Origin of the sequence: Bartonella sp. OC16QHHD (assembly GCF_042194035.1) — a bacterium.
Lineage (GTDB): Bacteria > Pseudomonadota > Alphaproteobacteria > Rhizobiales > Rhizobiaceae > Bartonella.
In genome coordinates this window covers 1-57,671 of the sequence record NZ_JBHIMJ010000001.1, presented here as the reverse complement: position 1 = coordinate 57,671, position 57,671 = coordinate 1, and the positions used below count along the sequence as shown (strand labels likewise).

Sequence of the window (57,671 nt, the reverse complement as noted above, 5' to 3'; positions counted from 1 at the left end):
TTCCGTCCTACTAAAAAAGTTTTAAATGGCAAAAAAACGCTTCAAAGCGTTTTTTATTTGCTCATATTTTAAAATCTTGAAGAAAAGGATTATTTTGTCGCTCATAGCCTATGCTACTTTTGGGACCATGCCCACAGATAAAACAAACATCATCGCCTAAAGGTAAAACTTTTTCTCGAAGGGATTGCATCAATTTTTCATGGGAACAGAAGGGGAAGTCCGTACGTCCAATAGAACCACGAAAGAGAACATCACCCAAGAGGGCTAAGCGCTCTTTTTCATTGAAATAAATAACATGACCAGGGGAATGTCCTGGGGTGTGAAAAACCTTAAACACATGTCCAGCAAAATGAACGCACTCACCATCTTCTAACCATTGGTCAGGAATACAGATGCAAGCATCAGTGATACCATAATTTTTTGCGCTTTCGCTCACGGCATCCATCACAGGCTTATCATCGCGATGTGAACCAATAATTTTTACATTAAGCGCTTCTTTCACTTGCATTGCTGCTCCTACATGATCAAAATGACCATGTGTTATCCAAATAGCCTCAACGATAACACCATTCTTTTCGATTACGTCTTGAATCCGCGGCCAATCACCACCAGGATCAACGAGAACCCCCGTTTTACATTCACTATCAAAAAGCAAAGTACAATTTTGTTGGAATGTTGTAACTGGAATAATATGTATATTAAGACTACCCATAATATCCTTTTCAAAAATAACTTTTTTAAATTTATAAATAAAACTTTCTCTCTTTTAAGGTAAAGGTGCTGCTCGACAGCTTTATACAACTTATGTAAACTTGCATTTTGTGTAAACTAAATTTTTATCAAGGTTTTTTTTAAGAATGAGCAATCACGTTCAAGTTTTGTGTGACGATGCCCCTCACCTTCTTGTGATTGATGACGATACACGTATTCGCAATCTTTTATTTCAGTTTCTCATTAAAAATGGATTTCGTGTTTCAGTTTCAGCCAATGCGAATGAAGCAAGACGACTGTTGGCAAGTTTAGATTTTGATCTTCTTATTGTTGATGTCATGATGCCTGGCGAAAACGGTATTGATCTCACTCATTCACTCCGCCAAACAAAAGATGTCCCTATCTTCATGTTAACAGCTTTATCAGAAATAGACAATCGTATCCGTGGATTAGAAGCAGGGGCAGATGATTATCTGGCTAAGCCGTTTGACCCTCGTGAACTTCTCCTTCGCATCAACGCCATTTTACGACGTGCTTTTCCCCCTCACCAACCCAAAATTGAGCAAATAGTTTTTGGTCCTTATATATTTTCAATTTCACGACGCGAACTCAAAAAAGGAGGAGAAATTATTAAATTAACAGATAAAGAACAAGAAATGATGGTCATGTTTGCCGAAAATGCAGGCGATACAATTCCGCGCCATAAATTCGCGACCGATGACAGCAATATAAGTGAACGTGCCATTGATGTGCAGATCAACCGCCTTCGTCGTAAAATCGAAAAAAACCCAGCACTGCCTATATGGCTCCAAACCGTGCGAGGAATAGGGTATAAACTCTCTATTGAATAGGCACAAGAATGATCAAACCTTTAAGATTTTTTCTTCGATGGTTAACGAAAAAAATGCCTAAACGGCTTTATGCTCGCTCTTTGATCATTATCATCGCTCCCATGGTGCTTCTGCAAACGGTCATTGCTTATGTCTTTATGGAACGCCATTGGCAAATGGTAACCGAGCGTCTTTCAACGGCTGTCGTGCATGATATTTCAGCCATTATTGATATTCTTGAAACATATCCCCAACAAGATAACTATGAAGATATCAAGCGTATTGCACAACAACGTATGGGATTAAATATTTCTATTCTATCTCCTACCTCCTTACCCCCTCCAGGACCTAAGCCATTTTTTGCAATTCTTGACTATTTTTTAAGTGAAGAAATCACCCGCCAAATTAACCGTCCCTTCTGGATTGATACCGTAGGAGATTCTGATCTTGTTGAAATCCGTATCCACCTTGGTCACAACATCTTACGCGTCTTTGCTCCACGCAGCCAAGCCTATGCTTCCAATACTGCTATTTTTTTAAGCTGGATGGTAGGAACAGCTCTTGTTTTATTGCTGATAGCAATTTACTTTTTACGCAATCAAATCAAACCGATTCAACAATTGGCTGAAGCAGCAGAAAGCTTTGGACGCGGTCGTCCTTTACCAAAAGGATTTCAACCACAAGGAGCTGATGAAGTCCGTCGTGCAGGCATCGCTTTTTTACGTATGCGAGAACGTATTGAACGCCAAATCGAACAACGCACCATGATGCTCTCAGGAGTAAGTCATGATTTAAGAACCATTCTTACACGTTTTAAACTTCAGCTAGCATTAGCAAATACTGGCTTTGATATTAAACCGCTTGAGCAAGATGTAAGTGACATGCAAAATATGTTAGAAGATTATCTTGCTTTTGCTCGTGGTGAAGGAAGTGAAAGTGTCAAGACTTTTGATTTAAATGCTCTTATGAAAAAATTCTCCGCCGATGCTCATCTTCACAAACGTCAATTTTCTTACACTATTGAAGGTCCTACAGAAATACAAGTACGTCCCCGTGCTTTTACACGCTTGGTCAGCAATCTTGTATCAAATGCATTTTGTTACGGCACGACCGTTAAACTAACCGCTAACTCTCAACAAGAATCTTTTATATTGATAATCGATGATAATGGACCTGGAATTCATAAAAATATGCGCACAGAAGTTTTTAAGCCATTCTTTCGACTTGATAAAGCGCGAAATCAAGATGCAAGTGGAACAGGGCTTGGTCTTTCTATTGCTCAAGACATAGCACGCAGCCATGGTGGCAATATACAATTAGATGAGAGCCCATTCGGGGGATTGCGCGCTATTCTTGATATCCCCCTATGAGCAATATTTCAGCAAACCGTCTGTAAAAATAACAAACTGTATATTTTAGGCATTCCCTACAGTTTCAAACAAAGTGTACTGCAGTGCCTTGTAAGCACTTTCTCCCGACAAAGCAACCATCTGAAATGCAACATAATGGCTTTCACAGGCTTTAAGTGCATGTATCAATAATGTTTCAACCTGTATATGAGATGGATGCATCCCACCAGCCAAAAGAAGACCTTGTCGATAAATAACTGAATTATTCCTTTGCCAGTAATCAAAATGTCCCAACAACAACTTTTCATTAATTGCTAGCAATAAGCGCTGTATTTCAGCTGTTCGAGCATTTTTAATAGAAAGATCAAACGAACAAGCTAAATGAAGTGCTTCATGCTCTTCCATCCATGAAAAAGCAAGACGATAGTTTGCGCGTTTTCCTTCCACACAAACGCTAATTTCATCTTCTGCATCCCGCTCAAACGACCAATCATATTCACAGGCAATCTGTTCGATAAAGTCAACAGGGTGCTCTTTTCTTTCTGTGGCGCAAAATGCAAGCCTCATCACAATCCTCAATCATCTTAAAACATTGTCAACAGAATATAAACCGTCTAAACTGTAACAATATTTTGCTACAATCAGAACCTTTACACCAAACAAATACACATAAAAACATCGACAGTACACAAACACCCAGAACACAATCGCGCTGTTTAGGGCAACCTGATAGTCATAAAACGAATCATCAAGTCTTTTCAGTGTATTGATACAATTTCATAGCGCCAGCCCCCCTGATTCAAAAAAATGTATTTTACCCCCAAAAAAATTAAAAATAAACAAATGCTCCGCTCTAACAGACTCAAGATTAAGCATTTTTTAGTTTCACGCATCATATTGAAAAATTGGGGATATTTTTTTGAAGATTCTTTTTTTTAAACTATTTTACTTTTTTGTGTCTGCGTTTTTTTAATCATCTTTTTTTAAATCATCAAGGCGTCTTTTCAAATCAGCGTTATCAGCATGGATTTTCAGCACCATCTCCTTAAAAGTCTCAAACTCTTCGCGAGAAACAAGATCAAGTTTGTTTGCTATCTTTTCAGCCTGCACACGAAAAGCTGTTCCAGCTTCACGTCGTATGCCTTGCGCAACGTCAGCAGCATCCGTTGCTAATTTTGCTAATTCATCAAGAATACGATTTGATCCATTACGCATAACCTTTTTCCTTAAATTTTAATTATTGACGCGCACATTATAGCGTATTCTCATAACATTTAGATACTGTAATTTGTTCCTTTTACTCTATATTTTACATACTGTGCAGATTTTTCATAATGATTTTGTTTAAGATTTTTTAATATTCCTTTTATCACCATATTTTTTACCGCGATAAATCAGTGGAAATCTACCCCCCTTTCTGACTAGCCTCCCTACTGACTTGACCATTGTGTATTCATCTGTCATTTCTGACTATCAGAGTCACTTCATATTCATCTCGTATAATGTAAGATGCTTAACTCATGAACAATTTGTCTTGCCCAGCCATTGCTTTTCCGTCTTTTCTTGATCCTGTTATTATCCAGCTAGGTCCCATAACACTTCATTGGTATGGACTTGGTTACGTTCTGGGTATTCTTTTTGCTTGGTGGTATGCGCAAAAATTATTAAAAGAAACATCTCTATGGTATAGAAACTATCCTCCTATGGATAAAGAAAAGATCGGAGATTTTGTTGTCTGGTCTGCCATAAGTGTTGTTGTCGGAGGGCGTTTAGGACAAGTTCTGGTATGGGATCCCATTTACTATTTTAATCATCCAAGTGCTATTATTGCCGTATGGGATGGGGGAATGTCCTTTCATGGCGGACTTATTGGTATTATCATTGCTATGATCTGGTTTGCCCGTAAAAATCATATTAACATACGAGCCATGTTTGATATCATTGCTGCAGGTGCTCCTATTGGTATCGGCATTGTACGAATCTGCAACTTCATTAACCAAGAATTATGGGGTAATATTACTACACGTCCTTGGGCTGTTTGTTTTCCTCTCGATCCTTACTATTTACCGCGCCATCCAAGCCAGCTTTACGAAGCATTTATGGAAGGATTTCTTCTCTTCATCATCCTGTGTCTTCTTATTTTTGGGTTCAAAGCATTAAAACGTCCCGGTACTGTATCAGGAACATTTATTATAGGCTACGCAGTAACACGCAGTATTTCTGAAATTTACCGTGCGCCTCAAGAAGATCCAGAATGGTTTTCGACTCTTTTCCATTCTACTGGTTTTACCTATGGCATGGCTTTATCTCTTCCCATGCTTCTTGTAGGGTTTTATCTTCTTCTCCACGCCTTTAAATATAAACCGACAGAAAATGGCCAATCTCAAAGAAAAAATTAAAGAAATTATTGTCCTTAATGGACCAATCACTGTTAGCCAATATATGACGTTGGCACTTACAGATCCTCAATTTGGTTATTATCAAACACAAACACCTTTCGGACGTGCTGGTGATTTCATTACAGCACCTGAAATAAGCCAATTATTTGGAGAAATGATTGGCATTTGGACTCTTGCAAGCTGGAAAGCTCAAGGTTATCCTCATCCTTTTATCCTCGCTGAGATAGGTCCAGGACGTGGAACTTTGATGGATGACATTTTGCGAACTATCCAAAAGCTTTCTACAAGAGCATTTAATGCTGCTGAAATTTTTCTGATCGAAATAAGCAAAAAACTTGCAAAAGAACAAAAAAAGCGCCTTTGCTCTTATCAAAAACAAATCCATAGCATTGAAAATTTTAATCAAATTCCTTCAAAACCTCTCTTCCTCATTGCTAATGAATTTCTCGATACACTCCCTATCAACCAATATATTAAAATCAATGGAGAATGGAAAGAGCGCCGCATTACAGTCAATCAAAATGGAGATTTCATCTTTATTGCTGCCCCGCATAAACTTCCCTCTTCTTGTCTACAAACCTATTGTTCTAAAGTGCCTGACGGAACAATTTTTGAACATGCCCCCTTACGGCATCAATTCATGCAACAAATCAGCCACCATTTAGTGCAAGTGACGGGTTCTGCTTTACTTATCGACTATGGTGCTTGTGAGCTTGCCTTTGGCGATACCTTGCAAGCACTCTCAAAACATAGATTTCGTGATGTTTTTGATGCCCCTGGTGAACATGATTTAACATCCCATGTTGATTTTTCTTTTTTAAAAAACATAGCTCTTGAACAGGGCTGTTTTGCTGAAATCTTAGAGCAAGGAGAATTTCTTTTTAAAATGGGGCTACTGGAGCGCGCAAACCAGCTTGGAGTTGGCAAAAGTGCTCCTTTGCAAGACAAAATCCGCCAAGACATCGAACGGCTCGCTGGTCCAGATCAGATGGGAAAATTATTTAAAGTTTTACATTTCAGTGATAAAAATATCTCCATACCTCCCCAATTTTAGTGATCGGCGCTTTTGTCAATAAACACATCATTATCTGAAATATTCATTGACAAATATGAACATCTCCATCCTCACTTTAAATAATCTCCATAAGGAACTTTTATGAAATCTATCCCTCATCCCATTCTTGCAAAAAATCTTTCTACTTTACACACCCATGGAATAAAACATGGATTTTTTACACGTCAAGGTGGTGTTTCAAAAAATCTTTATCATAGTCTTAATGTTGGGAAAGGTTCAAATGATCAACTTGAATATATTGTACAGAATCGTCTTTTGATTGCCAATTATTTTTCTATTGAAGCGCAAAATTTAGTCACAGTTAATCAAATACATTCCTGTAACGTTGTCGTAGCTCATCAAGCAACTATCGGTGCACCTCCTCAAGCTGATGCTCTGGTTACAACCACCCCAGAACTCGTTATTGGGGTTCTTACAGCAGATTGCGGACCCATTCTGTTTGCTGATCCACAAGCTAGAGTCATCGCTGCAACTCATGCTGGCTGGCGTGGAAGCTTAAATGGAATTATCGAGAAAACAATTGCTGTTATGGAAAAACAAGGAGCCAAAAGACAATCAATAACAGCAGTCCTGGGACCTTGTATTGGCCCTTATCACTATGAAGTAACAAATGAATTTTACGACCAATTTATTGATTACCACAGCAAATACCAAAAATATTTTTTAAAAACAGACAAAATAAATCGCTTTTATTTTAATCTATGGGCATTTATTATAAATCAACTCAAAGAAGCAGGTGTTAATGCTTCTTGTGTAGAGCTTTGTACCTATCAAGATGAACAGCGTTTTTTCTCCTATCGCCGTGCAATACACCGCAACGAACCCGATTACGGACGGCAAATTTCTGCTATTATGCTGAAAAACAAAAGATGAGCCCCTTTTATGCTTGAGAACAATACCAAAACTGCAAAACTAAACTTTTTACCCAAATGAAAAAATAAATCCCATTGTACTTTGCTTTTTTCACGAAATTATCTACCAGCCCATAAAATATGATAGCCTTCGCTATGATCATTTTCAATGCTTGGTTATAATGATTGAAGGCAAGATGATACTTCTTTTTATTACTCCCCTTCATTCATCTTAAATATGAAACATTCCCCATATTGAAAGTATTTTTATAAAGTAATAACTAAAAAGCTTAATCAATATGTATTTCTTTGCCGCATGGAGAAAAAACTTTGCTCTAAAAGTAACAAACTTTTGGAAAAAGAGAAAACATACTGCATAGCTCTTTAATAATAATCAATAAAATTGTAAGGCTTTTGTAATTGTTCTCTTGCAATTTAATAAAAAGAAATTAAAAACCGTGTCGCATTCCCACCATGATGATTCAGAGGTTCTACTATGAAACTTTTCTGCGGAAATTCTAATCCACGCCTAGCTGAAGATGTTGCAAATTATTTGAACATCCCCTTAGGCAAAGCAACTGTAAAGCGCTTTGCTGATCAAGAAATTTTCGTAGAACTGCATGAAAATGTACGTGGACAAGATGTTTTTGTTTTGCAATCTACATCCTATCCCGCAAATGATCATTTGATGGAATTACTCATCATGATTGATGCCCTTCGTCGTTCTTCTGCGCGTCGTATTACAGCTGTTATCCCCTATTTTGGCTATGCCCGCCAAGATAGAAAACCAGGACCACGGACTCCTATTTCTGCAAAACTTGTTGCCAACCTAATTACGGAAGCAGGGGCCCATCGTGTTTTAACATTGGACCTTCATGCAGGACAAATTCAAGGTTTTTTTGATATCCCTACGGATAATCTCTATGCTGTTCCTGTCATTTCTCGCGATGTCAAAGTGCATTATTCTCTTGAAAATGTTATCGTTGTTTCACCTGATGTGGGTGGTGTGGTGCGTGCGCGCGCACTCGCCAAGCGCTTGAACAGTTTGCTCGCTATTGTGGATAAACGTCGCGAAAGCCCCGGTGAATCAGAAGTTATGAATATCATTGGAGATGTATCGGGAAAAGATTGCCTTTTGCTTGATGATATTGTTGATTCAGGTGGAACTTTATGCAATGCAGCAAGTGCTCTGCTTAAACATGGTGCCAATAGTGTCACGGCTTATATCACGCACGGTGTTCTTTCTGGTAATGCAATCGAGCGAATTGCCAATTCAGAGATGAAAGAATTGGTTATTACAGATTCAATTATGCCAACACAAGCTATTGAGAAAACCCATAATATTCGTGTTTTGCCCATTGCCGACCTTATGGGAGAAGCAATAGCAAGGACAGCAGCAGAACAATCGGTTTCCAGCTTATTTGGTTAAAGTGGTTCCTTGGGGTCTCCTGGTGCTGTTTCAACACCAAGATCAGGAAATGCAACAATACGTCGACCACTAAAATGCGTGTGAATAACAATAAGTCCACGCTCTTCAAAGTAGGTTAAAAGTCGGCGTACACGGCTTAAAGAATGAGTCCCATAAAGACGTGCTAAAAATGCATCAGATGGACATGATTTCCCCCCTAATGCGGCCTGTGCCACGTTCAAGAAGACTCCTTGAACATCTTCTTCCAAACTTTCTGATATCTGCAAAATATGTTTCCAATGTTCACTGACAGCCGTTTGTTCATCAACAAAAGCCTGAGCAATAGCCAATTTACGCCGAAATTGTGAAAGATTAAAAGGAACCTTTGACATCCCATGGATACGGCAACGAACTGAAAAATCTTGATAAAGCACCGCTGTTGAACGATAAAAAGCCTCAGAATCCTCAAGAATCTCCCGAATAATATGTTCTGCTTGGCCGTCACGCTCAACATCAGAAAGTTCAGGAAATAAACTCGGGTTTTCTTCCAACAACTCTTGTTTTTTATGCACTACCTCCTCTAACATCTCGTGCATTGACTTTTCCCTCATCGGCTCTCGTGTTTGTTTAAATGGCGTTAAAATTTCCTCTGGTGAAGCAGTAAAAACGAGCTCTTGTACATCATCCCGCTCTGTTGGAAGTGGCATTAATTTAGGACTAGAAGAGCGTGCCAAAGTTTCAACAGAACCGATAATGATTGGTAAGGGACGTCGTGATAAAGCAGGGCCTAAAGCTATAAAATTTCCCCGTTCAAGATCTCTAAACATTTCCGCTTGGCGACGCTCCATTCCCAAGAGATCAGCAGCGCGCACCATATCAATATCTAAAAAAGTCCGCCCTATTAAAAAGTTTGAAGCTTCCGCAGCAACATTTTTGGCAAGCTTAGCCAAACGTTGTGTCGCAATAACACCAGCAAGACCACGTTTACGTCCTCGACACATAAGATTGGTCATAGCGCTCAAAGAAATTTTACGCGCTTCATCAGAAACTTCTCCTGCTGCAGTTGGAGCAAACAATTGTGCTTCATCGACAACGACAAGCATAGGATACCAATAATCACGTTCCACATCAAACAGTGCCCCAAGGAAAGCCCCTACAGCACGCATCTGTTGTTCAGTATCCAAGCCTTCAAGATTAAATACCACTGAAACTCGATGTTGTCGAATGCGATGGGCAATACGAGTCAACTCTAATTCACTACGTTGAGCCTCTACAATAACATGACCAAATTTATCTGCCAAAGTTACAAAATCGCCTTCTGGATCAATTACACAATGCTGCACCCACTTAGCACTTTGCTCCAAAAGACGGCGTAAAAGATGTGATTTTCCTGAACCGGAATTACCTTGTACAAGAAGACGTGTCGCCAATAATTCTTCCAAGTCAAGAAGTGCTGGCATCGATTTATGCAAAGCACGACTCTCTGACATCTCACCCAAGGCAATCTCAACCTTCATAACATCTCCAGTGTTTGATTTTGAACATATCAGCGCCAGCACATATTGGTTGATTCTCCATCCACACCGTAATTTGTAACATTTCCTCCTTTTTAACGGTAGAAATCATCGATTTTTCCCACAACTCTTGCATCTATGAATAGTTTGAACTATAGAACAAACTTCTGCGTAGACACCCTTGGAGGCAACGCAGAATGGAGTGATCGCTGTTGGTTAGCGCATATCTTCATATCCATGCAAAAACTATTACTGTTTTTGAAGGATCTCCAATCATGTAAAAAGGACTTAAATTATGAGCAAAAGCTACACTCTTAAGGCCGAAAAACGCGAGCGGGTTGGTAAGGGGTCCTCCCGTGAACTTCGCCGCAACGGTCTTATTCCTGCTGTCATTTATGGTGAAAAACAACCACCCTTGGCAATAACAGTTCCCTATAAAGAAATTTTCTACAAAATTCATGGCGGTGGCTTTCGTACCACCATTGCAACGATTATTCTTGACAAGCAAAAAATTATGGTTTTGCCAAAAGATTATCAATTAGATCCCGTGCGTGACTTTCCCCTCCATGTAGACTTTTTGCGCATCTCAGCAAAATCCGTTGTAGAAGTGAATATTCCTGTCCACTTCCTCAATGAAGATACGGCACCTGGACTTAAAAAGGGTGGTGTCCTCAATATTGTTCGGCACGAAATTGAATGTACAGCTCCAGCAAGTGCTATTCCTGAAGCTATTGAAATTGATCTCTCCAGCTACTCTATTGGTGATTCTATTCACATTTCAGCAGTGCAACTGCCAAAAGATGTGACTCCCATCATCCAAGATCGAGACTTTACCATTGCAACCATTGCAGCTCCTGCTGGCATGGATGTCAGCGATGAAACTTCTGAACAAAAAAATGATGAAGAAGACACGGAAACTTTATAAAACTCAAAAGGCGGGAATTTTTTCCGCCTTAATTTATGAGACATTACCCTTACTCATACTTTGACTGAAGATACACATGTGGCTTATTGCTGGTCTTGGCAATCCTGGTTTACAATATCAAAATAACCGCCATAATATCGGTTTTATGGCTGTTGATGCCATTTATCAGTCCTTCTCTTTTTCTCCATGGTCAAAGAAGTTTCAAGCAGAAATCTCCAATGGTTTCATAAATAATGAGAAAATTTTTCTTATAAAACCACAAACTTTCATGAATCTTTCTGGTCAAGCTATCGGTGAAGCTTTGCGATTTTATAAATTAGATTTAAAGAATTTGATCATCATTTATGATGAGCTAGACCTGTCACCGGGGAAAGTTCGTATAAAAATTGGTGGAGGAAATAATGGGCATAATGGCATTAAGTCTATTGATGCCCATTGTGGTACTGACTATTGTCGTATACGCATAGGAATTGGTCATCCTGGAAGCAAAGAACTTGTTCATCAGCATGTCCTGGGAAATTTTACCAAATCTGATCAAGAATGGTTATCCCCTCTCTTAGAGACAATCGCAAAAAATATCGCTCTCCTTATAAAAGATGATAAATCCCTCTTTATGAATGAAGTTTCACAAACGATAAAAAACAATCAGAACCATTGGCTTGCGTGTCCCAGTCGCGTGAAGAATATGAATAAGAACTCTTAAAAAAATCCTCTTATAAACTTAAGGCAAAATCTGTTGGCAACGTGAGAAGCTAGAAAATAGAACAGAATACAAGCTTGTATACACCTTTGAAAAAGAAAGGCTTATATTCTCTTTTATTCTCTTTTGAGAGAAAGAGAAGATTGAACAGCAAACCAAAATACTCAAACGGCTCTCTCCAATCTTCTCCCCTAAATTAAAAAAAATCATTTGGCTGAATGGTCGACTGTAGCGGATCGTAACCATTTGATTGTTGATTATAAACTGTAGGAATACTCCTATTGTTTTGCAATACCACAACACGCGAACCAACGGGAACACGATCATAAAGATCGATAATATCTTGATTAAGCAAACGGATACACCCACTTGAAATAGCACGCCCAATTGACCACGATTCGTGTGAGCCATGAATACGGAAAAGTGTATCTTTCCCATTTTTGAACAAATAAAGTGCCCGCGCACCTAATGGATTATCGGGCCCTGGTGGCATTCCTTTCCCAAGATGACCATAACGTTCTGGTTCTCGAGCCATCATAGCTGCAGTAGGAGCCCAATTTGGCCACCGACGCTTGCGCTGTATAACCCCCTCACCTTCAAATGCTAGGCCTTCTTTACCGACACCAATCCCATAACGCAAAGCTTTTCCATTTTCACCAATAAGGTAAAGAAAACACTCTTGCGTATCGATAACCAATGTTCCAGGCGCATAAGATGTATAATAAATCACCTCTTGTCGCCAATATTTTGGATCAATTGTCGCAAGATCAACAGCAGGTAACGAATAGGTCTCATTCGTTACAGGACCATACAAAGCCTGTATTTCTGGTGGAATGTATCGAACTTGTTGAAAAGGTACCGATGACATATCTGACTGACGTGTAGCACATCCAGCCAAAGCCAAAAGTGCTGCAATTAAAAAGGCACAACGAGATAACACTCTTCTATTTTCTCCGATTAATTATTTATGCAGATTTGCATACCATGAAAAACTTAGCACAATATTAACATTAATTCGAAGTTTTCTTATCCTTGTAACTAAGGAGAACAATAAGGTAAGAAGAACTAAGGTAAAAAAGTAGATACCTACTACTTTAGACTTTTTTCTCACTTATCGCAAGACAAGGACTATAACTCTTCTGAAAATATGCTATAAAAAGGAAGCTTTATCTTGACCATAAAATCAATAGAAAAGAAAGACTCTCATGGGCTTTAAATGCGGTATTGTCGGATTACCTAATGTCGGGAAATCAACTCTTTTTAATGCATTAACAAAAACAGCCACTGCACAGGCTGCCAATTATCCTTTTTGTACCATTGAACCCAATACCGGTGAAGTTGCTGTTCCAGATTTACGAATGGAAAAAATTGCATCAATCGCTGGTTCAAAAGAAATGATTCCTACACGCATTAACTTCGTCGATATTGCGGGGCTTGTGCGAGGAGCTTCAAAAGGTGAAGGTTTAGGAAACAAGTTTTTAGCCAATATTCGCGAAGTCGATGCCATTGTCCACGTTTTACGCTGTTTTCAAAATGAAGATATTACCCATGTAGAGGGACGTATTGATCCTGTTTGTGATGCGACAACGGTTGAAACCGAACTCATGCTTGCGGATCTTGAAAGTCTTGAGAGACGAATCATACAAATCCGTAAACGAGCAACCGGAAAAGACAAAGAAGCTCTCACAATTTTACCTATTATGGAAAAAGCATTAAACATACTGCAACAGGGAAACCCTGTCCGGTTATTACTCAAAGATATTTCTTCCGATGAACACCACATTCTTAAGAGTTTGAATCTTTTAACCTCCAAGCCTGTACTTTATGTTTGTAATGTAAGCGAAAATGACGCCGCTCATGGAAATAGCTTTACCCAAACAGTTGAAAAAATGGCAACAGAGCAAAATGCGCAAAGCATTATCATTTCTGCTTCTATCGAAGCGGAAATTACACAACTGAGTGATGCTGAAGCATCAGAATATCTCAATGCTCTAGGACTCTTTGAACCGAGTCTCAATCGCCTCATTCGCGCTGGTTACCATTTACTTGATCTCATTACTTACTTCACCTGTGGGCCTAAGGAAACACGAGCATGGACAATTACGCGTGGTACAAAAGCTCCCCAAGCAGCTGGTGTTATTCATTCAGATTTTGAGCGCGGTTTCATTCGTGCCCAAACCATCAGCTATAATGACTATATTGCTCTGGGTGGAGAAAGCGGTGCAAAGGAAGCAGGAAAAGCCCGCGATGAAGGAAAGGAATACATTGTGCAAGATGGCGATATCATGTTATTTAAACATAATACTTAAATCTTCACTCTGTCTTAATAGTTTATCTTGAAAACTTTGGTAATAGCTCCTTGGAATCTTGTCGCAAAAATTCTCAAGAGTTTTTAGAACAAAAAAACTGTTGCTAGCATATGATTGTGATAGCAACAGCTTGATCCATTAAAGAATAGAAATATAAAATTAGCGTGTCCAACGCCCTTCGTATTTAAATGTTGGAGCGTTCTTTAAAGAATCTTTTGTCGCATTTGTAATGAGTTTCCATTTACCATAATCATTTGTCATCTGGATTGTTTCTGGAGAAACGACCACATAACTCTCGCCTATGCCAAGAAAACCACCAACAGCAATAACAAATCCTGCAATATTATTTTCACGTAAAATAATATCTTTTACTTCACCAATATTTTCATCTTCTATATTATATACATTGGCGCCTATAAGACTGGAAGCAACAAAATCCGTTGCTAAAGGTGTCACATAACGCACAGACTTATCTATCCCCACCTGTACAATACCCGTCGAAGAGATCATTTCAGGTTTTGAAGGCACTTCAAAAGACTGAGCATAAGTACTAGAAACCATCAAAATTGATATAAGAGTAGTACATGCAATTTTTTTCATTTTAACATCTCCATTTTTACTTTGCTTTTACTTTATAAAACCTCAATGCATCATAAAAAGATTTGTTCCTTATGCTCTTTATACTCTATACTCTTTTGAGCCTTATCGCTTTACCCTTTTCTCTTTATTTCGTCTTTTATTTCTTTCTCTAATTCTTCTTCTAAACCACACCAAATACGATTTTTTAAAATATAAACAAACCCTGCAAAAATGATTAAAAATAAAATAACACGAAAACCGGTTTTTTTACGAATTTCCATATGAGGATCGGCAGCCCACATCAAAAAAGCAGAAACATCGCGCGCATAATGTTCAATAATTTCTGGGGTTCCATCTTCATAAGCAACCATACCATCACTCAAAGGAGGAGCCATAGTTAAAGAATTACCGGCAATAAAATAAGGATTATACCAATAACCATTCGCAATTTTTATCTCCTTCGGTGCCTTCTGATATCCTGTTAAAAGAGCTGTAATATAATCTGGACCAGCTGTATCATAATGAGTCAACGCATCAGTAATTAAAGCAGGAAAAGGCAAAGATACACTACGTGCACGTACCATCAATGACAAATCTGGAGGATAAGCACTATTCAAAACAAATCTTGCTTCTTCTTCATGTGCAAAGGGAGAAGGAAAATAATCCGTTGCAACCCCAGCACGTTTAAAAAATTTTCCTTCTCGATTAGGACCATCGCGCACTTCATATTGCCCCGCCAAAGCTTTGATCTGTTCTTGATCATACCCAAGATCTTTTAAATTGCGAAAAGCCACATATTTTAGCCCATGGCAGCTGGAACAAACTTGTTTATAAACCTTTAATCCACGCCTCAATTGCGCCTTATCATAAAGCCCAAATGGACCTGAAAAACTCCATTCTTGTTTTTTAGGAACCTGTAAAGGAAAAGAAATAAATCCCTCTTCCTGATCAGAGGCATCACTCGCTAAACTCTGAGCAGAAAAACTCATAGCAACAATAACAACCAGCCCGACAAAAACATTTACCATAGTCTCTTTTTTTTCTGTTTTAAATCTTGCATAATTGAAGAAGGAAGAGAACAATTTTTTTCAAACGCTGGCAAAATCGGCAAAATAACCAAAAAAAATATAAAATAATAAACCGTAGCCAATTGTGTCCATAAAAGAATTTTGTCACTTATTTCTCTTGACCCCAACCAACCAAGAAAAACGACATCAATAACCAACGCCCAAAAGAAAATTTTATAAACAGGTCGATATCTTGCTGAACATATTTTAGAGCGGTCTAACCATGGCACAAAAATTAAAATGCAAATCGAACTGACGAATAAAACAAAGCCAACAAAGTTTGAAGAGAAAATACCGATATCAAAAGTTATAGCACGAAGCATCGCATAAAAAGGCAAAAAATACCATTCTGGAACCACACGAAGAGGTGCCTTTAAAGGATCTGCCACACTATAATTTTCAGCCTGCCCCATATAATCGGGCATATAAAACAAAAACCAGGCAAAGAAGATGAGAAAAACAGTAATAGCAAAAATATCTTTGATAAGCGCATAAGGCGAAAATGGAACTGTTTCCTTATCTGATTGTATAGCAAGACCCGTTGGATTGCCTTGCCCAACACAATGAATTGCCCAAATATGCAGCCCCACAAAAAGAAGCAAAACAAATGATAAAACATAATGGAAAACATAAAAACGATTCAACGTTGGTTGTCCTACGACATAACCACCCAGAAGTGTCTCATGCAACCATGTCCCCACCAAAGGTATCGTTTTTAAAAGCCCTGCAATCACTGAAGCCGCTGAAATAGACATCATCCCCCAAACAAGCACATAACCAAAAAATGCTATTGCCATCATGATGATATAAATAAAAATACCTGTAACCCATACCATTTCTCGCATATTTTTATAAGAACCATAATAAAGTCCACGTGCCAAATGGATATAAACAGCAATAAAAAAAAACGAAGAGCCTACACAATGCCATGGACGAAAAAGCCAACCAAACTGCCCTTCACGCCGAAATCGTTCACTGGTTTCAAAAGCCAAATGAATATCCGGAACATAATGCATAGCCAAGACAATACCAGTCAAGAGCTGTGATAAAAGCATAATGGTTAAAATACCGCCAAATGTGTAAAAGTAATTAAGATTACGTGGAACAGGAAAAATCACAAATGCATTATAAAAAAAACGAGGAAGAGGAAAACGCTTATCAAACCAACGGACAAGAGCACTTTTAGGACAATAAGGAGGAAACCTTATCATGACTTTATCCTATTTTGAGCAAAGTATCAGAAAGAAATTGGTAAGGTGGAATAGTCAAATTATAGTTAGCTGGACCTGACCGCACTCTTCCAGCAGTATCATAAACAGACCCATGACAGGGGCACAACCATCCTCCAAATTTACCCGATTGCCCAAGTGTTACACAGCCTAGATGCGTACAAAGATTAATAACAATAAGCCAATTTTCACGTCCTTTACCTGCTGAACGCGCAAAATCTGTTGCTTCCTTTTCACCTTCAAGATTAGGATTGCGCGCTTGACGATCTTTTAGAAGTCTCAATTCAGTAGCGCGCGCATCAGCAATTTCTTTTGCCGTACGATTTCGAATAACAACAGGCTGTCCTCGCCACTTTACCGTTACCGACATCCCCTCTTCAATACCAGACAGATCAACCTCAACAGAGGAAGATGCCAAAACAGCTTCATCTGGACGCAACTGACGGATAAAAGGCCACACAACCGCTCCCATTCCAACTGCTCCTGCAACAGCTGTTACCAAAAACAGAAAATCCCGCCTCGTTTGCTCACCCATGGACTTAACTTAAAGAGACACTTTGCTAAAACATTCTTTTACCATACCCTCTCCCATTGTACAATGCTTGATCACTCCGTTACCTCAACCATAAAAACATCCCCGTAAAAAACTCCTGCCATTTGTATGGTTTATACAAAAAACTGTTTTATAATGATAATTCATCGTTTTACAGAGTGAATGAAATCCCTAAACACCGTAAGGTTTTTTCATTTCAAACCTATTCATATTAATCAATCAAAATTACTCCCCCGCCCGTGAAAATCAGAGATAGCATGTAAATAAACACTTCTAAAGAAAGAAACATAGTCTTGTTATGACCATATCTCAGTAAACAAGTTGAGCTTATCGGTTATTTCTTTAACACATTTACAGCATCTCTCCCTCCCTCAATTCCAACTGGTTGCATGAGTATTTTTTTCGCTTCTGTTTTTGCATAAAAAGCATATTTTGTTGATTTTAATTAAAATTGATGATCTAACCTCATTAAATATCCCACTTTTCAACATAATGAGCCAATTCATTTCATGGATTGCTCAATAAAATGAAGCCCCTAATAGGGAGCTTCTCTCTGATCCCAAACAGACCTGTATACATAACTTTTTCCCTGAAATTTAAAGGGAATAAAAATGAACCGTAAAAAACATGTATTTCTCAAAGCATATTTTTCGAATAAATTGTGGTGCTTCTTTACAAAGTCGAAAGAAAAATCATATTACAGAGAACATGACACTTCATATAGCTCTTTTCCAACCTGATATTGCTGGTAATACTGGAACGATTTTACGTCTTAGCGCTTGCTTTGGTTTACATGTGCACATTATTGAACCTGCAGGCTTTAATCTGTCGGATCGTAATCTCAAACGCGCAGGATTGGATTATCTCGAATATGCTTCCTTAGAACGACACATTGATTGGCAACATTTTATAAGCTCCATGAAACACCTTAAACGCCGCCTGTTGCTTTTAAGTACAAAAGCAAAAACATGCTATACGCAGATATGCTATCAAAGAAATGATGTTTTACTTTTTGGTCGTGAAACAGCTGGCGTTCCCGATTATGTTCATGAAGCGGCCGATTACACATTGAAAATTCCCATGCAACCACAGGCACGCTCTCTAAATCTCGCCATGAGCGTAGCCATAACAACAGGAGAAGCATTACGCCAAATTGGTTATCATGAAAGAAACTGTAACCTATAAAAACATAAATTATCACGAAAAACAATAATACAACATATAAAGAACAGTTAGAGCGTATAATGCCTATCATTTTCCAACAATTAAGTGCTGGTAAAATAAACATTTCTTAGTGCCCATCACATCCATTTCATATCACCTCATATCACCACCTATGAATGATTAAATACTCCTCATAGTAAAAATCCAGTGAACATCCCCCTCTTTATGGTCATACAAGGTGCAAACCGCTATCATTATTCTCTTTATTCGTTCTCATTTTCGAGAATCCTTATCTTTGAGATGATTCATAAGAGACATTTTTCCTCTCTGTAATCATTTTTCCTCACTTGTGGCGTGTAAGGCAATAACTTTGATTGATGTAATATGAACAGGTTTGAAATAACCTTACAATATTGTGAACTCTTATTTCACATGAATAATGATTATTATAAATTAATATGTTGACTTAAAAAATATAAACAACAGTGAGTTTATAAACAGAAATATTATAAATCAATTTTTTCTAATAGTGCATGACGATCCATTAAAAATCCGCTTTCAATCCATATCATTTCTAGCTCTTTAAGCTTTTTTCCTAAAAGTACACCTTTCGTAAAACCTTTCTTTATTAAATCGTTACCATTAATAGGAAAAGTTGGAATTTGCCATTTTTTGGCAAATTGATAAAGCTTGACATAACCCTCTGCTTTTTGCAAAGCATCACTTTTTTCCAGATGATCAAGATGTGATGCAGCGACAGACAACGATAATTGATCTAAAACTGGCTGTCGTCCATGAAAATAAATCAGTTTTTGCACAAAATGATCAGAACAGTTTTGGTTTATTATTTCTAACTCTGCCCATTCTTTTAATCGCGTTGTTTCCTTAAGAGAAAAACGCAAGCGCTGTGCCATTTCATGAAGACGCATGGGATCAGGAGGAAGAAGGCTTTCTAGCCGTAACAATGGATCAACTTTCCAACCAAGAGCCTGTTCTGTCTTCACCAATGCGTGAATTGCATCAATACCCCATCGTTCTGTTTCAGGAAAAATGAGTGGCAAAATTCTGCTTTGTCGCATCCATAAAAGAGCACGCGTTGGATCAAACGCCGCAAGAAGCTTTTTCATTTCTGCCCAAATACGTTCAGAAGAAAGTTTTTTTAAACCGTGTTTTAAACGAACACATGCCTTCAATCCTTGCACATCAGGTCGCCCTGCTCCATACCACGCAAAAAAGCGAAAAAACCGTAAAATACGCAAATAATCTTCGCCAATACGATCTTCTGCAACCCCAATAAAACGAACTGTTCGGCTAGCAATATCACTCAAACCTCCCACATCATCATAAAGGTTGCCAGCAGCATCACAATAAAGCGCATTTATCGTAAAATCTCGCCGTTCAGCATCTTTTTTCCAATCACGACCAAATGCCACTTTTGCATGACGACCATCTGTTTCAATATCGCAGCGAAGCGTTGTAACCTCATAAGAACATGAATGAGCAACTACTGTTATTGTACCAAAAGCAATCCCTGTAGGAATAGCTTTAAATCCTGCTTCTTCTACACGTGCAATAACCTGTTGCGGCAAACAGGTTGTTGCAATATCAATATCACTAATAGGCTGCCCTAGCAGTTGATTGCGCACTGCTCCCCCTACAATACGCGCCTCTTCCCCCTCCACAGACAAAACACGAAGAAGTGTTTGGATATCACTTTGTTGTAACCACGCAACCTGTTTGAAGTTCTGTCTTATACTCACCCTTTAACCTTTCAAAAATTGTCTTCATTGCTTTAAAAAACTCTCTTCATAAAACAAATTTTTTAAGACATCCCTTATAAAGCACGTCTATTTCTTCCAAAGAAACTTTTCTCTTCTTATATACGAATATAAAAAAACGGCATATGATACTTCATTTCTTCTCATTTTCTGTTACAAACAATAAGATATCCATTATCATGCAGAGAAAATTACCATTTTTGCGACAAACGCCTTAAGGAAGAAATATGAGTCAACATGATCCATCATCCAATTCTATAAAAAAGGTCAATATCAATCATGAAGCTCAAGTCATTATTGATGATATTGATACGGCACACAAAGAATTGGATATTTTACAAAAAGAAATTGACAAAGTTATTTTTGGGCAAAATCAGGTAATCGAATATGCTTTAATCGCTATTTTCGCTGGTGGTCACGCCCTTCTTGTCGGTGCTCCAGGACTTGCAAAAACACGTCTTGTTGAAACATTGGGAACAGTCTTAGGGCTTGATGAAAAACGCATCCAATTCACTCCTGACTTAATGCCATCGGATATTATTGGTTCTGAAATTATGGATTCCGATAAAGACGGTAAACGTTCTTTTCGATACATTCAAGGTCCTATTTTCACGCAACTTCTCATGGCCGATGAAATCAATCGTGCTTCCCCACGGACACAGTCAGCCCTTTTACAAGCTATGCAAGAATATCATGTTACTGTTGCAGGTAACCGTTATGATTTGCCACAACCTTTTCATGTTCTTGCAACGCAAAATCCTCTCGAACAAGAAGGGACATATCCACTTCCTGAAGCACAACTGGATCGCTTTTTGATGCAAATCGATATTGACTATCCTGACCTCACAACAGAACGACGGATTATTTTAGAAACAACAAAAGAAAAAAAATCAAATGCAAAACCAATTTTATCCGGCAAAAAATTGCAAAAAATTCAAAATATCGTTCGCAAAATGCCTCTTTCAGAAAATGTGATTGAAGCTATTTTAAAAATTGTCCGCTCATCTCGCCCTCATAAAGACAATAGCCTTGCTAATACTTATGTTTCTTGGGGACCTGGTCCACGGGCATCACAAGCCCTTTCACTTTGTGTTCGCGCCCGTGCTCTTTATTATGGACGCTTAGCTCCTTCACTTGATGATGTTGAAGCATTGGCCTATCCCGTATTACAACACCGCATGGCTCTTAATTTTTCTGCCCGTGCTGAAGATATAACCGTAAAAGATATTATCAATAACCTTGTGAAAGATGCTCTTTGAATGGCACTTGGCAAAAAAGTTTTACAAAAGCCTCCATTGTCGCTGGCAAATGAACTGCATAAGGATACTGGCAAAATGCCATATTTCCTTTTACAAGCGCGTCATATCGCTAATACATTGATAACCGGGTGGCATAGACAACGTAAAAGCGGTAATGGGGAAAACTTTTGGCAATTTCGTCCCTATATGGAAGGAGAATCCATTACCCGCATTGATTGGCGTCGCTCAGCGCGTGATGAAAATACGTATCTCCGTGAACACGAATGGCAAACGACACAAACCGTTTGGCTTTGTCCTGATCAGAGCGCATCAATGCATTACTGTTCGCGCTTTTCTAAAATCTCTAAAGGTAATCATGCCACTATTCTTACCCTTACCTTGGCATCCCTTCTTGCACGCAGTGGCGAACATATTGCTATTCCCAACTTAATGTCCCCCACAATGACATCTAATGTCGTAGAACGAATAGCCTTTGCTTTAGAAAATCATTCAGATGAAAATTTATTTCCGGATTTTTCAATGATTACACGCTTTTCACATGTCATTATAATGAGTGATTTTCTCGACTATCCTGAAAAAATCATCCAACATTTAACCGTTTTAACTACAAAACAGGTGACAGCTCATTTAATTGAAATTTCTGATCCCGCAGAAGAAAGCTTTCCCTACACAGGTCACACAGAATTTTTGGATCCTGAAACGAAAGAGAAACATGTTTCCACTAAAGCAGAAGATCTTCGTAAGAACTATTGTAAACTATATCACGCAAGGCGACAAGAATTGGTAAATTTTTGCGCACGCCAAGGATGGTCTTATCACGTTAGTACAACAGATCAACCTTTAACAGAGACCATTTTTCATCTTGCAAATACAATGAGCGACTCTCCATTGCAAAAAAGGAGGGCACTTTGAGTTTTGCTGCTCCCTTTCTGTTACTAGGGCTTTTGTTCCTACCGGTCATTTGGTGGCTGTTGCGGATAACTCCTCCATCTCCGCGTAAAGAGCTTTTTCCCCCTTTTCGCTTCTTACCCAAACCAACTCATCAACAAGAAACAGCAAAACATACACCTTGGTGGTTGCTCTTGTTGCGTTTAACCATAGCGGCACTTGTTATCATAGCTCTAGCACGCCCCACTTGGAATCAAAAACCAATAAGCTTTTCTGGGGCTCAACCCCTTGCACTCATTATTGATAATGGTTGGGTTTCTGTAAAAGAATGGAAACAGCGCATCTCTATCGCTGAAATGCTCCTTGCACAGGCAGAAAAACAGCAAAAAAATATTTATCTTGTTGCAACGGCTGAAAATAATATCTACAATATAGAGCCCCAACCAGCCAAGATTATAAAACAGCATTTAATGCATTTGCAACCGCGTCCTTGGTCTGTCAACCGCGTGCATGCCTTCAAAAAACTCAGCAAAATAACCAAAGGAAAACCTCTTGATATTGCTTATTTAAGTGATGGATTACAAACAAATGAAGATGAGCAAGCTTTTGCTCTTCTTGAAGAATTAAAACCTAGAAACTTCTTGTGGTATTTGACTGATATTTCCGATTTAACCGGCATAACATCCATAGAAAATAACAATGGAAACATGGGCGCGCGTATTATCCGCTCAACAACACACAGTAACACTCCCGCTATACTCAGCCTCTACGATTCAAATAATCAACTTCTCGGACAATTTACGAACAATTTCTCTGAAGGAGAAACAACAGCACTTGTTCCTTTTAATGTACCACTTGAACTACGCAATGATATCGCTTGGATAAAAATAAACAATCAAAACCATGCTGCTGCAACCTTCTTGGTAGACAGCCATAACAGGATAAGCCGTGTTGCTCTTCTCTCACCCGATACCAATGAAATGGCACAGCCTTTACTTGCTCCATTTTATTACATTATCAAAGCCTTACAAGGTCATACACAGCTTATAACAGCCGGTGGAAGAGAACTTTCAACGGATATTGATCATTTGCTTAAACAAAATCCATCTGTTTTGATTATGGGTGACATTGTTAACATACCCCCAAAAGCAGAAAAAAAACTTTCTGATTTTGTGAATAAAGGGGGAACACTCATCCGCTTTGCAGGAGAAAAACTCAGTAGCGCAGAACATTACGATAACCTTCTTCCGATACCACTACGCCCAGGTCAACGTTCCCTTGGAAGTATTATGTCTTGGACAAAACCACAAAAGCTTGCCCCTTTTGCAAAAAATAGCTTTTTCTTTGGTCTTCCCTTTCCAGGAGATGTTACTGTCTCGCGCCAAATCCTCGCAGAACCAACCCCAGATCTTTTTGAAAAAACGTGGCTTAGCCTTTCGGATGGAACTCCTCTTATTACCGCAGCAAAACATGGTAAAGGAACCCTCATTCTCATTCATGTTGCTCCTGACCCAACATGGTCTAACCTTCCTCTTTCTGGCTTTTTTGCACAAATGCTGCAAAAATTAATCACATTAGGTTCTAACGAAAACACAAACCTAACACACAGAGAAAAAAGAACAGTGGTACAAAACCCTTGGCGAACTATAGCCGTTGACGGACAATTACAAGTACCACCCTCTGATGTTGTTCCTTTGATCTTTGACTCTCAAAATCCACCCCATCCTTCCTACCATACTCCCCCAGGACTTTATGGTGTCAAAAACGATTTTTATGCACTCAATCTCTTAACTCATTCGTCGCACTTGATGAAACAATCATCATTGCCAACATCTCTTAATAAAAGCCCTTTATCTTACGATACAAAAGAAAAAAATCTTATCGGCCCACTTTTAGGATTAGCCATCTTATTATTCGCCTTTGACAATTTTCTCATTTTATGGATAGGAGATATTTTTTCTTTCATGAAACGGCGTAATATGTTTCTCCTCCCCTTTATAAGTCTTATTGCCTTGTTTTCATATGATCCAACTCTTCATGCACAAACGAAAGAAAATCAATATGATAGTGTACAAGCTGCTGGTGCAACACATCTTGCCTATGTTATAACCAATAATCATGAAATTGATACAACGAGTAAAAGTGGTCTAGAAGCATTAAGTCAATTTATCGCAGAGCGCACAATGCTTACCCTCGGCTCTGTTACAGCACTTGATCTCGATAAAGATGAACTCTCTTTTTATCCTCTTATTTACTGGCCAATTGATGTTAAGAGTCCTATACCACCCCCCAAAAGCCTTGAAAAAATAAATAACTTTATGAAACATGGGGGAACAATTTTATTTGACACGCGCGATCAGATAAAGAGCAATCTTAATCTTGAAGGAGATGCTACTCCAGAAACGCAAAGATTACGAGATATCTTAAAAGAGTTAAATATTCCATCCCTTGAGCCAGCATCAACGGATCATGTTGTTGCACGTTCTTTTTATATTATGCCAGATTTTCCTGGTCTCTACCGTGGTTCACCTTTATGGATTGAATCCTCATCAACAAACAAAAAAAATAAAAATTCCCTTGCCAGCGGCGATAATGTAAGTTCTCTTCTCATTACTGCCAATAACTTTGCTGGTGCTTGGGCACTCGATAAAAAAGGGTCATGGAAATATCCCCTTGTTCCCAATGATCCAATGCAACGTCTATGGGCATTTCGTGCAGGTTTAAATATTGTCCTTTATGTTCTTACAGGAAACTATAAAGCGGATCAAGTTCATGTTCCAGCACTCTTGGAACGCTTTAAAAGAGAAAGAAGGCAATGATATCATTTTTCACTTTTCAGCCTTTTTTACCACTCATTTGGATTCTGTTCTTAAGTGGAATATCGATTCTTTTTGTCGTTGTTGGTCTTGTTACGCAACGGCAAGGTTCTTTATTTCGTCTGATGGCATTAAGCGCCCTCATCCTTGCTTTACTCAATCCAATGATCATAAAGGAACAGCGTGAACCACTGAAAAGCACAGTAGGAATTGTTATTGACCGCAGCAAAAGCCAAACATTTGGAACACGTACAAACGACAGTGATGAAGCGCGCGCGCAATTAACTCAAGCATTGGCGCATTATCCACAATTTGAACCACGCTTTATTGAAGCTGGAAAACTTGCTGATAATCAGTATGCGCCCTCAACGAATTTGTTTGAGGCTTTAACACAAGCAGTATCTGATGTACCGCTCTCTCGTTATGCAGGAACCATTTTTATCACCGATGGACAAGTGCATGACATTCCTGACCTATCAGACCTTCATCATGAAACACCTCTCAATGCCCTGATTACAGGGCACTCAGATGAATTTGATCGCCAAATCAAGTTTATTTCTCCTCCACGCTTTGCCCTTGTCAACAAACCACAAACGCTCTCCATTTTGGTAGAAGATAAAGGCCCCGCCAAAAAAACAATACCACAGAAAGCAAATATTACACTAAGCGTCAATGGACAAGACATTGGCCATTATTCTGTGACTCCTGGCGTGATTTTTCAAACTGAAATTAGCCTTCCTCATGCTGAAAAAAATATTATCCAAGTTATAACTGATCCACACAAAGGTGAACTAAGCTTTAAAAACAACCGCGCCATAACAATTATTGAAGGAATCAGAGAAAATTTACGCGTTCTTCTTATTTCAGGTGCTCCTTATAATGGAGAACGGACATGGCGAGACCTTTTGAAAGGTGACTCTAATATTGATCTTGTTCACTTTACTATTTTGCGTCCCCCCACCAAAGCAGATAATACGCCCTCAAGCCAATTATCCTTAGTGGTCTTTCCCACAAGAAAACTCTTTGTTGAAGAAATTAATAACTTTGATCTCATCATCCTTGATGGCTACCAGCACTCTACTGTTCTCCCCTTAATCTATTATGATTATATCGCCCAATATGTACAAAAGGGGGGTGCATTGCTGATGGTAACAGGACCTGAATTTACCCAAAAAAACTCACTTGCGAAAACACCTTTAATAAGCATTTTACCGGCATTGCCCAATGGAACTATTATTGAAAAACCTTTTCGCCCCACATTAACCAAAGAAGGTGAGCGCCATCCTGTCACAAGGGGTCTTGCAACACTTAACCTTCCCGCTTCTCAATGGGGGCAGTGGTTGCGACAAATTGCTATTCAAAACATAAATAACGGAATCGCCCTCATGAAAGGAGCCGATGAACAACCACTTTTACTTCTCTCGCATGTTGATAAAGGACGTGTAGGCATGTTGCTCTCTGATGAAAGTTGGCTTTGGGCACGAGGTTTCGAAGGCGGTGGTCCTTATGCTGCTCTTTATCGTCGTATTGCCCATTGGCTCATGAAAGAACCAGAACTTGAGGAAGAAAAATTAAGTGCGACCAGCAGCCATCATCATTTAACAATTCGCCGCCAAACTCTAAAAGACCATCCAGAACCCGCTGAAATAATCTTTCCCTCTGGAAAAAAAGAAAATATTACTCTGACCAAAGAGCAAGAAGGCCTTTTTACTGCAACTGTGACCACTGATGAGACAGGAATTTTTACCATTAAAAATGGCGGTTTAACAATACTTTCTTCTGTAGGGATGCTCGATAATCTTGAGTTGTTTGACTTGATTTCAACACAAGAAAAACTAGCCCCCATTATTAAGCACACTGGTGGCTACATCGGACGTTTACACCCTGAAGGAAAAGAAAACATTCATCTTCCTCCATTTAAGCTGATTCAATCAAAAACAAGTCCGTCCTCTTCCCCAGCACATTCAATTGTTCTGAAAGAAGCAACAGAAACCCGTTTAATCAATACCTTTTATTTTTCGATATTTTCTGGTTTTTTTGCACTGCTTGCTTACCTTTTACTGTTGAGCAGCATGTGGTATTATGAAGGCCGTTAAAAAGTCTGAGATTTCGTATAATAGTTTTAAAATTCAGCTTATCTTTTTACGTATCTACTTGTCTTTTGTAATTAGATAACGTATTGATTTATAACTCAAAATACAGTAGAATTCTCCTTATTTCTAATATCCTCATATTAAAACAATAAAAAACATTCTCTTGCATATTATTAGAAGAGATGCTGTATGGATAGAAACCATTGAAGAAAAGAGTGAAATACCTCTTAATGAATCCTCTTAAAGCAAAGCAAGGATTTTCATAAAATTGGGGGAAAATAGTATGATGTTTTTTATTTGCACCTTGTATAAGTGTAGAGATGGTAGTGTACAGTAAGCCCTATATAGTTCACAGAAGCTTTCCATTATAATATCGAGTACCGTCGTGAAGTTAGCTCAAACGCATTGAGAAATGTTTTTTTACAAATATGTGAATCTACAACACAATGATATTTTATTAGGGATATTCTATTTGGAACATTCCGCTTGAGACGTTCTTTTTTGCAAGCTAATTTTCATTTTACAATCTTTCTTGCCTTTAAGCACTAACTTATCTTATGTTTATTCTTTAAATCGTTTTTAATCCTCTACGAGCTTTTATGTTTTATCTTGCCCATATATCGGATGTACATCTTTCCCCTCTCCCGCAACCTTCCCTTTTTGAACTTTCTGGGAAGCGTCTTACCGGTTATCTGAACTGGCAAAAAAAACGTAAGAGTCAGATGGCAACAGATGTCCTAGAAACTGTAATAGATGCCTTGAACAAAAAAAAACCTGATCACCTTGTGATCTCTGGTGATCTTGTAAATCTTGCTCTCGATAAAGAATTTGTACAAGCTCATCGTTGGCTACTTAACCTAGGAAAACCTCAAGATATTTCTTTAACATTTGGAAATCACGATGCCTATGTCCGCGGCGCTTTACAAAAAGCATGCACTCTTTTTAAACCTTGGATTACAGGTGACATCCCTCAAAAAAGCGTCTTTCCTTATATGCGCATTCGCAAAGATGTTGCCATCATAGCAGCTTCTTCAGCCATTGCGACATTGCCTTTTCAAGCTTCTGGCTATTTTGGTAAAATGCAAGCGCAAACTTTACCGCTCTTTTTAAAGGAAGCAGCACAGCGCAACCTTTTTCGTGTCGTCATGATTCACCACCCCCCCTTTCCAAAGGCAACGTCTTGGCATAAAAAACTACGGGATATAAAACGTTTTCTAGACGTTATCAAATATCACGGTTGTGAGCTTATTCTTCACGGACATACTCATTTACCCACATTGAATTACATTGAAGGACCAATTAAAAAAATTCCTATTGTTGGTGTTCCTTCCGCATCACAAGCTTTTGGTGATAAAAAACCACCCGCAGGCTTTAATTTATTTTTCATTGAACGCTTACAAAATCAATGGCATTGCCAATTACAACGTCATAGCATTATCAATCCTCAAAACGAGATTGCATGTACTGAAACAATTAATCTTTAAACACCTTCATAGTTGCCAAAACAACAAAAAACGAAAATATTTTTATTTCATATTCCTTTGAAAATCATAATTCTTATTTCCCTTTTTCTCCTTAAAAGACAAAGTTTCACCTTCTCTGTCAATAGATCAATTTTTCTCAGACAGTTCCATCTGCTGCCCCACTTATGTGACTAGCTTTTTACAAACTTATCGGTTTTCTTCCTTCCCGCCCTAAAGAACGAAAATTCTACCACATCTGATTTATAAATAATCCGGATTCTTGTCTCACGGGTTCCAGCTGCTAATTGCGCATGTGATTTACTTCACAAAGCTCTACACATAAACCCTGCTTTGAATTTCATCATACACTCCTCCAAAAGCATCTAATGCGTAAAATCCTTATATTATTACAATGATGATATTTTATAGAATAATAGAGAAGCTCATTCAGCGTCTATACCTGAAAATCAATGCCTAAAAAAGCCAAATAATAACTAAAGTATATAATTTCAATAACCCAACCTACTTGTGATTCATAAACAAATGATGTTGATTGATTTATCGTAAATAGATTTGAAATGATCCATTACTATTTCACTCGATATTTATTATCGTACATTAAAAAAGTTATAAAAAATAGTAGATTATATTTCGATACCAGATATAGGTAATAATGTTTTTTATGTCTCAATAAATTCCTAATTTTCTCTCTATTTTTTCCTATAAATCACTTTATAATACTCTTTATAATTATTTTATTATTGAGTTACATTGCGGATGTAATTTTACGTGCTTTAGAATTTTTTTGCGATCTTTTTGTTATTAAATCAAATATTTTACGATACCGCAAAACAGAAAAGTTGATTGTATGAGAGATCTTTCAAATAAAATAAAATGCCATTAGCTTGTCAATTCACATGTTGGTTTTAAAAAGCATCTTTTAAAGCACCAAAACCCATTTCCCGACGGCACCTATGAATGATGTAATGATAAGTCTATTTAGCAACACCATCTTCACGTTTATGGAAAAGCAAGCTAGTATCAAATCTCATACTTTTCCACCCCCTAATGTAGCAACAGCCTTTAGCACTTAAGATAGTTCATAAGAAGCATTTTTATTCTTTCTTTAATGTTTTTATCTCACGACTCCCCCTCTTTTTGACGTGCAAAAGACATGGCTTTGATTGGTTCAATATAATATAGGTTTAAAATGAGAAAATCTTATGACACTCGGGTCTCTCACTTAACATGACAAAAAGTAATTTATATTTATAAATCAAAGTATTGTTCGAATAAAATAGTAGCTCTTTTGAGTAAAGGATATTTACTAGAACATACCTGAAAAATAAAAGCCTCATTCGAAAATGAGACTTTTGAAGTGTTTAATTCTGCAAAAAATTAAAATTTATAAGCTACACCCACGCGGAAATCATTTGTTTTGTAGCCCATTTCAAATTTATCCTGTATGAACTTCTTTTTGCCAAAATCTGAATAACGATATTCTGCACGCACAATAACATTATCAGTCATTGCAAAATCAATACCACCTCCAAGGGTATAACCAATCATGGTCTTTTTTTCATCATGCAACCAATCAGAAAAATCAACTTCTCCATTTTTGCTATCAGCTACTGCCGCAAAAATATTCTGAAGCTGCGTATAAGCAATCCCTCCGGAAATATAAGGCATCATACGCTCAATCGCAAAACCAACTCTCACCCGTGTAGCACCAGCCCATTTTTGTTTTAAAGTATGACGTACAGCTTTAATACGCCTTGTTGAATCATTCTCCTGCAAATCTCTTGTTAGACTTGTTTCTTCTATAGGTTTTGGTATTTCTTCAGTTGGACTTTTTTTCGGTAGATTGACATCTTTAGAATCCTTTTTACCAGACCACATAATATCTGTATCAATACCTATAATAAAACTATTATCGATATCAATATTGGAACCCGCATAAACTCCCCCGATAAAACCAGAAAGTTTAGGTAAATTCTCCTTTCCAATTGGATTCCATATCCCTGTCTCATGTTTTAAATAACTTGCAGTTGTTTTACCTGAAAAGTTACCAATCTGTCCTCCAAGATAAAATCCTGTCCAAGACAAAGCAGGCGCTGGAATAACAGGAACAGGTTGTTCAGGAATAACGATATCCGACGCCTGTACTACAGAAATTGAAATTAAAGAAAATAGAGATGTTGAGGCTAAATACTTTGTAATCATAATTGCTCCCCTAAAAGCTAATGTGATACATAAATAATGGTAAATCGTTTCACAATTTTTTGAAAAAATCTATAGCAAAAATGACACAGTTAAAAAATTAAAATTAGTTTTAAATAAAGCTTAAATATTATTTATAATTTCCAGAAACTATTAATCTATAGCAGCTTTTATAGCTTCATATTGATCATTATTATCTTGAATTATATAAATGATTATAATGTCAATTTTTTGAAAAAATGAGATAACGCTCATAAAAAATATGATTCACTAAATTAATCACTCATCGCTTTTTGTATAAAGAATGATACCTAGAATGGAGAATTTTTTCATCACACTTGAAAAACCAGTAGAGAACTTCACTCTAACCATCTCAAGCGTCTATGAAATGAAAGACAAAAAATTAATATATAAAAATGGAATTAATAATTTTTATTTATTCTTATAGAATTATTTTAATGTTTCATGATTTTTGTAAAAACTGAACAGACCAATTGCCCAGTTTCTGCAATTAATTTTTCAACACGAAGCAAATCAGGTTCCCCAACACTATTCAACAAAAGGTCGCTTAATCCAGGTGGCATATCATTGGGATCAAGAGAATCATTTAAGCAAAGCCGTATAATTTGACTCAAATTTGTATAAAGACGATAGGCATAATGTAAATCAGCAATACATGACTGATTAAGAAAACTGTTTGGTAAGTGATCTAAAATATCCGCTGTCGTCGCTCCAATTTGAAACTCAATGACATGCGTAATAAGAGAAAATTGAGCAATAAACTCCAAATCCATAATGCCACCAGACATCGTTTTTAAATCCCATTGATTTTTTGGCGGCTTTTCTTTTGCAATCAAGGCACGCATTTCACATACTTCTTTTGCAACTTCCTTCTTATCACGAGAAATAGCAATAATTGCACACACTTCATTTTCTAGCTTTTGTAAAAAATCAGGGTCTCCTGCAATGCCTCGAGCCCTTGTTAAAGCAAGATATTCCCATATCCATGCTTCTTGGCGATAATACTTTTTAAAAAATGGAAAAGAAACAGCAATAGGTCCTTTATTGCCTAATGGCCGTAACCTTAAATCAACGACATAAAGAATACCTTGGCTTGTAAGAGTGGATAAAGCAGAAACGAGGCGCTGTGCTAAACGCGTATAATATTGAGAGATATAAAGAGGCTTTTCTCCATCAGATATTTCTGCATCATTATCGTGTTCATAAAGCAAAACGAGGTCAACATCGGAATCTGCTGTTAATTCGCGACTTCCAAGCTTCCCCATACCCAATATGCCAACACGCCCCCCTTTAATACGACCATGAAGACGAGAAAATTCCTCTTGAACGGTAGCAAATGTTTTTGTAATCATAAGATCAGCAAGCGCAGTAAAAGCAAAACCCGCTCTTTCTCCTGTAATTGTACCGTTTAAAATTCGAATACCAATCAAAAAACGTTGTTCATCTGCAAAAATCCTTAAATGGTCAAGAATTTTCTCATAAGAAAGAACATTTTCAAGAAAATATTCAAGCCGTTTTTCTAAGTACGTTTTGGTCGGTAATTCTGAAAGAATATTCGGATCTAACATTCCATCAAAAACATGGGACCTGCGTGCAATAATTTCTGCAAGACGTGGAGCAGCCCCCATAATAAGGACAAGCATATCCAAAAGAGAAGGATTAGACTGCAAAAGACTAAAAAGCTGAATTCCTGAAGGTAAGCCCTGTAAAAAACCATCAAAACGCAACATCGCCTCATCAGCTCGTTTTGTCCCACCAAAAGCTTTCAAAAGAGCTGGTGTTAATTCCGTTAATCTCTCGCGTGCTTCGGCTGATTGCGTTGCTTTATAACGACCAAAATGGAGCGTGCGCATAATACGACAAATATCACTTGCTCTTTCGAAACCTAAACGGCTTAACGTTATTAATGTCTCTGGATCATCTTCTTCACCTGTAAAAACTAAATTACCAATTTCTAAACCAAGTTCTTGCTCATTCTCAAAAAGTGCAGCATAATGTTTTTCAACAACCTGAAGTGTTTTTAATAAATCACGGATAAAACTGTTACTGTCTTGATAACCCATTAAATAGGCAACACTCGTGAATTGAGCAGTATCATTTGGAAGAAGATGTGTTTGTTCATCGAAAAGCATTTGAATACGATGTTCTACATTTCGAAGAATAGCATAACTTTTTATAAGGCTATTTCTCGTTTTCTCACTGATCCAACCAAGCGTGTGAAGTTCTGCTAACATTGCAACTGTCTGACGTCCACGTAATTGAGGAAAACGTCCACCAGCAATGAGCTGCTGTGTCTGAACAAAAAACTCAATCTCACGAATACCACCACGACCTAACTTTATATTATGCCCATAAGCTGCAATTTGACCATAATTTTTATGCGCATGAATTTGACGTTTGATCGAATGAATATCAGCAATAGCAGCGTAATCTAAATATTTCCGCCACACATAGGGAAAAAGCTCTTTGAGAAAGTTAAAACCTGCCCTCTTATCACCAGCAACTGGACGTGCTTTAATCATGGCTGCTCGTTCCCAATTTTGCCCACGCCCTTCGTAATAACGCAATGCAGTCCTTACTGGTAAGGCCAAAGGGGTTGATCCTGGATCTGGACGAAGACGAAAATCAAGACGAAAAACATATCCTTCCGCAGTGCGTTCTTGAATGATACGGATTAATCGGCGTACCATTTTAGAAAATATGTCAACACTTTCAGAAAGATTACCAATATGAGGTGATGTTTCATCAATGAAAACAATAAGATCAATATCAGAAGAATAATTAAGTTCCCCTGCTCCTAACTTTCCCATCCCTAAAATAATTAAACCACAGTCTTTTTCTGGATTCTCACGGCTTAATAAATTGATCTTACCATGATCATGCGCTTCTCTTAATAGAAAACGTAGTGCTACACTTAATGCTGCTTCGCCCAAACGTGTCAACCAAGCACATGAAACTTCGTAAGTAAAAACACCACCCAAATCAGCTAAAGCAATAAGAACATGCGCTTCTCGTTTTTTGCGCCTTAAAGCAGCCATCAATGAAGTTTCATTTATAGTTTCATCCTTATCAATAGCTGTAATATCATCTATAATTTCGCTCAGCCTTGTTTCTATATCAACATTTAATAAAGCACTAAGATATGATGGGTTGGCAATTAAAACCTCACGCAAAAAAGGAGATAAGGTCATAACCGAACTGATAAAATCAATCTGCGTTCCACTCTCTGAAATGATGGAAACAAGCGATTCTAAACCTTCTTTCCTTGCTTGTTCTTCCATGTCTTTTAACCATTGGGAACCACTTTTATCGAGAGGACATAAAGGGAGAAGCTGTGTTTTAAAAAAAGCTTGTTTCGTCTGCGCTCCCTTGAAAAGCATTTTTCTTTCCTTTCTATTGCTTTATACTTTTAAAATAGTTGTTACGTATGAAAAGAGAAGAAAAATATCTTTAAGGAAATAACAAAATAGCCCTAAGCCCTGGATTTGCATTTTCAAGTAACAATTCACCCCCATGAAGCTTCATAACCGCTTTTGCTATACTTAAACCAATCCCAAACCCAGGTTGTGTGCGGCTTTCTTCAAGACGAACAAATCGTTCTGTCACTTTTTCACGTTTATCCTCTGCTATTCCTGGTCCATTATCGCTCACAACAACTAATAAATGTTCATCACGATATTCCATTGATAAGCAAACCTTCGCTTGCCTTCCACCTTTAGGCGCATATTTAATTGCATTATCTATAAGATTAAAAATTGATTGTGCAACAAGCTCACGATTCAATTTTAGCTCTTTATCAAATATATCTCCCAACTGAAGTAAAACACCTGACTCCTCAGCAAAAGGTTCGTAAAGCTCAACAGCATCCTCAATGATCAATTTCATATTCATCATTTCAAGATGTTCAATTGCACTGCTGGCCTCAATACGTGAAATCATTAAAATCGCATTGAACGTACAAATAAGTTGATCTGACTCTGCAATAACCCTATCAAGGACCTGACGATATTCAAGCTTTGTCTTATTTCCTGAAAGTGCCTCTTCAGCGCGATTTCTAAGACGCGTTAACGGCGTTTTCAGATCATGAGCAATATTATCTGATACTTGACGTAAACCAATATTTAACTCTTCAATGCGGTCTAACATAACATTAAGATTGGTTGACAATCGATCAAACTCATCCCCTACTCCAGAAACAGGTAAACGCCCACTGAAATCACCATCCATCAAGCGCTGTGATGCAGCCGTTACATGATCAATCCTTTGTAAAGCTCTCCTGCCAACAAAAAACCATATGAGTAAAGCGCCTCCAACCATTGCAGCAAGTGCAATGATCACAGCTTTGCGAATAACAACAGCAAAACGTTCTGGCTCATCCAAATCACGTCCTATAAGAATCTTCATAGCATTAGGCAAATCAACAATAACCGCCAAAGCGCGATGTTCACTTGTTTTGCCATGTTCTCCAAAACGGGAATACAAAAAAGAGGTAGAAATAAAACCACTCTGATTCAAAAGACCTAATTCAATACGTGCTACATTTCCTGCTAAAATACGCCCCATAGAATCTGTAACAAGATAAAGAAATGCTCCTGGTTGTCTTGAACGATAATCAATAGTGCGCATTAATAAGGATAATCCCCCATAATTATAAGCATTTTCAATATACTTTAATTCTTCATGTAAAGCCTGTTCAGTTTGCTCTGTTAACAATGAAGCAGAAAATGCCGTCATATAAATAGAAAGTCCTGTTGCCACCAATCCAAACAATAAAATGTAAAGTGCTGAAAGCCTTAGCGCCGTCGTGCGCATTATATTAATCAAACGATTCATGCTTTGTTATCTGGTACTTTCAGCATATATCCAGCTCCACGCACTGTATGGAGAAGGGGAACATCAAAATCTTTTTCAATTTTGGCTCTCAAACGAGAGATATGGACATCAATGACATTCGTTTGTGGATCAAAATGGTAATTCCAAACGTTTTCCAAAAGCATAGTGCGTGTAACAACCTGCCCCGCATAACGCATCAAATATTCAAGTAAACGAAACTCTCGTGGTTGCAATAGAATGTTTCTATCACCTCGTTTTACCGTATGTGCTAACCGATCAAGCTCAAGATTACCTACACAGTAAACAGTTTCTGCTTCTTTAGGATTTTTCCGCCGTTGTAAAACTTCAACACGCGCAAGAAGTTCAGAAAAAGCATAAGGCTTTGTCAAATAATCATCTCCCCCTGCACGCAGCCCCGTTACACGATCATTAACTTGCCCTAAAGCAGACAGAATAAGAACCGGTGTTTCATTGCCTTTAGCGCGCAATTCAGCAATAATAGAAAGACCATCACGATGCAAAAGCATTCGGTCAACAACCATAACGTCATAATTTTCCGTGGTTGCTAAAGCATATCCCGTATCCCCATCATAAGCAACATCAACAGAATGCCCTACTTCCAAAAATGCTTTTTCGAGATAATGCCCCGTCTCATGATCATCTTCAATAACGAGTATCTTCATAAAACGTATCTCCATTATTTTATTATGTTGTAGGACAAATATTTAATAAACATTTGTCCTACAACTAAAGCCTTATTTTTTGAAAATTGGAAGAGCAACAAAACGATTTTGATCATTTGTTCGCACTTGTAAGAGTATAGCCTTTCGTCCTAACTGCTGAGCATTTTTGATTGTGTTAATAATATCAGAGACTCGTTTAACCGGTTTATTATTTACTGTCACAATGATATCACCAGGGCGTATCCCTTTATCTGCAGCATCTGAATCGGTATCGACATCCGTTACGACAACCCCTACACCATCATCAGAAGGCATAACAATCAAACCATAATCTTCCAATGTTTCATCTAAATCACTCTGTCCATTTGAATATTTTGAAGTCTCTTTCTTACTTTCATCTTCAGACATTGAAGCGAGTTTAACCTTTATACTCTCCTCCTTACCTGATCTCCAAATCCCTATGGTTACCATTTCTCCTGGTTTAATATTTGCAATACGTTTCGCCAACTCACGCGCATCAGCAACTTTTTCATTATTCACTGAAATAATTACATCACCCGCTTTAATACCAGCCTTTTCTGCCGGTCCTTTTAACGGATCAGTAACCAAAGCACCTTTGGCTTCTTTCAATCCTATTGAATCGGAAATCTCCTTTGTTACCGGCTGAATCTGAACACCTAACCAACCACGTTGAACTGAACCTTTTTCAATAAGTTGTTGTACAACCTGTTTTACAGTCGCTGCTGGAATAGCAAAAGCAATCCCAACATTTCCTCCAGAAGGAGAAAAAATTGCTGTATTAACCCCAACAACCTTTCCATTAAGATCAAACGTTGGACCACCAGAGTTTCCTCTATTAACAGCAGCATCAATCTGAATAAAATCATCGTATACACCAGTGCCAATATCACGTCCACGTGCAGAAACAATACCTGCTGTCACAGTTCCACCAAGACCAAATGGATTCCCAATAGCAACAACCCAATCCCCAACACGAAGCTTTGAATCATCACCAAAATCAACATAAGAAAATTTTCTTTTATCATTCACTTTTAATACGGCAAGGTCGGTTTTTGGGTCTTTCCCAATGAGCTTTGCGTTCAATTCTGTACCATCATCAAGAACAACAGTATAACTTGTTCCGTCAGAAATCACATGATCATTGGTCACAATGTAACCATCAGACGAAATAAAAAAACCCGATCCAAAAGCAACAGGACGGAGTCTCTGCGATTGGTGCGGAAATTTATTTTTAGGTTTATCAAAATCATAAAACTCTTTAAAAAATCTTTTTAAAGGATGCTGATCTGGTAATTGATCAAGTCCTGGACCACTAAAAAAGTTGCTAAAGAACCTATCTTCTTTCTTTTTATTGCTCTTTACTTGTACTGCCACAACGGCTGGTTTCACTTGAGCAACAATATCGGCAAATCCCTGTTGTTGCATTAACGAAGTAAATACAGAACTTGCATGAGCCTTTGTCATCCACAAGCTTGATGTACATCCACTAAAAAACAGTGCACTTTCCAATATCGCAGAAAAACTCACTGCGACAAATGTTTTAAAGAAAGCCTTTTTAACCATTTATTCTATGCTCCTATTCAATCATACCTATATTTCAATTCCGATCACTTATAAAATACCAGACCTTACCGTTTTCTGTCTAAATTATTAAAGTTTTGTAAGGTTTCAGTATTCCCTAATATAATTACAATAAGATTGTCTGCTTATTGCAGATGATCTGATTTTTTTCTTTTATGTAACATTTTTTTAATGCAATGACATTTTTGACTGTTCTTTTTCATTCACATAACGCATGATTATTCCGTTTGAAGTGGAAAAATATAATACTTACGCCAATGATAATAATGATCAAAGGCGAGAACCATAAAAACCAAGTTATTTTATTCAATGGTGGTTTCAAGAGAATAAATTCACCATATCGCTCAACAAGAAAGTCAGTGACTTGCTGATTACTATAGCCCATTTTTAGCCTTTCCCGAATTAAAAGCCGTAAATCACCTGCTAAAGCAGCATCTGAATCATCAATTGATTGATTTTGACAAACCGGACAACGTAAATGCGATGAAATATGGCGTGCTCGCGCTTCAAGAATCTTATCCTTTAAAATCTCATCCGGCTCTACTGCTATTGCTAATCGAAAAGGAAACGTTGCAATTAAAAAAAATACAATCCAAAGAATTTTTTTCATCTCAATGTCTTTTCCAAAAATTTAAAGCAAGCACTATCCTATTGTACATGCCAATGCGAAACCAATACCCCAAAAGAGAAAAACATCCCCCCATAGCCATCATGAATGCCCCTAACCAAATACATATTACATAAGGCTTCCACCATACGTGCACAACGAGACCCCGATTATCGATATGTCCCGGTACAATATATAGCTGCGATAAGCCATAATTTTTAAGACCAACTTCTGTTGTTGATGTATTTTGGCTTGAATAAAATCGCTTTGAGGCTGTTACATGACCCACAATGTTTTTATTTTCATATATTTTAAAATAAAATTCCATTGTCGAATAATTCGAACCAACACCATCATGCACTGCATCAAAATGAAGCGTTTTATCCGCTATCGTCACCCTATCCCCTACGTTCATGATTAAAATACGTTCTTGCCCAAAACTTACCACGCAAACAATACCAAATAATGTAATGCCTAATCCCATATGTGCTATTGCTGCACCAAAAGTAGACCATGGCAATCCAAGAAATCTCTTAACGCGTACTGAAAAAGCTCTCTTGCCATATCCACTCTTTCCCCATAGATCCGCTAAACTGCCTAAAAAAACAAACGCTGAAAGCCCAATCCCTAAAACTGCAAAAATATCACGCACAGATGCCGCATAGAATATTATAAAACAGACGATACCAACCAATACAAAAACAAACCACAACCGTTCAAAAACTGCAAGAAAATCACCGCGTTTCCATGCCATCATTGTCCCAAATGGAACAAACAACAACAGCAAAACCATTAGCGGTCCACAGGTAAGGTTAAAAAAAGCAGCCCCTACAGAAATTTTTTGCCCTGTTAATATCTCAATAAAATAAGGATAAAGCGTACCAATCAATACTGTTGCTGTTATTGTTGTCAGTAACAAGTTATTTAAAACAATAAACCCTTCACGTGAAATTGGTTGAAAAAATCTTTCTGTTTTTAAAATAGGGATACGCAAAGCAAAAAGAAGAAAAGCAGCTCCCGTAAAAAAAATAAAAGAGCAAGAATTGCTTGCCCGCGTGCTGGATCAACAGCAAAACTATGAACAGAAACTAAAAGCCCAGAACGCACAAGAAAAGTTCCCATCAGAGAAAGGGAAAAAGTAAGCAGCGCTAAAAACAGAGTCCAACTTTTCAATATTTCTCGTTTTTCGAGAACAAGAGCAGAATGTAAAAGAGCCGTTCCTGAAAGCCAAGGCATAAACGAAACATTTTCAACAGGATCCCAAAACCAATAGCCTCCCCATCCTAGCTCATAATAAGCCCAATAAGAGCCAACCATAATACCCAATGTCAAAAAACACCAAGCAAGTAAAAGCCACGGACGAATCCCACGCGCCCAAATTCTATCAACATGTCCCATAATCAATGCCGCAACGGCAAAAGAAAAACAAAGTGAAAAACCGACATAACCTAAATAAAGTAGCGGTGGATGAATTGCTAATGCGATATCTTGTAAAAGAGGATTGAGACCATTTCCCTGCAATGCTGGTGGATTTACGCGTAAAAATGGATTGGATACAAAAAGAATAAATAAAAGAAAAGCAGTTGTAATCCAACTTTGGCAAATTAAAACAAGCGTCTTAAAATCTTCTGGCAAATGTTGGCTAAAAAAAGCCATCAATGCACTAAAAAAAGCAAGACTTAAAACCCACAACAACATAGAGCCTTCGTGGTTGCCCCAAACACCTGTAATTTTATAGAGCATCGGTTTTTCTGAATGAGAATTCTCAACAACGTTCAAAACAGAAAAATCAGATACAACATAAGCATAAATTATCACTAAAAAAGATAAAAGCAGTAATGTAAAAGTAATATATGTTAGAGGAACAACTGTTTGCATTAACAAACGCTCTCTCCACCAAAAACCTAAAGCAGGTAAAAATGCCCCTAATAAGCTTACTGAAAATGCTGCAGCTAAAAAAATATGACCCAGTTCGACAAGCACAATCGAATTATTTCTCCATAATGTAATGTTTTTTCAAACGATCAGCTGTTTCTTTAGGCATATAAGTTTCATCATGTTTTGCTAAAATACGCATCCCTATAAAAAATCCCTGTTTATCGAAATGCCCTTCTACGATCACCCCCTGACCTTCACGAAAAAGATCCGGTAAGGCACCATTGAAAACTACTTTTTCATGTTTTTTGTTATCCGTTACAAAAAAAACAACGCCTCTCTCTCCAACATATTGAACAGTTCCCTTTTCAACAAAGCCACCCAAACGCAAAGGGCGCTCCGTTAAAATATCTTCTCTTGTAATTTCAGAGGGCATTCTAAAAAAACTGACCGCATGACGCATTGCATACACTATGAGACTTGCTGCAATTGTTATAACCAAACAACATAATAATATGATCAGTAAGCGCTTTTTTTTCGCTGCTCTAAAATAACCTTCCATGAGGTAGAATTCTTTAAAGATTGACTGTTCATAGACACTCTGCGAAAAAATTTTAAATACGTTATAACTAAGTATCAATATTTTATTTTTTAAGAGCTTTGCACATCTTCTACATAGGTGCAAGATTTCTTTTCTTTGTATGATCACTCGATAAATCACGTAACTGAATCATCATTTTTTTAACACGTGATTGTCCTGAAAAATTTTCAGGCATTGTATCAAGAAAGCTTTGTAAAAATTGCACTGCCTGCGCAGTTTTTCCTGCTTGATGCAATGCATCTGCCAACAATAAACGTGGATAAAAATCTGTTGGCGCTAAATCTGCTGCTTTTTGAAAAGCATTTTGCGCTTCTTGCGTTATCACTCCCCCTTCATAACCAACCAATGCTAAACCGTATCCTACAAGCCTTGGAGCTGTTTCTCCATTCAAACGAAGTGCATCTAAATAAGTATTCACTGCTTCTTGAAAAAGGCTTTCTTCGAGATACCCTACCGCTAACGCATCTGCTAGCTTGCCATCATGAGGTGCACGGAAAAAAAGCACTTGTAAACGAATAAGCTTTTCTTGCTTACTAAGAGTTTGAGGATTTTTATCCATTAATTCGCTAAAAAAATAACTTTTCACTTCTGGATTGCCTGTCAGCCCATAAATATTCCATGTCATAAGGAGAACAAACAAGATACTTAAAGCCTTAAGAATATTTCTTTTTTTATAATGCATATAAAGCTTGTTAAACTCAATCATACGCTTATGGCTTCTGTAACCATCCACGGTTTGAACTTTCCATTCTTTTTTTATCTCATCGTCAAAACGTAGTGAAAGAAAAAGAACACTTGCCAGAAAAATCAGAAAAAATGCTGCAAAAATTAATAAGAGCATATCGTTTTTTCCAATACGAACAGAGAATAACTCGCTTACATTTTATCCTCTTCATGAGAAAAGTGATGTAAATTAATTAAAATTCATTTTTTCATGGAGAATATTATAAAATCTATTATATACATCAATTAAACAAAGAAACTAAAAACAATGTTTCCCTACTCTGTTGATGTGTTGTCTGAAAATACTGCTTTACAAACTTTATAGACATTTCTTGCTTAAGGAGAAAATATGTTATTCTCCCATCTTAGGTAATAAAACTTTTGCATACAATCCACCCAAATCAGAACGTGATAAAAAGAGATTGCCACCATATTCACTGACCATATCTGAAACAATTGCTAACCCTAAGCCTGACCCTAGTTTACTTTCATTAAACCGCCGCCCTCTTTTTAATGCTTCATCAATTTTGTCTTCTGTTAAACCAGGACCATCATCTTCTACAAAGATACTAAAATATTCTGTTTCTTCAGCATTTTCTTCTAAACAACAAGAGATCAAAACCTTTGCGCGAGACCACTGAGTAGCATTTTCAATCAGATTCCCTATAATTTCTTCTAAATCTTCCTTCTCTCCAGAAAAAACAATATCATCAACATCCATAATAAATTGAATTTGTTTTTCAGGATTAAGCTTTTTCATAACCCGCACCAAGCGTTCAAGCACACTGCGAACAGACGTATGATAGACAACACTATCGCATTGTGCTGCAATCCGCGCACGCTGAAGATAATGATTGATTTGAGCTTGCATTATTTGCGTTTGCTCTCTCAACAAACTAGCCTTTTCTCCGCGCATCTTATCTGTCTCATTCATAATCACGGATAGAGGCGTCTTCAATGAATGCGCGAGATTACCAACCTGTGTGCGAAATCGCTCAATAATACGCTGATTATTATTAATGAGAGTATTCATCTCTTGTACAAGCGGCATCACTTCGCTTACTAAATCCGTATTCACATAATGAACTCTTCCTTCGCGAATATCATTCAATGCACGTCGAATAAGCTTCAACGGTTGAAAACTAAAGAAAATAATAGCAATATTAATAAGAACACTCCCGATACCGAAACTCCAAAGAAAAATTTGCAAAGTTCGCTTAAATTCCTTTACCTGGGCATGAGCTTCATCGATATTCCCAACAAGCCGAAAACGTGCAATATGATTTTTATTATCAAGAACAACATCACTCTCAATCACTTGTAGCTTTTGACCATTGTTCCCCGTTATCCGATAAGAGCGAAAGAATTTATTGTTAAAAGGTATATCAACATCACTTGGTGTAAATATCTCGCCTGTTCCCAATGAGGGGGATGTCAATCTTCCTTTTAAATTATGGGATATCGCAACAACTTCCCAATACCATCCTGTTGTTGGATCAGAATAACGAATATCATCAATCCCAGCCCCTCCTCTTAAAGTACCTTCTGATGACACCGTCACTGTTGCAATAAGACTGTAGAGTTGAGCAGAAAGGATACGCTCTAGGCTTTGTTCAGTCGAACGCTTATAAAATAAAATACTTACTGCAGAAATCGATAAAAGAGAAATAACAACCCATAATGTTGATAAGATCATAACACGTAAACTGAGAGATCGAGTAATTACAAAAAAGAACCTCCTATACCAATTATTCTCTTCAAAAACATTCATTAATCACCTCGCGTTCTCACGCGATATCCCATTCCTCGAATAGTTTCAATCAAATCCACTCCAAGCTTTTTCCGTAACCGACCTACAAAGACTTCCACTGTATTCGAGTCCTTATCAAAATCCTGATCATAAAGATGTTCAGTAAGCTCTGTTCTTGAAATGACCCTGTCACAATGATGCATGAGATACGAAAGCAGTCTGAATTCATAAGATGTTAGTTTAATCAATTGACCATCCACAAAAACACGAGACGTCTTTGTATCCAATAAAACATTTCCGCAACATAATGCACTCGTCGCATGTCCCGTAGTGCGACGAATTAATGCTCGCAAGCGCGCCATCACTTCCTCCAAATGAAATGGCTTCACAACATAATCGTCAGCTCCAGCATCAATACCGTGCACCTTATCAGACCAACGGTCTCGCGCTGTTAGCATTAAAACAGGCATGGAGATCCCTTCTTGACGCCACTTTTCAACAACACTAATACCATTAATCTGCGGTAAACCTATATCAAGTATCACCGCGTCGTAAGACTCTGTGCTACCTAAAAAATAAGCCTCTTCACCATCGAAAGCACTATCGGAAACATATCCTGCACGTCTTACAGCTTCTGCTAATTGATGGTGAAGATTCCGATCATCTTCAACAATTAAGATACGCATCACAACACCATCTGCTAAAGACTAATCAGCAGGAACAAAAAACTCAACACGACGTAACTTTTCACCATTACGGGCTGGTACAACAACCACAATTGCACACATGTCCTTTCCATCCTGAACAACCGGTTTTGAACGGACGAGAACCCCGCTCTCTTGCGCGGCAGCCTTCTTACCTACTTCAGCACACCCAGAAGCTAGAACAGAATCTGCTTCTAAAAAAGCTGCTATTATTACGAACAAGAATTTTTTTTTCATCATAAATATTTCAATAACCCATCTCTTCTCTTCCTTGATAAAGGATAAAAGAAATAATGGTTTTTTTTGGTCGATTAAAAAATCACAAATGAAAACAATTTATCCTCTATCTTACAGAAGAACATATTAACATTACTCCAAATTTTTAAAAAATCAAAAAAATATTTTTAATAATGAGAATAAAATTTATTCAATAAAATAATAAAATATTAATATACTATCTTACAAAAAATGCATAATTCTAAAACAAATTCTTTCTCTGTTAGAACTATAGAAAAAAAATACTTCTACTCCATATAATTATTGTAGATTTGTTTGGTTGTATTGCTTTGCCATAGGCTCTCTTTAAATGTTTGATTTTTTTAAAAAAAAGAAAGGGCAACACCGTAAGCCATTTCATAGTCCTGCTCTCATTGAATTAGACGCACGATTAGACACAGCGCTTTATCACATTCGTTCTGCTAACAGTTTTTTCTGGAAAAAGGCAAAAATCGTCTCACAAAATTTTCATCTTCAAGGATGGAAACGTTTTATCGTTGAAGTTCTCGATGAAATACTAACATTAGGGTTGATGGGATTTACTCTTTTTACCATTTTTGGCATTTCTGTTTTTGAACTGACCAAAACAGATTGGTCTTCTCCTAAAAACTTTTCCATTCTTTTTCTAGATCGCTATGGAAATTCCATTGGGCACCGTGGTGCACTGCCGGCAATCTCTGTCCCCGTTGAAGAAATGCCTGACACTGTCATTAAAGCGGTTCTCGCTACAGAAGACCGTCGTTTTTTTGATCATTGGGGTATTGATTTTCAAGGACTTACACGGGCAATTTCACAAAATATGCAAGCTAAAGGTGTAGTGCAAGGTGGTTCAACTCTCACACAACAATTGGCTAAAAATTTATTCTTAACAAACGAGAGAACCATAACACGTAAAATCAAAGAAGCTTATCTTGCTCTTTGGCTAGAAGCAAATTTTAGCAAAAAACAGATTTTGCAACTTTATCTTGACCGAGCCTATATGGGAGGAAACAATTTTGGTATTGCCGCAGCGGCAAAATTTTATTTTGGAAAAAACATACGTCATGTATCTTTAAATGAATCTGCTATGTTAGCAGGACTCTTTAAAGCTCCAACAAAATATGCTCCTCATAGTCATCTCTTTGCTGCTCAAACACGTGCCAATGTCGTCCTTTCTAATCTTGTTAATAGTGGCTTTATGACAAAGAGCCAAATTATCAATGCGCATCGCCACCCTGCTAAGGCACTTCCCCAAATAGAAAATAATCAGCCAGATTATTTTCTTGATTGGGCATTCGAGGAAGTCAAAAAAATGCGCAATCAACTTCCAAGCCATAGTTTAATTATTCAAACAACCCTTGATCCGAATATTCAAAAAGCAGCAGAAGAATCAATCGCATATCATTTACATCAATATGGTCAACAATATCGCGTAACCCAAGCTGCCACCGTTATACTCGATAATAACGGTGCCGTATGCGCAATTGTTGGAGGACTCGATTATAAAAAGAGCCAATTTAACAGAGCAACACAAGGCGGACGGCAAACTGGTTCTTCATTCAAACCTTATGTTTACGCAACCGCACTGGAACACGGACTGTCTCCCTCGACAATCGTTTTAGATGCTCCTATCAATTGGGGAGGTTGGACACCCAAAAATAATTCTGGTCGTTATTTGGGAAAAATTGATTTAGCAACAGCTTTAGCTTTTTCTATTAATACAGTCCCTGTGTATCTCACCTATCAATATCTTAACCGTGATACCCAACCCATCATAGATCTCATCAAGAATATGGGGATTAACGCGCATATTTTATCACACAAAACAATGGTTCTTGGCACTTCCAATATGACCCCCATGGATCAAGCTACAGGCTTTAATGTCTTTGCCAATGGAGGAATAGCGGGTAATCGTCATGGGTTTACGCAAATCAAAACAATTGATGGTCGTGTCGTGTGGGATTTCGAACATAACGGAAATAAGTTACACCGAGTTCTCAGCAGACAATCAACAGCTTATATGAACCAAATGATGGTGGGTGTCACGACACGAGGATCTGGTAAGCGTGCTGCTCTGCCCATAACTCTCGTCGCAGGGAAAACTGGAACATCACAATCTTATCGTGATGCTTGGTTTGTTGGCTTTACAGGCAATTATACGGGAGCCGTATGGATGGGAAATGATAACTTTTCACCGATGAATCGTGCTTTTGGGGGTGGCGTTCCTGCCATGATATGGCATCGCATCATGCTTGCTGCACATCAAAATATCATGCTCAAACAGCTCTATGGTGTTCAAGATTCTCTCCTTCCTCCTTATCAGCCCCCAGTACTTTCTTCCCATGCAGATTCTGAAGTTCCTCCTCCAATACCCTCTACGCTTTCTCCTGAAACATTGAATATTGTGCGATTGATTAACAAAGATCTGAAAAAAACATCTGCAATTTCTTTGAAAATGAAAACAACTGGAGATTCAACATTTTGAATTCAAGATATTCACTGATGTTTTTTAATATCACCATTTTCTTTTTTATCTTCGCTTTTTCCATTTTATGTGGAAAACTGAGTGTCGATTATGTGCTCAATTCCTTTCCTCATTTTGGACTCTTTAGAATTGGAAAATGGAGTGCTTATCCACAAATGGGAACAGCCAATATGGATCCTTATACCCGCGCCCGCACCGCTAAACAAGGCATTGTTTCACTCGGACGAACTGAAGGTATTCAATTCCAGATTTGGCAAGATAACCAAGGGCGTCCACTTCATCATCACTGTCATTATTTACTCAAAGGCACCATCCCTGAAACCCGTCTTTTTACCCTTTATACAGCTGACAAATCCCTAAAACCCTATACTTCATCCAAAGAAATACCTTTTGAACTCCACACTGACAATATTATCTATGAGCATGATGGCTCATTGCGCATTAATATTTCACCCACACCGCAAACCGGCAATTGGCTTGCAACAGTTAGTCAAAAAGAATTCGGGCTTATTCTTACTTTATACGATACCCCAATCATCTCAGCAACGGCATTACAAACGCTTACAATGCCATCAATAGAACAAATCCCATCAGGACAAATAAATTGTGACTAGATTTATTTATATCGCACTTCTTGCAATCATTGGCGCTATTATTGTTCATATTTGCGTTCTCTTTCTGATCCCCACCTGGGCACAAGATAATATATGGACAACACTAAAAAAATCTGGAACCTCTTATCAATTTGTCGATTTTACGCCCAATAATCCTATTCAGCAATCTGCTGATCCACTCTTTCTTCTTAAAGTCTGCAGATTTAATCTTGAAAATGGACCTGTTCATTTAAAAGCTTTGAAAACACGACAATTTTGGTCACTAGCAGCCTACACACACGACGGAATTATTTTCTATAGCCTTAATGACCGAACAGCCCCTGATGCGACACTCGATCTTATCATTGGAAAACCAATACAAATCATAGAACTCAAAAAATCAAAACCTAAAAAAAATACCAATTCAGTTTTGGTTGCTAAAAATTTGAATGAAGGGTTTGTTATTTTACGTACTTTTGTCCCTTCTTCCCTTGCGAAAAAAGAAAGTGAAGCTTTCCTTTCATCTGCGACCTGCCGTATATTTTATGAATAAAAACCGACTAACCTCTCATTTGTACAACACCTTACTTTCTATACAAAATACATGAAGCCTATCAAAATGGTTATCTTTTTTCTCTATTAATTGAATATTCAAATTTATCTGATTATAAATCCCTCAATTTTTTATTGAGATATAATGAAATCTCTATTGCACATCATCATATCCTATTTGATACGCATTATCTGACAGAAAAAACTCCCCGCAATCAGAAGAGAAAAATCAAGAGTAAAGCTCTAAAAAAATATGCTGCTAACAATTGTAAAACTTGTTATTTGAGTTTATTTCTTTTTATTTACAAACATTCCCATAAAATTCGCATCAATAACATGATAAACTATAGAAGAAATACTGTTTACCTTCAATGAAGTGCCAAAACAATCGCTGGAAACTTATAAGACATTACGCATCCTTGACCTCAAAAATAAGTGCTTTATTTTTGTTTTATGAGCATAAGCTTTTTGTAAGATAGCACTCTGAAAAAACTTGGCTTATAGTTTACAATTGAGGGGAAAAACTTCATGAAGAAGAGATATGTTCGGTTCGTTTCAAGAGCAGCAGTATGGTCCCCTCGATTTGGTGGATTTTCGTTCTTTATTTTATTATTTTCAGTCATTTTACAACGTTTTTCCGTCATTAACGTAAGCGACTTCATAATTTTGATAGGTATCTCTACTGGCTGTGTAATTATTTCTCTTTTTCTGGCTATTAAAGCACTTCATAGTTTATGGTTATATGGTGCTCTAGGGGGAATGAAAGCTTTAAAAGGGATCATTTATTCACTCATAACTGCGACACCATTGATGCTCTTTTTTGGACTTTGGTTTACCTTACCGGCTCTTTACGATATTTCTACCGATACACAAAGCCCGCCGGCTTTTTTTCGCACAATACGTCCCAGCGATGCTTTACCGCTCAAAAGTGTTTTGACTGAACAAGCAGCAATACAGATGTCACAATGGCCAGAAATATCGGGGCGCCGTTATGATGGCTCACCTGACCGTATTCGCGAATCTGTTCTTAATGTTTTAGCTGCATATGATTGGCCTGTTGTAGCGCAACGAGAATTCAAAGGCGAAGAAAATGAAATTTATATCGAAACGAGAGCAAAAACTTTTTACCTTGGCTTTATTTCAGATATTGTCGTTCGTTTAACTGATGAAGGGGATACAACTTTTGTTGATATGCGTTCTGCTTCTCGTTATTTGCCAAGAGATTTGGGGACAAATGCTGCTTTTATTATCGATTTTATGGATGCACTTGATACAGAAATCGCCTCACTTCCTCTCTCACAAGATGATGGATAAAAATCAAGAGAGATAAGGCACTTTATTTCATAAAAATTGCTTATTTTTCAATAAATATGACACATAAGAAGAGAATCACTTTTCAAAAACTATAAACTGACAATGCTTATACAAAAGACAATAATCTCAAAACAACTCATTCTTTAAATAATTAAAAAGATTCAAAAATAGGAAATAAAAAACAGAACTCTTGATGATAATACTGATTTAAAGTATCTATCACAATGTAATCAGTAAACATTTTTTTAAAGATAAATATTATATAAAAATAATAACTTATTTTTTATAAATAACTCTACAAATAACACCTTATAATTATATTTTAAAATAATATAACAACTTGATTTTATATTATTTTAAAATTCCCATATATTCAATTAATAAATTTGCAGCATAATATAATATAAAAAACATAATTGTTGATAATGTTGTCCTTTTTATACTCCAGTTCTCACCTTTAAATCTATTGTAAAAAAACATGCAAAATCCATATATAAACGTTGCCAATAAGGAGCTAGTAAAAGTATGCATAACAAAAAATCCAGACTGAAATTTCATCTACTTTATGAATGATTTAATAGAGAGAGAGCAATAGAATATAATTCAAATAATAAACTTAACTCAAATAATTATAATTTTATATATAAATAATTTTTATAAAATTCCCATATATTTAACTAATAAATTTCCAGAATAATATAATATAAAAAACATAATTGTTGATAATATTGTCCTTTTTATACTCCAGTTCTCACCTTTAAATCTATTGTAAAAAAACATGCAAAATCCAAATCCAATTGCTGTTACTAAGGAGCGAGTAAAAGTATTCATAACAAAAAAATCCAAAATAAAATATCTATTATCACACACAAAAATATCCCTGAAATCAGTTTAGCCATAGCTTTAAAGTATGTTTACAATATCACTGATCTCAGAAATATCTTACTAGCTATTTTCTAAATAAATTAGAAACAGTGTCCCTCCACTTTACGGATGACATTGCTGGTACTTATCTTTAAAACCACTAATAGCTCCTCCAAATCCGCCTGCTACTGCTGTTTCCGGACCACCTAATAAACCAATTAATGCTCCTACGCCTCCCTTTATGGCTGCTGATTCGACATAATCGCTTACTTCACAACTTGGATTCGGATGGCATTCATTGTACTTATCTATAAAACCGTCAGCAGCTCCTTCTAATCCGCCTATTGCTGCTCCTCCCAGACCAAATAATGCACCAGATGCTAGTCCTATGCCTCCGTGTATGGCAGCTGCTTCAACATAATCGCTTGTTTCACAACTTGGTGCCGTATAGCATGCATTGTATTTATCTACCACAGCGTCACCAGCTCCTGCTAGTCCACCTCCTATTGCTCCATTGACAAAGCCAGAACCGACACCTCCCGGTCCAGAAAAAAGACCTCCAACTGCACCAGTAATACCTCCTATTACTTCTCCTACGAGTCCGCCTGCACCTGCCTGCTTGGGAATGAGCTCCTGGGCTACAATCATCTTCTTCTGGAAAAAGCCAACTTTTTGGATGTGAGTTACTACTTGAATCACCAGCTCCTCCTATTCCGCCGCTTACTGCTCCACCGAGTAAGCCAGCACCTGCACCTCCTGGTCTAGCAATAGAACCTCCAGCTGCACCAGCACCACCTCCTAATATTGCTCCTACAATGCCACCTGTACCTGCTGCTTGGGCATAAGCGTCTGTACTATAATCATCTTCTGGAAAAAGCCAACTTTTTGGATGTGAGTTACTACTTGAATCATTTGATGAGCTTGAACTACCCATTTAAATCCTCCTTTTATTATTAAAAATAACTGTATCATAATGATGCAGTTGGTGATTCTTTATCTCCTGCGTACCAAGACTTTAAACGCTTATAGATTTCATATTCATCGAGGATTGTCGTTTTTTGAAAGTCTTGATCTAGAATGCCATCCATGATGCCGCTTCTCTTTCCATAGTGCAATAACGCTCTTGCTTGGGTTTGAACTGGGTGCTTCATAGACAATGCACATTAAACCAAAGGCATCCGCCCCATGACTGGACCAATCATGCTCTGCTCCCAAGCCAATATTGCGCTTCTCATCCCATTTCTCGTGATACCAATTCAGTGCTTTGCGCCCTGCGACCGTCATCTCTTCATTGAACCAAACAGACGGCAAAATACGACGCACCGCCTCTATACGCATCTTAACCGCCCCTGCCCCTTGATTAGGGATCACTTGCGTTTCAAAACCCGCATCATTTAAAGCGCTCTCAAAACTCACATTGGGCACACGGTCTCTGGTCGCACCGTCATGGGGGAGAACCATCAATGCCTTCTCATAACCATTTTGACGCAACCAACCGATATGCTCCGATAAAGGCTGCCCCTGTGCTTCGTAATAATCAAGCACTCTGATCTCTCGCCCCACAAACTGTGCTATCCATATCGCCGTGGCATCTGCCTTGGCGCCCGTACCCCCAAATATCCCAAAAGGCGCGTATCTGCATTAAAGGATCACGAGCAACACGCCCTATCCGCCCCTCCTGCTCGGCTACCAACATTTCCTTTTGATAATAAGCGCCTTGAACCGCTGTAAGATAAGCCCCTTCCCAGATATGCTTATAGGTCTCTGGACGGTTTCTCAGATCATCAAGCCGCGCTTCATTCAAGATCTTGGGAAACTTCGGATTGTCTGACCAGTTGATCTCAACACGCTTGATTGCCTCATTGTCTGAAAAGCGAAACCGCTTCTCAACGGGGGCATTCTCTCGCAACGGGTTCCATGTCACCCATAATTCTGCCCGCCATCCCTCTCCTTCTTCTCGCAAAGTCGGTATAAGCGTTTGCCAAGCCGTCTCTGTAACGGGCTCTGCTTCATCAACCCAACAAAGCAAAATGCGCCCCATCGATTTAATGCTCGCAATATTACGGTCAAGACCAGAAAACTGAAAGGCTACGCGACCATCTATCGACTTAATCGAAGATTCCCCAACCTTGTAATAGTCCTTTAAAAAGTCGTGCGCTTCAATGGCGCGCTTAATCTCCTCCAATGAACTTTCTGCTAGCGAGTTTTGAAACTGCCGTGCACAAAGTATAGTGCCTGATATCCCTCTCCTACCAAATTGATAGCCTTTTAAAGCAGCCATCAAGGCAAATGATCTTGTCTTCCCAGACCCTCGTCCACCCCAAGCCGCTCGTACCAAAGCGTCTCCTGTAAAAATAGGAATGAGTTTTGGAACAATATTAATCTGTCGTGTTGTCATGAACTAAAGGCGCAATTTCTACACGCGTTATCATCTTAATGGCTCCCCCATCTTCACCTGTTACCTGTAAAGGCAACACCTTACCAAGCAACGCTAAATAAGCAGCGGGGCATTTGATTGCCTGTTTTTCGAGATAAGAGATCAAACCATCATCACCATATTTCTTACCAGCGCGCTCTGCTGCCTTAAGCACTGCTTCTTTCAAAATACGTGTCGTTTTATTTGGCACACCTTTTACCCGCCCTTGACCTGCCTTTGGGGGCGTTCTTTTTGCAAGTTTTTCAGTGGTTTTCATGTGTGTTTCTTTTTGTAAACAAGACAATAAAAAAACCGCAAAAGCAGGGCTCTGAACAATCAGATAAACTTATAAGAGAGGTAATACCTCTACCGTAATTCTAGACGCAATTCGACTAGTACAGCAATGCCATAAAACACTATTTTTCATATCCTGTCAACAAAAAAATCACGATATTGTGTATTTTTTATTTTTTTCACCTAAATCTAGTGTCTTTAACACTAAGCAATTCACAATTGTATTATCTAAACGAATCAATTATACGGAAGCGCTAAATTATTGATTAGCAAAAAGTGGGGGGGAATTAATGTTATTTTTCAAAAAAGCAGTTTTATGTAGAATTAAAAAGACATTTACAAAAATATTTGTATTTAAAAAGAACATATTAACGATTGCGTTTTTTATGGCATATCTTTTGCTAACGGCACATGGTTATGCCAGTATAAATGAATTATTTTGTTCTAAAATAATTGAAAAACTGCACCTAGAAAAAAATGCAAAAGAAAATGCGGAAAGGGGATGGAATGACACGCAGAAGTTTCTAGAAATCACCCTCAATGAGTGGGAAACAATAGCTCAAGAACAGGATGCCCTGACTATAAAACTACTCAATATGAGTCCAAGACAGGATCAACAAAAGAATTATGGATTGTACACTATAATTCATACACGAAATAAAGCAATCAAAGCAAGACATGAGACAATACAATCCATTTTTAGCCTTGTTCAAAAGCGGCACATAGTGCTTCAAGCCATGGCAAAAGCATCTAAGTCTAAGCACACATCTGATGTGTTGAATTATGAGGCACAATTTTTTGAACTTCATCAGAATATTAAAAAAGTAAATAACATGATTGATCCACTAAGCAATGAAATTGATAAGATGGATCACCTTATTAAGAAAACTCTTAATCTTTAATATATACTTAATCTTTAATATATACTTAAACTCCAGCCATAAAAGAAATAATGAATTATTTATCAGCAAAAAAAATAAGTTACTTATTAATCATAGTAATCAGTGTGCTTTTTCTTACCAACTGCGGACAAAAATCAGATGCAGATGAGAACCGCATTCCAAATAACCTAGCTGATGCAGTTGATATGTTTGATGTTGGTCCTCGAAATTTATATGATCTTCCAAACGAAGTGCTCGAAAAATTTGATATTAATCGATACAATCTATGTAAAATGTTAAAACAGCAACATAAAGATTACTATGGTTATGATAAATTTCAAGATGTTGATTGTAATAGCTATAAGTGAAGAATAAAAATACTAAAAATCATAAAACAAAACAAATACTTCATATCTTTCTTATTTTTAGAAACAAAAAGAGGCACTTCTGCGTACAATAGAATGAATTATTTTCCTTAGTCTTTTACAAGGCGTTATACAGAGAAACGTTTCACGTCACATTGCTTACTTTAGCATCGTTCTTAAAGATGCATAAAAAACTAAGTTAGAAATGTTGATAGCTTGGCAAGCACTTCATTCATAATCATGGGGGGAACCGTTTCCATTTTCCTTCCCTGACGCGCTGCTATATCGAGAGCTCGTGGTTGATCACAACGTATTACGCCCGTTGTATGTAATCCGGTTCCTGCTAATGAAACAGCAAACCCTGCTGTTCTTGCAAAATTTCCTCCGCTTGTAATAGGCAAGACAATAGGTGTTTTCGTGACACGATTAAACGCCTCCGGTGACACAACCAGTACAGGACGCGTTCCTTTTTGCTCATAACCAGAAGTTGGGTCAAGCGATACAAACCAAATTTCGCCCCGCTTCATTACAAGAGCTCTCTGCCAACAGGCTTGGCATCAAACCACTCCATATCATCATCTGCAAAATCGTCCGAAGGATTACATTGCGCTAACAATTCTTCAAGAGTATAGCTAGAAAATGCCTGTGGTTTTACAACCAATTGTCCATTGTCAATAGCCAAACCCACTTGCGTGTTTTCAGAAAGATGAAGAACATCAAGCAATGCGGGCGGTATAGAGAGCATAACTGACCCTCCAACTTTACGTAATTTTGTTGTGTGCATAAAACACTCCCTTTAATATTATATAAAAATATAACATTCTAGTGCATATTCTTCAAGAGGTTTTCATGCTTTTATGGAAAAAGAACAATAAAACATTTACCATTTAGTTTTTCTGTCAAAATATTTATGAAGCGCGTTAAGAGCGACCCGCAATGAATTCACAAGATATGGTAATGTTTGATCTTCAAAAACAAGATATTGTACTGCTGCATAAAGATTATACTGTCTATAGAGATGTTGTGTTTCTTTTATCGCCTCTTACATATTCAAAAATTGTTTTGTTGCAAATTCAACCCATTTTTCTCTTGCTTTGTCATCAGAAGACGATGGTATTTCATCATAAACAGCGCTTGGTAAACCTTTTGCACACAAATAGTCATTTTTCACTTCAAGATATTTTTGCGCAGCATCATACTGGTCTTGAGTAAGCACGCCTTGCAAACAAAGCCGCCCAACATAAGTACCAGCAAGCGGATTTTTAGCCTCTTCAATAGTCAAACCAAAGCGTTTAGCACGCATTTCAATTGCCAATTGATTAACAGGATCTTGACGTACTTTCACTTGTGAAATGTAAGCATCTTTCTTTTTATTTTTTTTCACTTATACCCCCAAATGTCTGTCTAATATCTTTCCCAGTTTTATCTGATGCTAAACATGTTTCTTTATCCAAAATAAATAACCACGTGGATAAAGAGAGACCTATAATTATAGTTAGTATACTTATCTTTATTTTATCATTAGCCAGCCCCCAAACGAATACAACCAATGTCAACATAACTACAATGATTATCGCTATTTCAAAACCAGTAGCAGATACATCATTACCCTTATTCCCTAACAACGCTTGTTGCATAAGCATATTATTCTGTATAATTATTTGCAAAGAATTGGATTGACTCATTAACATCAAAAAGGAACCTCATCATTTATAACAGTATGAGGCATATCAAGAGGTTGCTGGAAACTTCTGTCATAAGAAGATAATGGCTCTTGATTATCGTTATTTTTTCCGTCTAAGAGCTTTAACTCGCCTTTGAATTGCGGTAAAACAATCTCTGTTGTGTAACGGTCATGACCATTTTTATCTTGCCATTTGCGTGTTTGTAATTTGCCTTCTACGTAGACCTTTGAACCTTTGTTGAGATATTGAAGTGCAATTTTTGCCAAATGTGGATTAAAAATCACCACGGAGTGCCATTCAGTTTTCTCTACTTTTTGATGAGTATTTTTATCCGTATAGCTTTCAGAAGTTGCCATACGAAAATTGACTACTTCTGTTCCAGAATTCATTGTTTTGCTTTCGGGATCAGCACCTCAATAGCCAATTAACATCACTTTATTTAGCATGTTTTTTACCTTAAATTTGTATTTTAATACATACAAAATCCTAGCATGATTTGCTTATTTTTTCAATTATTTCAAAAGGATATTATTGTTTTTTAACATATAAAATTATATTTAATATGCAAAAAAACATAAATAGTTCAGTGTTCATTTAAAACTCTTGAAATACATACATAAATGTATTAACATAAGATATGAAAATAAGATTTGAATGGGATGAAACTAAAGCAAAAAGTAATCTTAGAAAGCACCGTGTAAAGTTTTGAAATAGCTGCATATGTTTTTTCTGATCTATTCTCCATGGTTAAACAAGACCGTATTGAAAACGGAGAATATCGTTGGCAAACTTTGGGTCTTGTGGATGGTTTTTTACTGCCGCTCGTGGCGCATACTGTCCATGATGATAAAGATGGTATAGAAGTAATCCGTATTATTTCAGCGCGGCGAGCTAACTCGAAAGAAAGGAAACGTTATGAAGAAGAAAGTTCTTTATGAAATTGATGTAGGTAACTTATCACCTTTGACAGATAAACAGAGAGTTGAAGTTGATAAGCTGGCTGCAATGCCGGACAGTGCAATTGATCATAGTGATATTCCGTCACTCAATGATGCATTCTGGAAAAACGCCGTTCGCAATCCATTCTATAAACCAACCAAAACTGTCACAACAGTACGTGTGGATTCAGACGTTCTAGTGTGGCTTAAAAGTCAAGGGAAAGGATATCAAACACGGATTAACGCAATTTTACGTGACGCCATGCTTCGTTCAATGCGTTGACCTCTTTCCTGCTACAAAGAGTATCAATCAGCACTTTTCACTAGTTTGCTGTTTTAAGCCGCTTTAGAATTGCTACTGTCATGACACTCTTCACTAGGCTTGCCTATTCTCATGAATGAAATGCGCTTGCCTCCTAAGGCTAGGTTACGCGTATTTTCAACTGCTGT

General features: G+C 37.6%; 49 protein-coding genes and 4 pseudogenes. 23 read left to right on the top strand and 30 right to left on the bottom strand.

Annotation, left to right across the window (positions count from 1 at the left end; translation table 11 throughout):
• Nucleotides 1–61: 61 nt before the first annotated feature.
• Nucleotides 62–712 carry an MBL fold metallo-hydrolase gene (locus ACFIK1_RS00265; protein ID WP_375661801.1) on the bottom strand — a complete coding sequence of 217 codons (651 nt, stop codon included), beginning with the start codon at nt 710–712 and terminating at the stop codon, nt 62–64.
• A gap of 145 nt (nt 713–857) precedes the next feature.
• Here ACFIK1_RS00265 and ACFIK1_RS00260 point away from each other — a divergent pair, with 145 nt between their 5' ends.
• Nucleotides 858–1,562 (top strand): response regulator, encoded by a 705-nt coding sequence (locus ACFIK1_RS00260; protein ID WP_375661800.1) that lies wholly within the window; start codon nt 858–860, stop codon nt 1,560–1,562.
• A gap of 8 nt (nt 1,563–1,570) precedes the next feature.
• Nucleotides 1,571–2,911 (top strand): ATP-binding protein, encoded by a 1,341-nt coding sequence (locus ACFIK1_RS00255; protein ID WP_375661799.1) that lies wholly within the window; start codon nt 1,571–1,573, stop codon nt 2,909–2,911.
• A gap of 45 nt (nt 2,912–2,956) precedes the next feature.
• Here ACFIK1_RS00255 and ACFIK1_RS00250 read toward each other — a convergent pair whose 3' ends face one another.
• Together ACFIK1_RS00250 and ACFIK1_RS00245 are read right to left on the bottom strand one after the other, a co-directional pair.
• Nucleotides 2,957–3,457, bottom strand: coding sequence for a YbjN domain-containing protein (locus tag ACFIK1_RS00250; RefSeq protein ID WP_375642836.1), 501 nt, complete (start codon nt 3,455–3,457; stop codon nt 2,957–2,959).
• A 402-nt stretch (nt 3,458–3,859) separates the two neighbouring features.
• Nucleotides 3,860–4,105 (bottom strand): accessory factor UbiK family protein, encoded by a 246-nt coding sequence (locus tag ACFIK1_RS00245; RefSeq protein WP_273791228.1) that lies wholly within the window; start codon nt 4,103–4,105, stop codon nt 3,860–3,862.
• 305 nt (nt 4,106–4,410) lie between these two features.
• Between ACFIK1_RS00245 and lgt the strand changes: the two genes are divergently transcribed.
• The 4 genes from lgt to ACFIK1_RS00225 all read left to right on the top strand — a co-directional run bounded on the left by lgt (nt 4,411) and on the right by ACFIK1_RS00225 (nt 8,644).
• Nucleotides 4,411–5,289: a prolipoprotein diacylglyceryl transferase gene (lgt, locus tag ACFIK1_RS00240; protein WP_375634208.1), complete on the top strand. Its 879-nt coding sequence runs from the start codon at nt 4,411–4,413 to the stop codon at nt 5,287–5,289.
• Nucleotides 5,264–6,343 (top strand): class I SAM-dependent methyltransferase, encoded by a 1,080-nt coding sequence (locus tag ACFIK1_RS00235; protein ID WP_375634210.1) that lies wholly within the window; start codon nt 5,264–5,266, stop codon nt 6,341–6,343. Before lgt ends, ACFIK1_RS00235 begins: the two co-directional genes overlap by 26 nt.
• Before the next feature lie 102 nt (nt 6,344–6,445).
• On the top strand, nt 6,446–7,237 hold the full coding sequence (pgeF, locus tag ACFIK1_RS00230; protein WP_375661798.1) for a peptidoglycan editing factor PgeF: 792 nt from the start codon (nt 6,446–6,448) through the stop codon (nt 7,235–7,237).
• A 474-nt stretch (nt 7,238–7,711) separates the two neighbouring features.
• Nucleotides 7,712–8,644, top strand: a complete 933-nt coding sequence (locus ACFIK1_RS00225) for a ribose-phosphate pyrophosphokinase (protein WP_375606345.1) — start codon at nt 7,712–7,714, stop codon at nt 8,642–8,644.
• On the opposite strand, the gene ACFIK1_RS00220 is transcribed toward ACFIK1_RS00225, so the two are convergent.
• Nucleotides 8,641–10,140: a helicase HerA domain-containing protein gene (locus tag ACFIK1_RS00220; RefSeq protein WP_375634214.1), complete on the bottom strand. Its 1,500-nt coding sequence runs from the start codon at nt 10,138–10,140 to the stop codon at nt 8,641–8,643. The two genes, ACFIK1_RS00225 and ACFIK1_RS00220, sit on opposite strands and share 4 nt — an antisense overlap.
• A 292-nt stretch (nt 10,141–10,432) precedes the next feature.
• Between ACFIK1_RS00220 and ACFIK1_RS00215 the strand changes: the two genes are divergently transcribed.
• On the top strand, nt 10,433–11,062 hold the full coding sequence (locus ACFIK1_RS00215; RefSeq protein WP_375661797.1) for a 50S ribosomal protein L25/general stress protein Ctc: 630 nt from the start codon (nt 10,433–10,435) through the stop codon (nt 11,060–11,062).
• A gap of 76 nt (nt 11,063–11,138) precedes the next feature.
• Nucleotides 11,139–11,765, top strand: coding sequence for an aminoacyl-tRNA hydrolase (gene pth, locus ACFIK1_RS00210; protein WP_375634216.1), 627 nt, complete (start codon nt 11,139–11,141; stop codon nt 11,763–11,765).
• Nucleotides 11,766–11,958: 193 nt separating this feature from the next.
• Here pth and ACFIK1_RS00205 read toward each other — a convergent pair whose 3' ends face one another.
• Complete coding sequence (locus ACFIK1_RS00205) at nt 11,959–12,702, bottom strand: L,D-transpeptidase (protein ID WP_375634218.1); 744 nt, start codon at nt 12,700–12,702, stop codon at nt 11,959–11,961.
• A 265-nt stretch (nt 12,703–12,967) separates the two neighbouring features.
• Between ACFIK1_RS00205 and ychF the strand changes: the two genes are divergently transcribed.
• Nucleotides 12,968–14,071, top strand: a complete 1,104-nt coding sequence (gene ychF, locus ACFIK1_RS00200; RefSeq protein ID WP_375661796.1) for a redox-regulated ATPase YchF — start codon at nt 12,968–12,970, stop codon at nt 14,069–14,071.
• Nucleotides 14,072–14,230: 159 nt separating this feature from the next.
• Here the strand turns inward: ychF and ACFIK1_RS00195 are convergent, their stop codons facing one another.
• From ACFIK1_RS00195 to petA, 4 genes are all read right to left on the bottom strand, one after another.
• Nucleotides 14,231–14,671, bottom strand: a complete 441-nt coding sequence (locus ACFIK1_RS00195) for a PRC-barrel domain-containing protein (protein ID WP_375661795.1) — start codon at nt 14,669–14,671, stop codon at nt 14,231–14,233.
• Nucleotides 14,672–14,781: 110 nt separating this feature from the next.
• Nucleotides 14,782–15,678 carry a cytochrome c1 gene (locus ACFIK1_RS00190; protein ID WP_375661794.1) on the bottom strand — a complete coding sequence of 299 codons (897 nt, stop codon included), beginning with the start codon at nt 15,676–15,678 and terminating at the stop codon, nt 14,782–14,784.
• Nucleotides 15,672–16,928: a cytochrome bc complex cytochrome b subunit gene (locus tag ACFIK1_RS00185; RefSeq protein ID WP_375661793.1), complete on the bottom strand. Its 1,257-nt coding sequence runs from the start codon at nt 16,926–16,928 to the stop codon at nt 15,672–15,674. Before ACFIK1_RS00185 ends, ACFIK1_RS00190 begins: the two co-directional genes overlap by 7 nt.
• A 4-nt stretch (nt 16,929–16,932) precedes the next feature.
• Nucleotides 16,933–17,481, bottom strand: coding sequence for a ubiquinol-cytochrome c reductase iron-sulfur subunit (petA, locus tag ACFIK1_RS00180; RefSeq protein ID WP_375620691.1), 549 nt, complete (start codon nt 17,479–17,481; stop codon nt 16,933–16,935).
• Nucleotides 17,482–18,207: 726 nt separating this feature from the next.
• Between petA and ACFIK1_RS00175 the strand changes: the two genes are divergently transcribed.
• A complete protein-coding gene (locus ACFIK1_RS00175) occupies nt 18,208–18,684 on the top strand; it encodes a tRNA (cytidine(34)-2'-O)-methyltransferase (RefSeq protein ID WP_375661792.1) in 477 nt (158 codons plus the stop codon).
• A 485-nt stretch (nt 18,685–19,169) separates the two neighbouring features.
• On the opposite strand, the gene ACFIK1_RS00170 is transcribed toward ACFIK1_RS00175, so the two are convergent.
• Nucleotides 19,170–20,423, bottom strand: coding sequence for a CCA tRNA nucleotidyltransferase (locus tag ACFIK1_RS00170; RefSeq protein WP_375634230.1), 1,254 nt, complete (start codon nt 20,421–20,423; stop codon nt 19,170–19,172).
• Nucleotides 20,424–20,668: 245 nt separating this feature from the next.
• On the opposite strand from ACFIK1_RS00170, the gene ACFIK1_RS00165 reads away from it, so the two are divergent.
• The 5 genes from ACFIK1_RS00165 to ACFIK1_RS00145 all read left to right on the top strand — a co-directional run bounded on the left by ACFIK1_RS00165 (nt 20,669) and on the right by ACFIK1_RS00145 (nt 28,981).
• On the top strand, nt 20,669–21,700 hold the full coding sequence (locus ACFIK1_RS00165; RefSeq protein ID WP_375634232.1) for an AAA family ATPase: 1,032 nt from the start codon (nt 20,669–20,671) through the stop codon (nt 21,698–21,700).
• On the top strand, nt 21,701–22,612 hold the full coding sequence (locus tag ACFIK1_RS00160) for a DUF58 domain-containing protein (RefSeq protein WP_375661791.1): 912 nt from the start codon (nt 21,701–21,703) through the stop codon (nt 22,610–22,612).
• Nucleotides 22,609–25,407: a DUF4159 domain-containing protein gene (locus ACFIK1_RS00155; protein ID WP_375661790.1), complete on the top strand. Its 2,799-nt coding sequence runs from the start codon at nt 22,609–22,611 to the stop codon at nt 25,405–25,407. The genes ACFIK1_RS00160 and ACFIK1_RS00155 overlap by 4 nt, the downstream gene beginning before the upstream one ends.
• Nucleotides 25,404–27,500: a glutamine amidotransferase gene (locus ACFIK1_RS00150; RefSeq protein ID WP_375661789.1), complete on the top strand. Its 2,097-nt coding sequence runs from the start codon at nt 25,404–25,406 to the stop codon at nt 27,498–27,500. Before ACFIK1_RS00155 ends, ACFIK1_RS00150 begins: the two co-directional genes overlap by 4 nt.
• A gap of 596 nt (nt 27,501–28,096) precedes the next feature.
• Nucleotides 28,097–28,981 (top strand): metallophosphoesterase family protein, encoded by an 885-nt coding sequence (locus tag ACFIK1_RS00145; protein WP_375661788.1) that lies wholly within the window; start codon nt 28,097–28,099, stop codon nt 28,979–28,981.
• Nucleotides 28,982–30,358: 1,377 nt separating this feature from the next.
• On the opposite strand, the gene ACFIK1_RS00140 is transcribed toward ACFIK1_RS00145, so the two are convergent.
• The 12 genes and pseudogenes from ACFIK1_RS00140 to ACFIK1_RS00085 all read right to left on the bottom strand — a co-directional run bounded on the left by ACFIK1_RS00140 (nt 30,359) and on the right by ACFIK1_RS00085 (nt 44,819).
• On the bottom strand, nt 30,359–31,183 hold the full coding sequence (locus tag ACFIK1_RS00140; RefSeq protein WP_375661787.1) for an outer membrane protein: 825 nt from the start codon (nt 31,181–31,183) through the stop codon (nt 30,359–30,361).
• A 452-nt stretch (nt 31,184–31,635) separates the two neighbouring features.
• Nucleotides 31,636–34,581: a bifunctional [glutamine synthetase] adenylyltransferase/[glutamine synthetase]-adenylyl-L-tyrosine phosphorylase gene (locus ACFIK1_RS00135; protein ID WP_375661786.1), complete on the bottom strand. Its 2,946-nt coding sequence runs from the start codon at nt 34,579–34,581 to the stop codon at nt 31,636–31,638.
• Nucleotides 34,582–34,651: 70 nt separating this feature from the next.
• Entirely contained in the window at nt 34,652–36,034 is a 1,383-nt protein-coding gene (locus tag ACFIK1_RS00130; protein ID WP_375634245.1) for an ATP-binding protein, read from the bottom strand.
• Nucleotides 36,031–36,717, bottom strand: coding sequence for a response regulator transcription factor (locus tag ACFIK1_RS00125; RefSeq protein WP_273791552.1), 687 nt, complete (start codon nt 36,715–36,717; stop codon nt 36,031–36,033). The genes ACFIK1_RS00130 and ACFIK1_RS00125 overlap by 4 nt, the downstream gene beginning before the upstream one ends.
• A gap of 72 nt (nt 36,718–36,789) precedes the next feature.
• On the bottom strand, nt 36,790–38,301 hold the full coding sequence (locus ACFIK1_RS00120; protein WP_375611163.1) for a Do family serine endopeptidase: 1,512 nt from the start codon (nt 38,299–38,301) through the stop codon (nt 36,790–36,792).
• Nucleotides 38,302–38,518: 217 nt separating this feature from the next.
• Entirely contained in the window at nt 38,519–38,929 is a 411-nt protein-coding gene (locus tag ACFIK1_RS00115) for a cytochrome c-type biogenesis protein CcmH (protein ID WP_375634247.1), read from the bottom strand.
• A 1-nt stretch (nt 38,930) separates the two neighbouring features.
• Nucleotides 38,931–40,909 (bottom strand): annotated as a pseudogene (locus ACFIK1_RS00110) (heme lyase CcmF/NrfE family subunit).
• Between the two features lie 7 nt (nt 40,910–40,916).
• Nucleotides 40,917–41,395: pseudogene (gene ccmE / locus ACFIK1_RS00105) on the bottom strand (cytochrome c maturation protein CcmE).
• A gap of 77 nt (nt 41,396–41,472) precedes the next feature.
• The gene (locus ACFIK1_RS00100) at nt 41,473–42,243 is read right to left on the bottom strand and encodes a tetratricopeptide repeat protein (RefSeq protein WP_375634274.1); all 771 of its coding nucleotides are present in this window, start codon (nt 42,241–42,243) and stop codon (nt 41,473–41,475) included.
• A gap of 234 nt (nt 42,244–42,477) precedes the next feature.
• Nucleotides 42,478–43,896 carry an ATP-binding protein gene (locus tag ACFIK1_RS00095; protein WP_375654975.1) on the bottom strand — a complete coding sequence of 473 codons (1,419 nt, stop codon included), beginning with the start codon at nt 43,894–43,896 and terminating at the stop codon, nt 42,478–42,480.
• On the bottom strand, nt 43,896–44,561 hold the full coding sequence (locus ACFIK1_RS00090) for a response regulator transcription factor (protein WP_375661785.1): 666 nt from the start codon (nt 44,559–44,561) through the stop codon (nt 43,896–43,898). The genes ACFIK1_RS00095 and ACFIK1_RS00090 overlap by 1 nt, the downstream gene beginning before the upstream one ends.
• Nucleotides 44,562–44,582: 21 nt before the next feature.
• Nucleotides 44,583–44,819 carry a hypothetical protein gene (locus ACFIK1_RS00085; protein WP_375622279.1) on the bottom strand — a complete coding sequence of 79 codons (237 nt, stop codon included), beginning with the start codon at nt 44,817–44,819 and terminating at the stop codon, nt 44,583–44,585.
• 346 nt (nt 44,820–45,165) lie between these two features.
• Between ACFIK1_RS00085 and ACFIK1_RS00080 the strand changes: the two genes are divergently transcribed.
• The 4 genes from ACFIK1_RS00080 to ACFIK1_RS00065 all read left to right on the top strand — a co-directional run bounded on the left by ACFIK1_RS00080 (nt 45,166) and on the right by ACFIK1_RS00065 (nt 49,778).
• Complete coding sequence (locus ACFIK1_RS00080; RefSeq protein WP_375661784.1) at nt 45,166–47,319, top strand: transglycosylase domain-containing protein; 2,154 nt, start codon at nt 45,166–45,168, stop codon at nt 47,317–47,319.
• Between the two features lie 17 nt (nt 47,320–47,336).
• Nucleotides 47,337–47,933, top strand: a complete 597-nt coding sequence (locus ACFIK1_RS00075; RefSeq protein WP_375654977.1) for a DUF1214 domain-containing protein — start codon at nt 47,337–47,339, stop codon at nt 47,931–47,933.
• Nucleotides 47,926–48,465, top strand: a complete 540-nt coding sequence (locus ACFIK1_RS00070) for a hypothetical protein (RefSeq protein ID WP_375661783.1) — start codon at nt 47,926–47,928, stop codon at nt 48,463–48,465. Before ACFIK1_RS00075 ends, ACFIK1_RS00070 begins: the two co-directional genes overlap by 8 nt.
• A gap of 527 nt (nt 48,466–48,992) precedes the next feature.
• Nucleotides 48,993–49,778, top strand: coding sequence for a DUF1499 domain-containing protein (locus ACFIK1_RS00065; RefSeq protein WP_375661782.1), 786 nt, complete (start codon nt 48,993–48,995; stop codon nt 49,776–49,778).
• A 987-nt stretch (nt 49,779–50,765) separates the two neighbouring features.
• Here the strand turns inward: ACFIK1_RS00065 and ACFIK1_RS00060 are convergent.
• The 3 genes and pseudogenes from ACFIK1_RS00060 to ACFIK1_RS00050 all read right to left on the bottom strand — a co-directional run bounded on the left by ACFIK1_RS00060 (nt 50,766) and on the right by ACFIK1_RS00050 (nt 53,335).
• Nucleotides 50,766–51,290, bottom strand: a complete 525-nt coding sequence (locus tag ACFIK1_RS00060; protein WP_375661781.1) for a hypothetical protein — start codon at nt 51,288–51,290, stop codon at nt 50,766–50,768.
• 424 nt (nt 51,291–51,714) lie between these two features.
• A pseudogene (locus tag ACFIK1_RS00055) lies at nt 51,715–53,040 on the bottom strand (PBSX family phage terminase large subunit).
• Entirely contained in the window at nt 53,021–53,335 is a 315-nt protein-coding gene (locus ACFIK1_RS00050; protein ID WP_375661780.1) for a hypothetical protein, read from the bottom strand. The pseudogene ACFIK1_RS00055 and the gene ACFIK1_RS00050 overlap by 20 nt, the downstream one beginning before the upstream one ends.
• Before the next feature lie 307 nt (nt 53,336–53,642).
• On the opposite strand from ACFIK1_RS00050, the gene ACFIK1_RS00045 reads away from it, so the two are divergent.
• Both ACFIK1_RS00045 and ACFIK1_RS00040 read left to right on the top strand, forming a co-directional pair.
• Nucleotides 53,643–54,254: a hypothetical protein gene (locus ACFIK1_RS00045; RefSeq protein ID WP_375661779.1), complete on the top strand. Its 612-nt coding sequence runs from the start codon at nt 53,643–53,645 to the stop codon at nt 54,252–54,254.
• A 50-nt stretch (nt 54,255–54,304) separates the two neighbouring features.
• A complete protein-coding gene (locus ACFIK1_RS00040) occupies nt 54,305–54,601 on the top strand; it encodes a hypothetical protein (protein WP_375636702.1) in 297 nt (98 codons plus the stop codon).
• A gap of 191 nt (nt 54,602–54,792) precedes the next feature.
• Here ACFIK1_RS00040 and ACFIK1_RS00035 read toward each other — a convergent pair whose 3' ends face one another.
• The 5 genes and pseudogenes from ACFIK1_RS00035 to ssb all read right to left on the bottom strand — a co-directional run bounded on the left by ACFIK1_RS00035 (nt 54,793) and on the right by ssb (nt 56,672).
• Nucleotides 54,793–55,125, bottom strand: a complete 333-nt coding sequence (locus ACFIK1_RS00035; RefSeq protein WP_375636703.1) for a type II toxin-antitoxin system PemK/MazF family toxin — start codon at nt 55,123–55,125, stop codon at nt 54,793–54,795.
• On the bottom strand, nt 55,125–55,382 hold the full coding sequence (locus ACFIK1_RS00030; protein WP_375661778.1) for an AbrB/MazE/SpoVT family DNA-binding domain-containing protein: 258 nt from the start codon (nt 55,380–55,382) through the stop codon (nt 55,125–55,127). Before ACFIK1_RS00030 ends, ACFIK1_RS00035 begins: the two co-directional genes overlap by 1 nt.
• A gap of 96 nt (nt 55,383–55,478) precedes the next feature.
• Nucleotides 55,479–55,982, bottom strand: a pseudogene (locus tag ACFIK1_RS00025) (hypothetical protein).
• Nucleotides 55,969–56,289: a hypothetical protein gene (locus ACFIK1_RS00020; RefSeq protein WP_375661777.1), complete on the bottom strand. Its 321-nt coding sequence runs from the start codon at nt 56,287–56,289 to the stop codon at nt 55,969–55,971. The pseudogene ACFIK1_RS00025 and the gene ACFIK1_RS00020 overlap by 14 nt, the downstream one beginning before the upstream one ends.
• Complete coding sequence (ssb, locus tag ACFIK1_RS00015; RefSeq protein WP_375661776.1) at nt 56,289–56,672, bottom strand: single-stranded DNA-binding protein; 384 nt, start codon at nt 56,670–56,672, stop codon at nt 56,289–56,291. Before ssb ends, ACFIK1_RS00020 begins: the two co-directional genes overlap by 1 nt.
• Before the next feature lie 354 nt (nt 56,673–57,026).
• Between ssb and ACFIK1_RS00010 the strand changes: the two genes are divergently transcribed.
• Together ACFIK1_RS00010 and ACFIK1_RS00005 are read left to right on the top strand one after the other, a co-directional pair.
• On the top strand, nt 57,027–57,221 hold the full coding sequence (locus ACFIK1_RS00010) for a BrnT family toxin (RefSeq protein WP_375661775.1): 195 nt from the start codon (nt 57,027–57,029) through the stop codon (nt 57,219–57,221).
• Entirely contained in the window at nt 57,199–57,504 is a 306-nt protein-coding gene (locus ACFIK1_RS00005) for a BrnA antitoxin family protein (RefSeq protein WP_375661774.1), read from the top strand. The genes ACFIK1_RS00010 and ACFIK1_RS00005 overlap by 23 nt, the downstream gene beginning before the upstream one ends.
• Nucleotides 57,505–57,671 lie beyond the last annotated feature (167 nt).

Excerpts from the sequence above, each read along its gene's own strand:
- ACFIK1_RS00265 (WP_375661801.1), bottom strand. The coding sequence starts at position 712 with ATGGGTAGTCTTAATATACATATTATTCCAGTTACAACATTCCAACAA.
- ACFIK1_RS00260 (WP_375661800.1), top strand. The coding sequence starts at position 858 with ATGAGCAATCACGTTCAAGTTTTGTGTGACGATGCCCCTCACCTTCTT.
- ACFIK1_RS00255 (WP_375661799.1), top strand. The coding sequence starts at position 1,571 with ATGATCAAACCTTTAAGATTTTTTCTTCGATGGTTAACGAAAAAAATG.
- ACFIK1_RS00250 (WP_375642836.1), bottom strand. The coding sequence starts at position 3,457 with ATGAGGCTTGCATTTTGCGCCACAGAAAGAAAAGAGCACCCTGTTGAC.
- ACFIK1_RS00245 (WP_273791228.1), bottom strand. The coding sequence starts at position 4,105 with ATGCGTAATGGATCAAATCGTATTCTTGATGAATTAGCAAAATTAGCA.
- lgt (WP_375634208.1), top strand. The coding sequence starts at position 4,411 with ATGAACAATTTGTCTTGCCCAGCCATTGCTTTTCCGTCTTTTCTTGAT.
- ACFIK1_RS00235 (WP_375634210.1), top strand. The coding sequence starts at position 5,264 with ATGGCCAATCTCAAAGAAAAAATTAAAGAAATTATTGTCCTTAATGGA.
- pgeF (WP_375661798.1), top strand. The coding sequence starts at position 6,446 with ATGAAATCTATCCCTCATCCCATTCTTGCAAAAAATCTTTCTACTTTA.
- ACFIK1_RS00225 (WP_375606345.1), top strand. The coding sequence starts at position 7,712 with ATGAAACTTTTCTGCGGAAATTCTAATCCACGCCTAGCTGAAGATGTT.
- ACFIK1_RS00220 (WP_375634214.1), bottom strand. The coding sequence starts at position 10,140 with ATGAAGGTTGAGATTGCCTTGGGTGAGATGTCAGAGAGTCGTGCTTTG.
- ACFIK1_RS00215 (WP_375661797.1), top strand. The coding sequence starts at position 10,433 with ATGAGCAAAAGCTACACTCTTAAGGCCGAAAAACGCGAGCGGGTTGGT.
- pth (WP_375634216.1), top strand. The coding sequence starts at position 11,139 with ATGTGGCTTATTGCTGGTCTTGGCAATCCTGGTTTACAATATCAAAAT.
- ychF (WP_375661796.1), top strand. The coding sequence starts at position 12,968 with ATGGGCTTTAAATGCGGTATTGTCGGATTACCTAATGTCGGGAAATCA.
- ACFIK1_RS00195 (WP_375661795.1), bottom strand. The coding sequence starts at position 14,671 with ATGAAAAAAATTGCATGTACTACTCTTATATCAATTTTGATGGTTTCT.
- ACFIK1_RS00190 (WP_375661794.1), bottom strand. The coding sequence starts at position 15,678 with ATGGTAAATGTTTTTGTCGGGCTGGTTGTTATTGTTGCTATGAGTTTT.
- ACFIK1_RS00185 (WP_375661793.1), bottom strand. The coding sequence starts at position 16,928 with ATGATAAGGTTTCCTCCTTATTGTCCTAAAAGTGCTCTTGTCCGTTGG.
- petA (WP_375620691.1), bottom strand. The coding sequence starts at position 17,481 with ATGGGTGAGCAAACGAGGCGGGATTTTCTGTTTTTGGTAACAGCTGTT.
- ACFIK1_RS00175 (WP_375661792.1), top strand. The coding sequence starts at position 18,208 with ATGACACTTCATATAGCTCTTTTCCAACCTGATATTGCTGGTAATACT.
- ACFIK1_RS00165 (WP_375634232.1), top strand. The coding sequence starts at position 20,669 with ATGAGTCAACATGATCCATCATCCAATTCTATAAAAAAGGTCAATATC.
- ACFIK1_RS00160 (WP_375661791.1), top strand. The coding sequence starts at position 21,701 with ATGGCACTTGGCAAAAAAGTTTTACAAAAGCCTCCATTGTCGCTGGCA.
- ACFIK1_RS00150 (WP_375661789.1), top strand. The coding sequence starts at position 25,404 with ATGATATCATTTTTCACTTTTCAGCCTTTTTTACCACTCATTTGGATT.
- ACFIK1_RS00145 (WP_375661788.1), top strand. The coding sequence starts at position 28,097 with ATGTTTTATCTTGCCCATATATCGGATGTACATCTTTCCCCTCTCCCG.
- ACFIK1_RS00140 (WP_375661787.1), bottom strand. The coding sequence starts at position 31,183 with ATGATTACAAAGTATTTAGCCTCAACATCTCTATTTTCTTTAATTTCA.
- ACFIK1_RS00135 (WP_375661786.1), bottom strand. The coding sequence starts at position 34,581 with ATGCTTTTCAAGGGAGCGCAGACGAAACAAGCTTTTTTTAAAACACAG.
- ACFIK1_RS00130 (WP_375634245.1), bottom strand. The coding sequence starts at position 36,034 with ATGAATCGTTTGATTAATATAATGCGCACGACGGCGCTAAGGCTTTCA.
- ACFIK1_RS00125 (WP_273791552.1), bottom strand. The coding sequence starts at position 36,717 with ATGAAGATACTCGTTATTGAAGATGATCATGAGACGGGGCATTATCTC.
- ACFIK1_RS00120 (WP_375611163.1), bottom strand. The coding sequence starts at position 38,301 with ATGGTTAAAAAGGCTTTCTTTAAAACATTTGTCGCAGTGAGTTTTTCT.
- ACFIK1_RS00115 (WP_375634247.1), bottom strand. The coding sequence starts at position 38,929 with ATGAAAAAAATTCTTTGGATTGTATTTTTTTTAATTGCAACGTTTCCT.
- ACFIK1_RS00100 (WP_375634274.1), bottom strand. The coding sequence starts at position 42,243 with ATGCTCTTATTAATTTTTGCAGCATTTTTTCTGATTTTTCTGGCAAGT.
- ACFIK1_RS00095 (WP_375654975.1), bottom strand. The coding sequence starts at position 43,896 with ATGAATGTTTTTGAAGAGAATAATTGGTATAGGAGGTTCTTTTTTGTA.
- ACFIK1_RS00090 (WP_375661785.1), bottom strand. The coding sequence starts at position 44,561 with ATGCGTATCTTAATTGTTGAAGATGATCGGAATCTTCACCATCAATTA.
- ACFIK1_RS00085 (WP_375622279.1), bottom strand. The coding sequence starts at position 44,819 with ATGATGAAAAAAAAATTCTTGTTCGTAATAATAGCAGCTTTTTTAGAA.
- ACFIK1_RS00080 (WP_375661784.1), top strand. The coding sequence starts at position 45,166 with ATGTTTGATTTTTTTAAAAAAAAGAAAGGGCAACACCGTAAGCCATTT.
- ACFIK1_RS00075 (WP_375654977.1), top strand. The coding sequence starts at position 47,337 with ATGTTTTTTAATATCACCATTTTCTTTTTTATCTTCGCTTTTTCCATT.
- ACFIK1_RS00065 (WP_375661782.1), top strand. The coding sequence starts at position 48,993 with ATGAAGAAGAGATATGTTCGGTTCGTTTCAAGAGCAGCAGTATGGTCC.
- ACFIK1_RS00060 (WP_375661781.1), bottom strand. The coding sequence starts at position 51,290 with ATGATTGTAGCCCAGGAGCTCATTCCCAAGCAGGCAGGTGCAGGCGGA.
- ACFIK1_RS00050 (WP_375661780.1), bottom strand. The coding sequence starts at position 53,335 with ATGAAAACCACTGAAAAACTTGCAAAAAGAACGCCCCCAAAGGCAGGT.
- ACFIK1_RS00045 (WP_375661779.1), top strand. The coding sequence starts at position 53,643 with ATGTTATTTTTCAAAAAAGCAGTTTTATGTAGAATTAAAAAGACATTT.
- ACFIK1_RS00040 (WP_375636702.1), top strand. The coding sequence starts at position 54,305 with ATGAATTATTTATCAGCAAAAAAAATAAGTTACTTATTAATCATAGTA.
- ACFIK1_RS00035 (WP_375636703.1), bottom strand. The coding sequence starts at position 55,125 with ATGAAGCGGGGCGAAATTTGGTTTGTATCGCTTGACCCAACTTCTGGT.
- ACFIK1_RS00030 (WP_375661778.1), bottom strand. The coding sequence starts at position 55,382 with ATGCACACAACAAAATTACGTAAAGTTGGAGGGTCAGTTATGCTCTCT.
- ACFIK1_RS00020 (WP_375661777.1), bottom strand. The coding sequence starts at position 56,289 with ATGTTAATGAGTCAATCCAATTCTTTGCAAATAATTATACAGAATAAT.
- ssb (WP_375661776.1), bottom strand. The coding sequence starts at position 56,672 with ATGAATTCTGGAACAGAAGTAGTCAATTTTCGTATGGCAACTTCTGAA.
- ACFIK1_RS00010 (WP_375661775.1), top strand. The coding sequence starts at position 57,027 with ATGGTTAAACAAGACCGTATTGAAAACGGAGAATATCGTTGGCAAACT.
- ACFIK1_RS00005 (WP_375661774.1), top strand. The coding sequence starts at position 57,199 with ATGAAGAAGAAAGTTCTTTATGAAATTGATGTAGGTAACTTATCACCT.